This window comes from Flavobacterium sp., from assembly GCF_035456085.1.
Classification (GTDB): Bacteria; Bacteroidota; Bacteroidia; order Flavobacteriales; family Flavobacteriaceae; genus Flavobacterium.
In genome coordinates this window covers 1-45,338 of record NZ_DATIDY010000193.1, presented here as the reverse complement: position 1 = coordinate 45,338, position 45,338 = coordinate 1, and the positions used below count along the sequence as shown (strand labels likewise).

38 protein-coding genes and 1 other RNA gene are annotated in these 45,338 nt (G+C 31.5%); 22 read left to right on the top strand and 17 right to left on the bottom strand.

Annotated elements, in window-relative coordinates:
• The coding region (locus tag VLC96_RS14650; RefSeq protein ID WP_325264083.1) for a RagB/SusD family nutrient uptake outer membrane protein at positions 1-259 on the top strand (259 nt) is incomplete at its 5' end.
• A 105-nt stretch (positions 260-364) separates the two neighbouring features.
• Here the strand turns inward: VLC96_RS14650 and VLC96_RS14645 are convergent.
• Together VLC96_RS14645 and VLC96_RS14640 are read right to left on the bottom strand one after the other, a co-directional pair.
• Positions 365-2,470, bottom strand: coding sequence for a thioredoxin domain-containing protein (locus VLC96_RS14645; protein ID WP_325264081.1), 2,106 nt, complete (start codon positions 2,468-2,470; stop codon positions 365-367).
• Positions 2,471-2,624: 154 nt separating this feature from the next.
• A complete protein-coding gene (locus VLC96_RS14640; protein ID WP_325264080.1) occupies positions 2,625-3,077 on the bottom strand; it encodes a DoxX family protein in 453 nt (150 codons plus the stop codon).
• Positions 3,078-3,407: 330 nt separating this feature from the next.
• Here VLC96_RS14640 and VLC96_RS14635 point away from each other — a divergent pair, with 330 nt between their 5' ends.
• Complete coding sequence (locus VLC96_RS14635) at positions 3,408-4,043, top strand: M15 family metallopeptidase (protein ID WP_414655576.1); 636 nt, start codon at positions 3,408-3,410, stop codon at positions 4,041-4,043.
• Between the two features lie 91 nt (positions 4,044-4,134).
• Here the strand turns inward: VLC96_RS14635 and VLC96_RS14630 are convergent, their stop codons facing one another.
• From VLC96_RS14630 to tsaD, 6 genes are read right to left on the bottom strand one after another with little or no spacing between them, the layout of a single operon-like run.
• Positions 4,135-4,701: a hypothetical protein gene (locus VLC96_RS14630; protein WP_325264076.1), complete on the bottom strand. Its 567-nt coding sequence runs from the start codon at positions 4,699-4,701 to the stop codon at positions 4,135-4,137.
• Positions 4,702-4,710: 9 nt separating this feature from the next.
• On the bottom strand, positions 4,711-5,895 hold the full coding sequence (locus tag VLC96_RS14625; RefSeq protein WP_325264074.1) for a THUMP-like domain-containing protein: 1,185 nt from the start codon (positions 5,893-5,895) through the stop codon (positions 4,711-4,713).
• A gap of 1 nt (position 5,896) precedes the next feature.
• Positions 5,897-6,988, bottom strand: coding sequence for an AI-2E family transporter (locus VLC96_RS14620; RefSeq protein ID WP_325264072.1), 1,092 nt, complete (start codon positions 6,986-6,988; stop codon positions 5,897-5,899).
• A 47-nt stretch (positions 6,989-7,035) separates the two neighbouring features.
• Positions 7,036-7,677: a DUF4159 domain-containing protein gene (locus VLC96_RS14615; protein ID WP_325264071.1), complete on the bottom strand. Its 642-nt coding sequence runs from the start codon at positions 7,675-7,677 to the stop codon at positions 7,036-7,038.
• Positions 7,678-7,687: 10 nt separating this feature from the next.
• On the bottom strand, positions 7,688-8,395 hold the full coding sequence (locus tag VLC96_RS14610) for a 16S rRNA (uracil(1498)-N(3))-methyltransferase (protein ID WP_325264069.1): 708 nt from the start codon (positions 8,393-8,395) through the stop codon (positions 7,688-7,690).
• Positions 8,396-8,397: 2 nt separating this feature from the next.
• Complete coding sequence (gene tsaD / locus VLC96_RS14605) at positions 8,398-9,420, bottom strand: tRNA (adenosine(37)-N6)-threonylcarbamoyltransferase complex transferase subunit TsaD (protein ID WP_325264067.1); 1,023 nt, start codon at positions 9,418-9,420, stop codon at positions 8,398-8,400.
• 265 nt (positions 9,421-9,685) lie between these two features.
• Between tsaD and VLC96_RS14600 the strand changes: the two genes are divergently transcribed.
• The 5 genes from VLC96_RS14600 to VLC96_RS14580 all read left to right on the top strand — a co-directional run bounded on the left by VLC96_RS14600 (position 9,686) and on the right by VLC96_RS14580 (position 17,760).
• Positions 9,686-14,062 carry a translocation/assembly module TamB domain-containing protein gene (locus tag VLC96_RS14600; RefSeq protein WP_325264065.1) on the top strand — a complete coding sequence of 1,459 codons (4,377 nt, stop codon included), beginning with the start codon at positions 9,686-9,688 and terminating at the stop codon, positions 14,060-14,062.
• A gap of 317 nt (positions 14,063-14,379) precedes the next feature.
• Positions 14,380-15,366, top strand: coding sequence for a 6-phosphofructokinase (gene pfkA, locus VLC96_RS14595; protein WP_325264064.1), 987 nt, complete (start codon positions 14,380-14,382; stop codon positions 15,364-15,366).
• Between the two features lie 43 nt (positions 15,367-15,409).
• A complete protein-coding gene (gene gap / locus VLC96_RS14590; protein WP_325264063.1) occupies positions 15,410-16,414 on the top strand; it encodes a type I glyceraldehyde-3-phosphate dehydrogenase in 1,005 nt (334 codons plus the stop codon).
• 114 nt (positions 16,415-16,528) lie between these two features.
• Complete coding sequence (locus tag VLC96_RS14585; RefSeq protein ID WP_325264062.1) at positions 16,529-17,380, top strand: N-acetylglucosamine kinase; 852 nt, start codon at positions 16,529-16,531, stop codon at positions 17,378-17,380.
• 5 nt (positions 17,381-17,385) lie between these two features.
• A complete protein-coding gene (locus tag VLC96_RS14580; protein WP_325264061.1) occupies positions 17,386-17,760 on the top strand; it encodes a methylglyoxal synthase in 375 nt (124 codons plus the stop codon).
• Here the strand turns inward: VLC96_RS14580 and VLC96_RS14575 are convergent.
• Positions 17,741-18,121: a RidA family protein gene (locus VLC96_RS14575; RefSeq protein ID WP_325264059.1), complete on the bottom strand. Its 381-nt coding sequence runs from the start codon at positions 18,119-18,121 to the stop codon at positions 17,741-17,743. The genes VLC96_RS14580 and VLC96_RS14575 overlap by 20 nt on opposite strands.
• A gap of 73 nt (positions 18,122-18,194) precedes the next feature.
• Complete coding sequence (locus VLC96_RS14570) at positions 18,195-20,921, bottom strand: putative LPS assembly protein LptD (RefSeq protein ID WP_325264058.1); 2,727 nt, start codon at positions 20,919-20,921, stop codon at positions 18,195-18,197.
• A gap of 76 nt (positions 20,922-20,997) precedes the next feature.
• Between VLC96_RS14570 and VLC96_RS14565 the strand changes: the two genes are divergently transcribed.
• From VLC96_RS14565 to VLC96_RS14520, 10 genes are all read left to right on the top strand, one after another.
• Positions 20,998-22,131: an N-acetylmuramoyl-L-alanine amidase family protein gene (locus VLC96_RS14565; protein ID WP_325264057.1), complete on the top strand. Its 1,134-nt coding sequence runs from the start codon at positions 20,998-21,000 to the stop codon at positions 22,129-22,131.
• A 51-nt stretch (positions 22,132-22,182) separates the two neighbouring features.
• Positions 22,183-23,142 (top strand): MlaD family protein, encoded by a 960-nt coding sequence (locus VLC96_RS14560; protein ID WP_325264055.1) that lies wholly within the window; start codon positions 22,183-22,185, stop codon positions 23,140-23,142.
• Between the two features lie 4 nt (positions 23,143-23,146).
• Positions 23,147-24,481, top strand: a complete 1,335-nt coding sequence (locus VLC96_RS14555; RefSeq protein ID WP_325264054.1) for a (Fe-S)-binding protein — start codon at positions 23,147-23,149, stop codon at positions 24,479-24,481.
• Between the two features lie 76 nt (positions 24,482-24,557).
• Positions 24,558-25,349 (top strand): (Fe-S)-binding protein, encoded by a 792-nt coding sequence (locus VLC96_RS14550; protein ID WP_325264052.1) that lies wholly within the window; start codon positions 24,558-24,560, stop codon positions 25,347-25,349.
• Positions 25,350-25,386: 37 nt separating this feature from the next.
• Entirely contained in the window at positions 25,387-25,869 is a 483-nt protein-coding gene (locus VLC96_RS14545) for an ABC transporter ATPase (RefSeq protein ID WP_325264050.1), read from the top strand.
• A 12-nt stretch (positions 25,870-25,881) separates the two neighbouring features.
• Positions 25,882-26,496, top strand: coding sequence for a phosphatase PAP2 family protein (locus VLC96_RS14540; protein WP_325264049.1), 615 nt, complete (start codon positions 25,882-25,884; stop codon positions 26,494-26,496).
• Between the two features lie 198 nt (positions 26,497-26,694).
• Complete coding sequence (bshA, locus tag VLC96_RS14535; protein ID WP_325264047.1) at positions 26,695-27,828, top strand: N-acetyl-alpha-D-glucosaminyl L-malate synthase BshA; 1,134 nt, start codon at positions 26,695-26,697, stop codon at positions 27,826-27,828.
• A gap of 348 nt (positions 27,829-28,176) precedes the next feature.
• Positions 28,177-29,238, top strand: coding sequence for a chorismate synthase (gene aroC / locus VLC96_RS14530; protein ID WP_325264045.1), 1,062 nt, complete (start codon positions 28,177-28,179; stop codon positions 29,236-29,238).
• Between the two features lie 97 nt (positions 29,239-29,335).
• Positions 29,336-30,604 carry a dicarboxylate/amino acid:cation symporter gene (locus VLC96_RS14525; RefSeq protein WP_325264043.1) on the top strand — a complete coding sequence of 423 codons (1,269 nt, stop codon included), beginning with the start codon at positions 29,336-29,338 and terminating at the stop codon, positions 30,602-30,604.
• Between the two features lie 170 nt (positions 30,605-30,774).
• The gene (locus VLC96_RS14520) at positions 30,775-32,982 is read left to right on the top strand and encodes a response regulator (protein ID WP_325264042.1); all 2,208 of its coding nucleotides are present in this window, start codon (positions 30,775-30,777) and stop codon (positions 32,980-32,982) included.
• 81 nt (positions 32,983-33,063) lie between these two features.
• Here VLC96_RS14520 and VLC96_RS14515 read toward each other — a convergent pair whose 3' ends face one another.
• A complete protein-coding gene (locus tag VLC96_RS14515) occupies positions 33,064-34,311 on the bottom strand; it encodes a DEAD/DEAH box helicase (RefSeq protein ID WP_325264040.1) in 1,248 nt (415 codons plus the stop codon).
• A 109-nt stretch (positions 34,312-34,420) separates the two neighbouring features.
• A complete protein-coding gene (locus tag VLC96_RS14510) occupies positions 34,421-35,461 on the bottom strand; it encodes a formimidoylglutamase (protein WP_325264038.1) in 1,041 nt (346 codons plus the stop codon).
• A 108-nt stretch (positions 35,462-35,569) separates the two neighbouring features.
• Here VLC96_RS14510 and VLC96_RS14505 point away from each other — a divergent pair, with 108 nt between their 5' ends.
• Positions 35,570-36,445 carry a DUF8428 domain-containing protein gene (locus VLC96_RS14505; RefSeq protein ID WP_325264036.1) on the top strand — a complete coding sequence of 292 codons (876 nt, stop codon included), beginning with the start codon at positions 35,570-35,572 and terminating at the stop codon, positions 36,443-36,445.
• Positions 36,446-36,572: 127 nt separating this feature from the next.
• Here the strand turns inward: VLC96_RS14505 and hutI are convergent, their stop codons facing one another.
• The gene (gene hutI, locus VLC96_RS14500; protein WP_325264034.1) at positions 36,573-37,811 is read right to left on the bottom strand and encodes an imidazolonepropionase; all 1,239 of its coding nucleotides are present in this window, start codon (positions 37,809-37,811) and stop codon (positions 36,573-36,575) included.
• 158 nt (positions 37,812-37,969) lie between these two features.
• On the bottom strand, positions 37,970-39,019 hold the full coding sequence (locus VLC96_RS14495) for a glutaminyl-peptide cyclotransferase (RefSeq protein WP_325264033.1): 1,050 nt from the start codon (positions 39,017-39,019) through the stop codon (positions 37,970-37,972).
• A gap of 88 nt (positions 39,020-39,107) precedes the next feature.
• On the opposite strand from VLC96_RS14495, the gene ffs reads away from it, so the two are divergent.
• The 3 genes from ffs to fsa all read left to right on the top strand — a co-directional run bounded on the left by ffs (position 39,108) and on the right by fsa (position 41,141).
• An RNA gene (gene ffs / locus VLC96_RS14490) (signal recognition particle sRNA small type) lies at positions 39,108-39,205 on the top strand.
• Between the two features lie 233 nt (positions 39,206-39,438).
• Positions 39,439-40,242 carry an SDR family oxidoreductase gene (locus VLC96_RS14485; protein WP_325264031.1) on the top strand — a complete coding sequence of 268 codons (804 nt, stop codon included), beginning with the start codon at positions 39,439-39,441 and terminating at the stop codon, positions 40,240-40,242.
• A gap of 242 nt (positions 40,243-40,484) precedes the next feature.
• Positions 40,485-41,141, top strand: a complete 657-nt coding sequence (gene fsa / locus VLC96_RS14480) for a fructose-6-phosphate aldolase (RefSeq protein ID WP_325264029.1) — start codon at positions 40,485-40,487, stop codon at positions 41,139-41,141.
• A gap of 194 nt (positions 41,142-41,335) precedes the next feature.
• Here fsa and VLC96_RS14475 read toward each other — a convergent pair whose 3' ends face one another.
• The 3 genes from VLC96_RS14475 to VLC96_RS14465 all read right to left on the bottom strand — a co-directional run bounded on the left by VLC96_RS14475 (position 41,336) and on the right by VLC96_RS14465 (position 44,873).
• Entirely contained in the window at positions 41,336-42,811 is a 1,476-nt protein-coding gene (locus tag VLC96_RS14475; RefSeq protein ID WP_325264028.1) for an MFS transporter, read from the bottom strand.
• Positions 42,812-43,141: 330 nt separating this feature from the next.
• Positions 43,142-43,843: a LytR/AlgR family response regulator transcription factor gene (locus VLC96_RS14470; protein ID WP_325264026.1), complete on the bottom strand. Its 702-nt coding sequence runs from the start codon at positions 43,841-43,843 to the stop codon at positions 43,142-43,144.
• Entirely contained in the window at positions 43,833-44,873 is a 1,041-nt protein-coding gene (locus tag VLC96_RS14465) for a sensor histidine kinase (protein ID WP_325264024.1), read from the bottom strand. The genes VLC96_RS14470 and VLC96_RS14465 overlap by 11 nt, the downstream gene beginning before the upstream one ends.
• Before the next feature lie 279 nt (positions 44,874-45,152).
• Here VLC96_RS14465 and VLC96_RS14460 point away from each other — a divergent pair.
• Positions 45,153-45,338: carboxypeptidase regulatory-like domain-containing protein (locus tag VLC96_RS14460; RefSeq protein WP_325264022.1), on the top strand; the 186-nt coding region annotated here is incomplete at its 3' end.

The following is a 45,338-nucleotide window of genomic DNA, read 5'->3' as shown; positions in this document are numbered from 1 at the left end:
AAATCCTAAATATGTTTTTCCTGACACTGCCATAAATAGTAAAGATGCGATAATCAATACTATTTTGATAGAAAGACAGATTGAATTTTTAGGCGAGGGTTTCAGATTACAAGATTTACAACGGAATTTGAAAACTTTACCAGCCAAAACTGGATCTATTGGTACAGCGCCGTTAGTTTTAGTTTCTAGTAGCAATTATATTTGGCCAATACCAAGTGGCGAAATTTCAACTAATCATTTAATGGTGCCTAATCCATAAATTCTAAGATAAATTATTAATTCAAATAAAAAAACTAGCAAAATTTGAAGTCTTGCTAGTTTTTTTTACTGGATATTTCATAATGATTTAGTAAAGTGGATTTCGCTACTGTAATTTTGAAACTGCTTTTTTTACATCTGTTTCAGGCAATTTGCAGGCTCCTTCGACACAAACATAAATGTAGGTTTCGTTTGGGATAAATCTACTTTCCATAATAGGTAAGCTGCTTTCTTTGGTTGCTCCAGCAATCAAAATATTCGGTAAATAATATATTTGCAAAGTATTAATTTTTGAAAATGCATCTTTACCTGATACTGCCACTTCATAATAATTTCCAGTATAATTCAGCATTAAATTCAACCAATTGTAATGTTCAGTAGGATATTTTACAGCATCGCTAACTACATTATGAAGCATTTGTTTGGCTATTTTGGAATACGTTGCATTTGAGTAATAATGTCCTAAAAGAAATAGATTTTGGGCGAAAACCGAATTAGACCCAGGAATTGCATCATCTCTAATTTCCATTTTTCGGGTAATCAAATCTTTGGAATTATTGGAAGTAAAATAGATCATATTCGTTTTTTTATCCAGAAAATGATTTATTGAATAATCAGTAAGTTGTTTGGCTTTTGTCAACCATTTTTCGTCTAAAGTTATTTGATATAGGGCGATAAATGCATCAACAACATTAGCGTAGTCTTCTGAAAATCCTGTAATACTGCTCTTTCCATCTTTATAACTATGGAATAAACTTCCATCTTTTTGCAGTTGATTGTCCAATAAAAAAGCAGCATTTTTTAAAGCCATTTCTTTATAATGAGGGTTTTTAAAACTACGATACGCCGCAGTATACCCCTTTATCATTAAAGCATTCCACGAAGTAAGAGTTTTGTTATCAAGATGAGGTCGCGATCTTTTTTGTCTTTGTTGTAGGAGGATTTGTTTCCAGTTATTAATTTTAGCGTTTAGTTCGGTTATAGTGATGTTATGTTTTTTTGCAAAGTCAATATCCGACATTGTTTTAAATAAGACATACTTGTTACTTTCCCATGCATCAGTTTCGTTAATATTATAATAGTCTTGAAAAAGGGCAAAATCAGTTTGTAATATATTTTGCAATTCCTTTTTCTCCCAACTATAATAAGCACCTTCCTCCAATTTGCCTGATTTGTTTTTGCTATCAGCGTCTAAAGAAGAGTAAAAAGCTCCATTTTCAGCCATAAGTTCTTTTTCAACGAATGCTAAAGTTTCCTCAACAGTTTTTTTATAAGTTTCATTTTTGTTGACTAAATATGCGTCCGAGTATAAACTTACCAGTTGTGCATTATCATAAAGCATTTTTTCAAAATGAGGAACATGCCATTTAGCGTCTACAGTATATCTATAAAAACCTCCGCCGATTGGGTCATAAAGACCTCTATTTGCCATGTTTAGTAAAGTGTTGTCAACATATTTTTGCAGATTCTTATCCTTGTTTTGAAAACTATAGCGTAATAAAAAATGCAAAGCTTTTGGCATAGGAAATTTGGAATCTCCAACTAAACCACCATTTTGAATATCCATAATTTCTTTCCAATTTTTTACAGCGCTATTTAAATCGGAAGATTTAAAATCAATCGCATCAGTATTCAACTGAATTAAATCTGATTTTTTAATTCCTTCAATCAATTTGTCTGCATAGGAAATTACTTTTTGAGGATCTTTTTTATATAAAGTAGAAAGTTCAGTTAACATTTTCATCCATTCTTGTCTGGTAAAATATGTACCTCCAAAAATTGGGCGACCATCAGGAAGTGCAATACAATTCAATGGCCAACCGCCTTTACCAGTCATCAGTTGTACAGCATTCATATAAATTTGATCAATATCAGGACGCTCTTCTCTGTCCACTTTGATGCTGATGAAATTGTCATTCATTATTTTAGCGACAGAATCATTCTCAAAACTTTCTTCTTCCATAACATGGCACCAGTGACAAGCGGAATAGCCGACTGAGATAATGATTAGTTTGTTCTCAGCTTTGGCTTTAGCTAGACTTTCCGGGTTATAAGCTTTCCAGTCAACTGGATTGTGAGCATGTTGTAAAAGGTACGGACTGGATTCGTTAATTAAATCGTTGGTGTGTTTAAATTGTTGTTTTTCAGTTGATTTTTGATTGCAACTTACCAAAAAAAGAACTGCTAATAAGAGTGCAAAGTGGGGGCGCATAGTATGTTTTTGAATATTAATTTTTAATATTTGAATGGTATGAAAAATGATTGGTTATTGGGAATAACGCCTATTTAAAATAGATAAAATTCAGTTGGTAAGTTACCTAATTTATTAATAAAAATGGGGTAATAATTAAATGTATTTTAACTTTTTAAACTGCAATAGTTGAAAAATATACCCAGATTATAAACAAAATCTGAAGAGGGACTCTAAACCATAAATAGCTCTTTCTTTTTCCTTCAAAAGTCCCTTTTTGATAGTCAATATGATGAATAGCTGCGTAAATATTTGCCGGAAGGATAAGGATAAAGAAAGCAATCAGAAGCCAGCCTGTCAAAGTGCTAATACTTGGAAAAAGTAGCCCCAAAGCAGCTGCAATTTCAATAATTCCTGTCAGATAAACGATTTCGGTTTTATATGGAATAGAGGAAGGGAGCATCATAGCCATGCCTTTGGTAAATGCAAAATGTGCTATTGCAGTAAAAAGTAACATGACTGACATTGCGATTCTTGCTGATAAAGCAAACTGATAATTACCTTCTAATAATTTGATCGTCAAAAGTGAAATGGCAAATACGCTGAGCAGTACTATAAATGGTTTCATGGTTTTTGGTTTAAAAGTTCATAAATATCTATTTCTATTATTTTATGGACTATGAAAGTCTTTGTATTTATAAAATTAAATATAATGATTTGAATATTAGTAATTTGTATTTTTAATAACTGATGTTGATTATTTCCTGAAGTTGCGAGAGGGATAGAAGCAAACTACCGAAGTAGTGCGTATAGCCCGACCGCATCCCAATAAAAGAGCTTATACTCGTAAAGTAGATTAGCTCTTTTATTGGGATGTGGTCTCGCCCAAATGTTTAATGGATTTACTTTTTTTCTGCGGTTTAAATTTTTTTACTTTTATAAAAATTTATTTGATATGATTTCTTACTTAAAACCTTTGTTTGTTTTATTGTGTTTGGTGTTTTTTGAAAATAGTATTGGTCAAACCTCTTCGGATTTGGTTAATGATACAACTTTTGTTAATCTAAAAGACTACAGTCAGGATTTTGTATATGACATGAAATATGCGACTGATGATAATTTTTTGAAAGCGAAAGTGTATGATTGTGCCGAATGTTACCTGCGTTACAAAACCGTAAAAGCACTGGTTTTGGCCAATAAAAGGTTTATGAAAAAGGGTTTTAAAATTAAATTATTCGATTGTTATCGTCCTTTGGACATTCAAAAAAAAATGTGGGCAATTGTGTCGAATCCCAAATATGTTGCCAATCCCGCTAAAGGTTCGATCCATAATAGAGGAGGAGCTGTAGATATTACACTGGTTGATTTTGAAGGAAAAGAACTGGATATGGGAACTCCTTTTGATTTTTTTGGAAAAGAAGCGAGCCATGATTTTCCTGATTTTTCTAAAGAAATAAAGAACAACAGAAACATGTTGCGGAAAATTATGATCAAAGAGCATTTTAATTCCTTTGATTCAGAATGGTGGCATTATAATTTGAAAGCTGGTTTGAATGATAAAGTTTCTAATTTTAAGTGGGAATGTAAGAATTAGAAAATGTGTGAATTAGATAATTAGAAAATGAGATAATTCGGATGCTCCCAAACTATCTCATTTTCTGATTTTCAATTATCTAATTTTTGAATTATTCAATACAACGGATGTTATTGATGAAATAATTTTCTGGTTGGTAAACTTTTCCGTCTAGTTCTGCAGTTAATTCTTTTTTGAGAATATAATCTTCAGTATCAGTTAAATATTTCACTCGCATTAAAGTAACAGGTGTCGTTTTTAAATCTTCATAATTATCTCTTGAAAACATAAAAATCCCGGATTTTACACGGTTGTCATAACCTTTATCATCTCGTATCAGGGTTCCGCAGTTTTCCTGATCTATGTGTAAAAGTGTTACGATTTTTCCATTTTGTAATTGTAGATACACTCTCGAATTTTTATCGAAGCAATTTGCTTTTACAAACTCTTTACTTTTTTGAATAAACTGTAAGGTCAAAGTTGGCATTCCGTCAGTTAATGCCAATGAACAGAAAATGTAACTTGAATTGCCTGCAAATACTTTTTCATGAAGTAAATATTCTTTTGTGGATTTATATGTTCCAATAGAATCGGTGACATTTGTAGCGTATTCACAAGGTTTTTGAGCAAAAACAGAAAAACTTAAAATGCAGAATGTTAGAACTAGTAGATATTTCATTTTATAATTTTATAATTTTATTTTGTTGCAAATTAAAACAATTTTGCTGTTATTTTCATCGGTAGTAAAAAAACAGTATGAGTTTCCTCCTTCTTTTATTTTCCATTTTTTTCGAATGTTTTCTACAGATTCTGAAAAGTTTCGGGTGGTAACATTTGCTTTTTGATTTTCCAAAAAATGCTTCATCTCATTTTTGCTATACGGAAAGCAATTTTCTATTTCAAAAACTCTACCCGGAAATGATATTAATTCATCAGAAGTATAGAGGTGTGAATGTTTATGGAGTTTGTTTAATTTATAAAAAAGGCCCACTTCGTCAAAACCACCAGATTTCATGATGGCACTGTTAGGCTCGTACAAATATTTTTGAGGTAACGAATAGCTTGGTTGTGATTGATTTTCATCTAAATTAAAGTCGAAAGTTTCTGTACGATCTTTTAAAATATTCACAGTTTTAATCAAAATACTGCCTTGATAATCTTTGTTTAATTCCCACAGTAATTCTTTTACTTCATTTTCTAGAGCAACAATATGAATTGCTTTTATAGATTTTAATTCATCAATACCTGCGGAAATGTCCAGAATTGGTGCGGTTTTTATTAAAATTGAATTTGTGTTTTCAAAATAAAAATCAAGATTTTCGGGTACGTTTGGCAGGCAATCTTTTAGCATAAAAACTTTGCCTTTGGTGTCGCTTCTTCGTGACGGATCAATATAAATCCAATCCCATTTAGTGTCTAATTTTTGTAAAATTTCATAACTGTCACCACAGTAGCATGTAATAAAGCTATTGTTTAGTTGATCTAAGTTATGTTTTACTATATGAGAAAGATCATGATTTATTTCGCAATGAACAATGTTTTTAATTTTTTTGGAAAAATAAAAATCATCAACTCCAAAACCGCCTGTCAAATCAATTAAATTTTCACCCGATACAATGGAAGCTTTGTACATTGCAGTTGCTTCGGAAGATGTTTGTTCTACTGAAACTTTAGTTGGATATATAATGTTTGAGGTCGAAAACCAAGTTGGTAATTTATCTTTTGCCTTTGATTTGGCCACAATTTGATTTAAAATTGAAATCCATTCAACTTCGGGAAATGGATTTTTTTGAAGTGCCAATTTGGAAACTGAAGTTCCGATATTTAAATTTATAAATTCCTGTATTTTGGGATCTAAAATGTCTAAGTCCACTTTATATTTTTTTTGTTATGAGTTGAATAAAATCATTATCAGGTAAAAATTCTTTTAGAATTACCTTCAAAATCGTGTATAATGGAACTGCAATTACCATTCCTAAAATTCCAAAAGAGAATCCGGCTATCAAAATTATCAGAAATATTTCGAGTGGATGCGAACTAACGCTTTTAGAAAAAATAATAGGTTGCGAGAAGTTATTATCAATTAATTGCACAATCCAGAAGCCTATCAATATATAAATAGTTTTAGGTAAAATTTCAGATTGAAAATCGGAACCTAGATTGCTCAGCATCGTTAAAATCGCTGCAAATACTGATGCTATCAATGGTCCGAGATAAGGGATGATATTAAGAACAGCGCACAATAAAGCAATTACCAATGCATTTGGTATTCCAAAAATAATCAATACAATGGTGTATAATATGAAAATGATAAATAGTTGTATTAATAATCCAATAAAATAGCGAGAAAGTAAGGTGTTTATCTTTTCTACAGAGTTTAATATTCTCTCTTTTTGCGAATTTGGCACTAATAATTGTGCTCCTTTTACAAACATTATCTTGTCTTTAAGAAAGAAAAAAGTTATGAATAAAACGGATCCTAATCCAATTCCGAAATCACTAATTGTTCCTATTATTGAATTTAGAAAATTAGGAATGGTATTGAAACTAACAATAGATTTAAAATTGTTTGGGTTAAAAACAGCATTCGAATCAATATGATGATGTTCCAGAAATCTGTTTATTTGATTGATTAACTCTAAGCTTTTCTTTTCTATTTCAACCGTATTTAAAAGAGATAAATTTTGACCTTGAGAAATAATTAATGGAATAAAAGTCATTATAAACCCCAAAATGATCAATAAATAGATAGACAAAACGGTTATTGTAGCTAGAGTATGTCTGAATTTTAATCTTTTTTTTAAAAAATCTAAAATCGGAGAGCCAATCAGAGTCAAAATCAATGAAACTAAAAGGTAAATAAGTATGGTTTGTATTTGATATAGAAAATAAAGCAATAAAGCTGCTACGATCAAAGTAACTATAGCTCTTAATATTCCATTTGCAATAATCTTTGATGAAATCATATCGTTGTGTTTTTATTATAAAGGTAAAAAAACTCGCTAATACGATTCTATCTATTTGTAAAAATGTAATTGATGATATTGGCGCCCATTTTTAAGGCTTTTTCACGAACCTCGAGTGGATCGTTATGAACTTCGGCATCTTCCCAGCCGTCGCCAAGGTCGCACTCATAAGTGTAAAGTAAAACTAATTTGTTTTCTACAAAAATTCCAAACGCTTGCGGTCTTTTGCCATCATGTTCGTGAATTTTTGGTAAACCGTTAGGAAAAGGAAATGGTTTTTGAAATATAGGATGGCTGGAAGGAATTTCGACCAAATCATTATTCGGAAATATTTTTTTGATTTCTTTTCGAATATATTGATCCATTCCGTAATTATCATCAATATGAAGAAATCCGCCTGCTAGTAAATATTTTCTCAGATTGGCAACATCAGCATCGTTAAATACTACATTTCCATGGCCAGTCATGTGTACAAAAGGATAAGAAAGTAAATCAGGACTACTAGGTTGAACTGTCTGCGGTTTAGGTTTGATTTCAGTATTTATATTGGCATTACAAAATTTTATCAAATTAGGCAACGAAGTTGGATTTGCATACCAATCGCCACCGCCGTTGTATTTTAACAAAGCAATTTCTTGAGAGAAACATGGAATAGAAATAAATAATATTATGAATAATGCTTTTCTCATACTTTAAAATCTAATCTTCATTAGTGTAAACAACGCTATGACAAGCAACAATTGCGGCAGTTTCTGTGCGTAATCTTGTTTCTCCTAAAGATACAGGAATAAAGTTATTTTCTAATGCTAATTCTATTTCTTTGCTAGAAAAGTCACCTTCAGGACCAATCAATATGGTGTAATCGGTATTAGGTTGCAGCACTGATTTTAGCGATTTTTTGTTGGTTTCTTCACAATGTGCAATTAATTTGCCTTCAGTTATTTCCTTTTTTAAAAATTCTTTCAGTGTGATGGCAGAATTCAATTTAGGAAGATACATTTGATTGCATTGCTTCATCGCCGAAAGAATGATTTTTTCAAATCGTTCTATATTAATCACTTTCCTTTCTGAACGATCGCAGAAAATGGGAGTGATTTCATGAATTCCGATTTCGGTAGCTTTTTCCAGAAACCATTCATAGCGGTCGTTCATTTTTGTGGGAGCAACCGCAAGATGCAATTTATATTTTGGTGCATCAATTTTTTCAATAGAAATAATTTCAACTGTACATTTACTATCAGAAGCTAATGTTATTTCAGTTTCAAATAATAATCCTAAACCATTTGTAACGTGTAAAATGTCACCATCTTTTTTGCGTAGTACTTTAATAATATGTTTGCTTTCTTCTTTGTCAAAAGAGAAAGATTTGGTGTCTTCGTTTATGGTGGGATTATAAAATAATTGCATAATTAAAATTGTATTCTTGCTTTAGAAACAACATTTGCCGTTTCAAATTTTTGGGATAAAAACTTTTGATAACCTACAATTCCAATCATTGCAGCATTATCGGTTGTGTATTCAAATTTTGGGATGAAAGTTTTCCATCCGTATTTTTCTTCGGTAGCTTTTAGCGTATTTCTAATGCCAGAATTGGCAGAAACTCCACCACCAATTGCAATTTGCGTGATACCGGTTTCTTTTACGGCCATTTTTATTTTATCCATCAAAATTTCAATAATCGTATGCTGAATAGATGCACAGATATCATTTATATTCTCGTCGATAAAATTTGGATTTTCTAATTTTTTCTTTTGAATGAAATATAAAATGGCAGTTTTCAGACCTGAGAAACTAAAATCCAATCCCGGAACTTTTGGTTTGGTAAAAGGAAAAGCTTTTGGATTTCCTAATTGAGCATATTTATCCACCAAAGGTCCACCAGGGTAGGGAAGTCCTAATATCTTGGCCGTTTTATCAAATGCTTCTCCAACAGCGTCATCGGTGGTTTCTCCAATAATTGTTAAATCAAAAAAGTCATCAACTCTAACAATTTGGGTATGTCCGCCACTTATTGTTAATGCTAAAAAAGGAAATTCAGGTTTGTCAAAACCTTCCTCATCTATAAAATGAGCCAAGATATGAGCATGCATATGATTTACAGCAATTAGCGGAATTCCCAAAGCCAAAGCCATAGACTTTGCAAAAGAACTTCCAACCAATAGAGATCCCATAAGTCCTGGTCCTTGTGTAAATGCTATTGCGGATAATTGCTCTTTTTTAATATTTGCTTTTTTTAATGCTGCGTCGATCACAGGAACAATATTTTGTTGATGAGCTCGTGAAGCCAATTCGGGAACCACACCTCCATATTGGTTATGAATTAGTTGGTTTGCAACAACATTAGATAGTACTTTATCGTTACATAATACAGCGGCTGCCGTATCATCACAAGAACTTTCTATGGCAAGGATAAAAACCTCAGGAATTTGCATATATACAGATGAATTTTGAAGTAAATTTGACGAATTACCATAAAAATAGTATTTTTACAGCTGCGCCAAAATTAAAGATTTTAGTTAAGATTTTACCATTTCTAACGGCAAATTATTTATTTGTCCAAAAACATCAAAAACAATTCTTATCAAAAAGATTAAAAAAATAGTATTCCGTACTTTCGTTGGACTAATCTTACTTTTGTTAGTACTTTTTATTGCCATTACTACGCCTTTTGTCCAAACCAAAATGGCGCAGTATTTTATGAACAGTATCAATAAAGACTTTGGATTACACATGAATGTAGATGAAGTTCAGGTTACTCTTTTTGGTGGTGTAAAACTCAAAAAAGTTTTAATTATTGATCATCATAAAGATACTTTAATTTATGTCAAACGAATAAATACTAGTATTCTTGGTGCAAAAAAAATTCTTGATGGAGATTTGATTTTCGATGATATTGCATTGGATGGCGTTCTTTTTAATTTGAAGACTTATAAAAATGAAAATAAAGCCAATTTAGATTATTTTATTGATGCTTTTGGAACAAGCAAAACACCTTCTAAAAAGAAATTTTTATTGACTGCTTCCAGCGTTGATTTATCCAATGGCCGATTTGTTTTGATAAATGAAAATCATGAAACTCCAAAAGCCGTTGATTTCACTAGATTAAAAATTTCTCTTACCAATTTTAAAGTATATGGTCCTGAAATATATGGGAATATCCAAAAAATGTCTTTTCTGGATCACCGCGGGGTTTATATTAAAAATTTAAAAGGTAATTACAGTTTCACCCAACAGCATATGATTCTTGATAAAATGGAACTCCAAACTGAGGAATCCAATATTAAGGGATACGCCGCTTTGAATTATGAAATTGACGATTTCTCTGATTTTGAAAATAAAGTAGAATTTGATTTTAAACTTAAATCTGCAAAAATTGCTTCAAATGATATTCGTTGTTTTTATAATGAATTGGGAAGAAACAGGGTTTTTAAGCTTAGATCTCACATAACGGGACCTTTGAATAATTTAAAATTTTTGGATCTAAGTTTGAAAGATAACAGAGGTACAAGATTAATGGGGTTTATCAATTTTAAAAATCTGTTGGGTGATCAACATCAAAAATTCTATATGAATGGAAAGTTTGATCATTTGTCTACAAATTATAATGATTTGGTAAATTTGTTGCCAAATGTTTTGGGCAAAAGTTTGCCCGTTATCATAAAGAAATTTGGAAACGTTTCATTAATTGGAAATACACAGGTTACGACAACTTCGGTAAAAGCAAATTTCGCTGCCAAAACTGCTTTAGGCGTTGTAAAATCTAAGCTGTCAATCGTAAATATGAATCAGAGTGACAGAGCTGCCTATGTTGGTTATGTGGTTTTGAATGATTTTAATATTGGCGAGCTTTTAGATAATAAAAATTTGTCTAAAGTCAGCTTGAATATAGATGTAGATGGTAAAGGTTTCTCTGAGAAATACTTAGATACTTCTTTAAAAGGGGTTGTTTCCAGTATTGCCTACAATGGTTATAATTATAAAAATATTGATGTAAATGGTAATTTCAAATTGCCGTTGTACAAAGGTTCAATTATTGTAAATGACCCAAACCTAAAAATGAATTTTGACGGTCTGGTTAATTTAAGTAATAAAGAAAGCCAATATGATTTTAAAATAAATGTTGGCGCTGCAGATTTACACAAATTAAATTTTGTAAAAGATACGCTGGCTAAATTTAATGGAGATGCGATCGTTGATGTTCAAGGTAATTCGATCGAAAATCTTCATGGTAATATTTTTATAAATAATGCCACGTATGTCAATTCAAAAAACACATATCAATTCAATGAATTTAATTTTAATTCCAGCTTTGATGAAAAAAGGATTCGTACGATAAAAATTTCCGCTCCAGATATTACTAATGGTACTATTGTCGGTAATTTTAGATTTGCTGAATTAAAAAATCTGGTTTCCAATTCATTAGGGAGTCTTTATACGAATTACAAGCCTGTAAAAGTTAAAAAAGGTCAGTTTCTGAAATTTAATTTTGAGGTTTATGATAAAATTGTCGAAGTATTTTTTCCTGAAATGAAAATCAGCGAAAACACGGTCGTCAAAGGGGTTATAAATTCTGATAATAATGAATTTAAATTTAATTTCAATTCTCCGACTATAACCGCTTCCAATACTACTCTTGATAATATTCGGGTTTCAATTGATAATAAAAATCCGTTGTATAATACTTATATAGAGCTGGATAGTATTAAAACCAAAATGTATAAAATTCGGGATTTCAGTTTGATTAATGTTACTTCAAAAGATACTTTGTTTTTTAGAACTGAGTTTAAAGGTGGTTCAAAGGGCAATGATTTTTTCAATTTAGATTTATATCACACTATTGATAAGGATAATAAAAACATAATAGGTTTTAGTAAATCCGAGATTAAACTAAAAAATAGTATGTGGTTTTTAAATGAATCCAATACACCTAATAATCGATTGATTTTTGATAAAAATTTGAAAGAATTTAAGCTTGATGATTTCATTCTCTCAAATGCAGAACAGGAAGTCAAACTCAATGGTGAATTTAGGGGAGATTCATATAAAGATTTAAATGTTGAATTTCAAAATTTTGACATCAATGCGTTAACATCGGCCCAGGAGAGTTTTGATATTAAAGGTAATTTAAACGGTAAGATCAATTTCAATCAAAATAAACTCGTATATAAACCTACAGCTTCATTGGTAATTGATGATCTGAAGGTCAATGGTTATGATTTAGGTGTTTTGAATTTTGATATAAAAGGAGATGAAAGTTTTAAAAAATTCACTTTATATTCTACTATTGAAAATGAAAATTTAGAATCTTTTAATGCCGATGGAAATTTTGAAATTGTAAATAAAGAAACATTATTTGACCTTAATTTTAAATTTGACAAATTCAACTTAGCTATCTTAAGTCCTTTGGGGGGAGATGTAATTTCTAATATAAGAGGATTAGTTTCCGGGAATGCAACTATTGGCGGATCTGTGAAAAAACCTGATATTAACGGGCGATTGTATGTTAATGGAGGAGGTTTGACTGTTCCTTATCTAAATGTTGATTATGCTTTAAAAGATAAGACGATTATTGATTTAACAGACGAAAAGTTCCTTTTTAGAAATAATACGTTAACTGACACCAAATTCAAAACAGTTGGAACTTTAAATGGAGTAATAGAACATAAGAATTTTTCGGATTGGAAATTGGATTTAGCGATAAATTCAAAAAGATTCCTCGTGTTAGATACTCAGGATAGTGAGGATGCTGCTTATTTTGGAACTGCATTTATTAATGGAGATGCCACAATTAAAGGGCCAACAAGTGGATTGGTTATTAAAGTAGATGCAAAATCCGAAAAAGGTACAATCTTAAAAATTCCAATAAACAATGCCGAAAGTGTTAGTGAAAATAGTTTTATCCATTTCATAACTCCAAAAGAAAAATTCAATTTGCAAAAAGGTATTGCAGAAAAAGCTAAAAATTACAACGGACTGGAATTAGAATTCGATTTGGAAATTACCCCAAACGCAGAAGTCGAAGTGATTTTGGATAGAAATTCAGGACACGGAATGAAAGGTAGGGGTAACGGAAACTTATTGTTTAAAATTAATACATTGGGTAATTTTAATATGTGGGGAGATTTCTTGCCTTATGACGGAACATATAATTTTAAATATGGTGGCTTAATCGATAAAAAGTTCAACGTCAGAAAAGGAGGTTCTATTGTTTGGGAAGGAGATCCAATGCGAGCACAATTGAATTTGGAAGCTGTCTATCAAACATCGGCAAATCCCGCTTTATTAATTGAAAATTCCAGCGTCAATAAAAAAGTTGATGTTGAAGTTGTTATCGGTATTCATGGGGATTTAACCCGTCCAGAACCAGACTTTTTTATTGATTTTCCAACAATCAAAAGTGTTTTGAAATCGGAACTTCAAACAGAGTTATCAGATAAAGATGTTAGACAAACACAAGCATTATATCTATTGTCAACAGGAAGTTTTTTAAGCAAAGATGGTTCAAGTCAGGCTGTTTCTTCTAGTTTATATGAAACGGCTTCGAGTATGTTGGGCGATATTGTGCATTCAAACGACGAAAAATTTGAAATGAATTTTAATGTTGTTTCTCCTGATAACAGGCCAAGCTCTCAAACAGACGGACGTGTAGAAGCGATCGTTTCTTCAAAAGTAAATGAAAGAATAACAATAAACGGAAAAATCGGTGTACCGTTTGGTGGGGTCCACGAATCGTCTATTGTTGGTGATATTGATATTAAATATAGAGTAAATGAAGATGGGTCTTTCAATCTGCATTTTTTCAATAAAGAAAATGATATTAATTATATAGGACAAGATATTGGATATACTCAAGGTGTAGGTATCTCTTATGAGGTCGATTTTGATACTTTTTCAGAATTAGTAGATAAGATGTTTAAAAGCAACAAATTGACTAAACCAAATAAAACTAAAGAAAATATAATAGATACGGATTCAAATTTGAATCCCGACTTTATTAACTTCACAAAGCCTACTGAGCCTAAGACGGAAAAGCCTAAAGTAAACAGAGATGCGGTGTTGCCAAATGATGATTGAGTTAATTGTTTGTTTTTAAGTAGTTTAGGTGTCTTTTGATTAAATTTAATTAACTTTATTGTCAAATGTAAATTTTGAATATTTAGGATAATTTTTAATGATGAAAATCAGTTTGTTTTGATAAAGAGGATGTTGTAAAAAAACTATAATTAATACATCGATTTTAGCTAAAAATAGTAATCTAATTTGCCTTTGTTTTTGATACAAAGAAACTTATCAACGAAAACGTTTGAATTCTAAAATTTTATTAAAATGTTGCAAAGCACCATTAAATTATATGCAATAATTGCTAAATTTACACTTTAATACTTAAAAAAATGTCAAAAACAATAAAAAAGATAGGTGTCCTTACCTCTGGAGGAGACTCCCCTGGAATGAATGCCGCCATTCGCTCTGTAGTGCGAACATGTGCTTTTCATAATATAGGATGTGTTGGTATTTATAGGGGTTATCAAGGAATGATTGAGGGAGATTTTATAGAAATGGGACCTCGAAGTGTAAATAACATTATTAATAAAGGAGGAACTATTTTAAAATCCGCAAGATCTATGGATTTTAAAACTCCTGAAGGGCGTAAAAAAGCGCATGAAAATCTTGTAAAAGCAGAAGTTGATGCATTAGTAGTTATTGGAGGTGATGGTTCTTTTACAGGAGCTTTATTGTTCAACTCCGAATATAATTTCCCTGTAATGGGAATTCCAGGAACTATTGATAATGACATATTCGGTACTAGTCATACTTTAGGTTATGATACCGCTTTGAATACAGTTGTTGAAGTAATTGATAAAATTCGCGATACTGCGAGTTCTCATAATAGATTGTTTCTTATTGAAGTGATGGGACGTGATGCAGGTCATATTGCATTGAATGCCGGAATTGGCGCTGGTGCAGAAGAAATTCTAATCCCGGAAGAAGATTTAGGCTTGGATCGTCTATTAGACTCATTAAGAAAAAGTAAAGCAACAGGAAAATCATCAAGTATTGTTGTAATTGCTGAAGGTGATAAAATTGGTAAAACTGTTTTTGAACTTAAAGACTACGTGGATTCTAATTTACCAGAATATGATGTTCGAGTTTCTGTATTAGGGCACATGCAACGAGGTGGTGCACCTTCATGTTTTGATAGAGTTCTAGCAAGCCGCTTAGGTGTGAAAGCTGTTGAAAGTATTTTGGAAGGTAAATCTAATTTTATGGTAGGTTTATTAGCTGATAAAATTGTACTCACACCTTTAGAACAAGCAATCAAAGGACATACTGAAATTGATCAGGAACTACTTAGAGTTTCAGACATAATGTCTATATAAAATAAAAAAAAAGTAAAAAATAAAATAATTTAAATTTAATACAATGTCAAAAGTAAAATTAGGAATTAACGGGTTTGGTAGAATTGGTAGAATCGTTTTTAGAGAATCTTTCAATAGAGACAATATAGAAGTTGTTGCAATCAATGACTTATTAGATGTTGATCATTTAGCTTACTTATTAAAATATGATTCAGTTCACGGTCGTTTTGATGGAACTGTTGAAGTAAAAGAAGGACAACTTTATGTAAACGGAAGAAAAATTCGTATCACTGCAGAAAGAAATCCATCTGCTTTAAAATGGGATGAAGTTGGTGCTGATGTAGTAGCTGAATGTACAGGTATTTTTACAACTATTGAAACTGCAAATGAACACATCAAAGGTGGTGCAAAAAAAGTTATTATTTCTGCTCCTTCTGCTGATGCTCCAATGTTTGTAATGGGAGTAAACCATGAAACTGCAAAAGCTTCTGATTTAATCGTTTCTAATGCATCTTGTACAACAAACTGTTTAGCTCCTTTGGCTAAAGTTATTCACGATAACTTCGGAATTGTTGAAGCTTTGATGACAACTGTTCACGCTACAACTTCAACTCAAATGACAGCTGACGGACCTTCTAAAAAAGACTGGAGAGGTGGACGTGCTGCTGCAATAAACATTATCCCTTCATCAACTGGAGCTGCAAAAGCTGTTGGAAAAGTTATTCCAGAATTGAATGGAAAATTAACTGGTATGGCTTTCCGTGTTCCTACTGCTGACGTTTCTACTGTAGATTTAACTGTAAAAGTTGCAAAAGAAACTTCTTATGAAGAAATCATGAAAGTTTTAAAAAATGCTTCTGAAACTTCAATGAAAGGTATTTTAGGATATACTGAAGATGCTGTAGTATCTCAAGACTTTATTTCAGATAAAAGAACTTCGATCATTGATGCAACTGCAGGAATTGGATTGAATTCAACTTTCTTCAAATTGGTTTCTTGGTATGATAATGAATACGGATATTCAAGCAAATTAATTGATTTGGCTGTACATATCTCTTCATTAAAATAAAAAATTATAATTTTCAAGATCCCATTAATTGTATTTAATGGGATCTTGTTGTTTTGTTTCGTTATATTTTAAAATTTATTATGAAACAAAATTCATAACCAATAAATAAACAATATGAAATTAATAGTTGATAGTGGTTCTACTAAAGCAGATTGGATTGCAATAGATGAAAAAGGAAAAGTTTTGTTTACCACACAAACATTAGGATTAAATCCTGAAATTCTTAACGGTGATGAAATTGTTGAGCGTTTGAATGATCGTTTTGATATATTACAAAATAAAAAAACTGCGACTCACTTATTTTTTTATGGTGCTGGTTGTGGAACTGATAGGATGAAAGCTATGCTTTCAGAAATTTTTAGAGATTATTTCTCAAATGCGGTAGTGGTTGTAGAAGAAGATACTTATGCCGCTGTTTTTGCAACAACTCCAAAAGGCGAAAGTGCAATTGTTGGTATTCTTGGTACTGGTTCAAATTGCAGTTATTTTGATGGTAAAGTTTTAGAACAAAAAGTACAATCATTAGGATATATTGCAATGGATGACTGTAGTGGTAATGTTTTTGGGAAAGAATTGATTAGAAAATATTACTTCAATAAAATGCCAAAAGAATTAGCAGAAGTATTTGAAAAAGAATATAATCTTGAACCTGATTATATTAAAAACCAATTGTATAAAGAGCCAAATCCAAATGCATATCTTGCTACTTTTGCTAAATTTTTAATTCAGCATAAAGAACATGAATTTTGTCGTAAAATAATTTTCAAGCAAATGAAATCATTTGTCAAAAATTATATTAAACAATTTGATAATTGCAAAGAGGTTCCAGTACATTTTGTAGGTTCTATTGCTTTTTATTTAAAAGAAGAATTGGCAGAAATCTTTGAAAAATACGAACTTCAATTAGGGAATGTATTAAGAAGACCAATTGACGGTTTAATTGCTTACCACGTTGCAAATAGTTAATATATATGGAAATTGCTATTATTGCCCATGACGGTAAAAAAGATGATATAGTAAAGTTCCTTATCAAAAACCGCGAATTGCTTCAACAAGAAAAAATACAGTTTATCGCAACGGGAACGACTGGTGGTAGAGCTGAAGCAGCAGGTTTTAAAACCACAAGAATGCTTTCAGGTCCATTAGGGGGTGATGCTCAAATTGCAGGAAGAGTTGCTGAGGGTAAAACTCAAATGGTTTTGTTCTTTAAAGATCCTCTTTCAAGTCATCCACATGAGGCAGATGTGAATATGCTTATTCGTGTTTGTGATGTTCACAATGTGCCGTTGGCAACAAATGAAGCAACAGCACAATTGTTAATTAATGCTATAGCACTGCAATCATAGATATTTCTACATTTACATTTTTTGGCAAACAAGCCACCTGAACCGTTTCACGAGCTGGAGCGGTTTTTTCGTTAAAATATGAACCGTAAACTAAATTAATTCTAGCGAAATCATTCATGTCAGAGATGAAAATAGTTGTTTTAACAACGTTTTCAAAAGTCATTCCAGCAGACTCCAGAATAGCTTTTAGGTTTTCCATTACTTGTTTGGTTTCATCATCAATATTGCCAAGAACCAATTCCATGGTTTCAGGGTTTAAAGCAATCTGGCCCGAAGCATATAATGTATTTCCTTTTAAAACGGCCTGATTGTATGGCCCGATTGGCGCAGGAGCTTTTTCAGTATTAATTATTGTTTTCATAAGTTATATTCATTTAGGTATTAGTAATAAAAGACTTCTTTTTTAGGAAATTGTTTGTTGTACAATGTAATTGTTAAAAGTTTTGATTTCTTTTTTCCCATTTAATATCACTAAGTATTCCGGATTTGATTCCGATATAAAAATTCCAACTTGCATTATCACCAAAAGGAGTCCAGTTAAAATCCATTCTCCAACTCAGCAAATCTCTTTCAAAACGCAATTGAGTGAAAGTAACCCCCTTTTGTACAAAATCAAATCCAGTTGAAATACCAGCTTTCCATTTAGGAGTTAAATCGGTATTAACAGAGACCATGACAGAGTTTCCTGTTATTTTTTTTTCTCGATTATTATTGCCATATGTTAATGAGTAAGCAAACGTCATATCCCAAGGAATTTTTGATCTAAAGAATTCACTAATAGCATCATTATTTTCATCATCAGCCCCAAATTTGCTATTTTTTCGATAGCTTCCCGTGTCAATATCTGAACCAAATAAATCGTCTTCACGCCCTCCATTTCTGGCAGCTTGTGAGTCTTTATTCTTTTCGTCTTTTTCTCCTCTACTAGAAAGAGAATAATTCATTGTCAAATTGGCGCTCGTCATTCTAAAAAGACTTCCTCCATTATTAATATTGAATTTGTCGATTCTGTTTCCAGAATTATCAATTGCATAAGGATCTAAAGTTGTTCCGAAATTCGCACTCAATTTATTATTAAAAAATTGAGTTCCTCCGCTAATCCTTACTGGTGCCCATTTTAATGTTTCGGCATCAATATTATAACTAGTGGAAAGATTTAAGTTATTAAGGAGCATTATCTTTTTTAGTTCCGTTTTTGTAGTGTCTTTGTCAGCTACTTTTGCTTCAAAAGTATTACTAAGGTTAAAACCAATTGAATTTGAACTGTTTAATCCAGGTGCGCCATACATTCCTCCTTCAAAACGGGTATAGTCCTTTTGCATTTTTCCACTTCCATCAATGGCATAAGTATCATAATATTTCTCAAAACTAGGGGTGTAGCTATGAGAAAGAGAAGGCCTCATAACGTGTCTGATTGATTTTATTTTTTTATCATCACCAAAATTAAACGTTCCATAAATAGTTGTTCCAATACTTGTAGAAGATGAATAAGTTCTAAAAGCATCAAAACCTTTTACATCGTTGGTAACTACAGTTGATAATTGGTCATCATAGTGTTTTTCGATAGTTTTAAAGTACCAAACTTCTTCATAATTAACAGAGGTAGAAACACTAAAATATTTAAAAACTTTAAAATTGGTGCTTAATGGAATAGAATGTTGAAAACCTATATCAGCATTTTGAAACATTTCAGGCTTAAAGAATAAAGAATCAGTTGTTATAAAGCTGTTCTTTCCATTTAAGTTATATTGTAAATTGATGTTTTTGAAAAATCCTTTTTTAGCCCCATCATTAATAGCAAAAGGATAAATCCTGTCTACGCTGAATTGTAGCGTAGGAAGAGTCATATTTATTTCTTTTGTATTTGTATTTTGAGAGTGTGTTGCAGTAAGTGATAGTCTACTTTCTGGGACTGTATGAAAAACGGTACTATAAGATACCGATGAACTCAATGAGTTATTTAGAGAAGATCCTACATTGACCTGATTGATAGTTTTTTTGAAATATTCACTACTTCCTAAATTGACAGAAGCTGAAAAAGTAGAATTTGGATTGGCTTTAGAATCTTGAGAATGCGACCATTGGATATTGTAAATTCTTGTTTTGGAATAGTCAGGATAACCTCTTTCACTTATAATGTTATTTTCAAAACGGACGTTGACATTCCCTTGAAAATTATACCTTTTTGCATAGGAAGACTGCATTCCTATGGCATAACTTCCATTTGTATAGTAATCGCCAATTACGGTTAAGTTATAATGATCACTCAAGGCAAAATAATATCCACCATTTTGAAGTGAAAATCCCTTACTTTGGGAATCATTGTAAGAAGGAAGTATTATTCCCGAAACACTTTTTTCTTTTGATAACGGAAAATAAGCAAAAGGAAGAAACAATGGAGTAGGTACTCCAGCAATTACCATATAAGTGGATCCTGTTACAATTTTTTTTCCAGGTACAAATTTAATTTTGTTGGTCTGAAAATAATATTCGGGATTGTCAATGTCTTTTGCAGTAGTAAATCTAGCACCTTTCAAAAAATAAGTTGAATCATTCTCTTTTTTTGTAATGGCGGCTTTTACGTTAAATTCGTCTTGTGTTGTCCTGGAATTCCAGATTAATGCTTTTTTAGTTTTGAAATTAAAGCGAATAGAATCTGGTTCGATTAGATTTGACCCTTGTTTGAAACTGGGAAACTGAGTATAATTTCCTAGTGAATCTTTGATTCTACCTGCATAAACTTCGTTTTTCTCATAATCCATTACAATAATACCCGATTTTAGTTCTACATCTTGGTAGTATAATTCGGCTTTATCATATAAGGTAATAAGCTTTTTCTTTTGTTCTATTCTGGCGTATTTTGCAGCTTTATAATTTACTTTTCCATCGAGAAATTTCTTTTTGACTTTAATTGTATCAAGTTTAACTGTGTCTTTAGTCGATTCAGCTAATGTTGGAATTTCTGTTGGCTCTTCTTTAGTTTTCTTAACTTCCTGTTTATTAGATGGGATATTTGTCTGTTTCTTTTTTATATCTTGTGAATATAAATTGGCACTACCTAAAGATAGGAATATTGATAGTAAAACGATATTAAATAAGTTTGTATGCAAAGGTTTAAATACTATTTTTGTAAAATAATGAGTCAAATATTGGTGTGCCAAAATTACTATATTTTTTTGGCAAAAATAATCAAAACACAAATTTATAACCGAAGTCTTGTAATTAAATGACTATTAGATGTATATGTTAAAAAAAATAAAAGTTGCATTCACATTTTTTATAGTACTGTTGACGGTTACTACGTACGGACAATCCAATAATTTTAAAGTTACTTTGGATGCTGGACATGGAGCACATGACTTTGGAGCGGTGTATAGCGGGAGAATAGAAAAAAATATTGCATTGGCTATTGCGTTAAAAGTTGGAAAAATTTTAGAAGCAAACCCAAAAATAACAGTAATATATACGAGAAAGACAGATGTATTTATTGACTTGGTAGAAAGAGCTAATATTGCAAACAGAGCCAATTCGCATATTTTCGTTTCTATACATTGTAATGCCAATAAAAATCTTGCTGCAGATGGCACGGAGACTTATGTAATGGGGATGACCAAAGTTGCCTCTAATTTGGAAGCAGCAAAAAAGGAAAATGCAGTAATTACTTTGGAAAAAGATTATAAGCAAAAATACGAAGGTTTTGATCCAAATTCTCCTGAAACAATGATTGGTATGACCTTAATGCAAGAGGAATATCTCGAAAATAGTATTTCATTGGCAAGTAAAATTGAAGATGCTTTTGGATTATTAGGCAAAAAATTGAGACAAGGAGGAGTTAAACAAGCGCCATACATGGTGTTGCACAAAGCATATATGCCACGAGTTTTGATTGAAACTGGATTTGTTTCGAATGCTGTAGAAGGCGAAGTACTCAACTCCGAGCAAGGACAAAATGATATTGCCAAAGCTATTGCTGATGCTATAATAAGTTATAAAAACGAATATTTTGGCAATGGAGAAGTAGAAAACGTAGGAGAAAAGCCTTCAGAGATACTTAAAGAAACCCAAGAGAAAAAAGCAGAAGTTCAGGGCGTTAGTAAACCTATAAAGAAAGATACTCTAGATGTAATATACAAAATTCAGCTTTCAGCCACTAAAAAAAAGTTGGCATTAAGTCCTAAAAATTTCAATGGCTTGAAAAATGTGTCTGTAGTTTTTGAAGATAATCTCTATAAATATCAATACGGAGAGAGCACTGATTATGAAGATGCTAAAAGTCAATTGAAAGTAGTTAAAGCAAAAGGATTTGAATCTGCTTATTTAATTGCATTTAAAAACGGAAAAAAGATTAGCATTCAGGAAGCAATCAAATAATTATTAATTCAACTATTTTATATTAAATTTACTCATTAAAAAAACAAAATTTTGAAAATTACAAGAGAAATAAAGACTGCAATTCTAGTTATAACATCAATTTTATTATTCATTTGGGGATATAATTATCTAAAAGGTAAAGATCTTTTTGATAGTTATAAAATTTTTTATGTAGAATACCAAAATGTTGAAGGACTTGCGCCATCAGCTCCTATTACAATAAACGGTCTCGCTATTGGAAAGGTAAAAAATATATCAATAACCGAAAAAGGAACTTTGCTTGTAGTGTTACAAATAAATACAGATTTCCCAATATCCAAATCAAGTGTAGCAGCAATTTATGATGCAAGTCTTATTGGAGGGAAACAAGTTGCAATTCGTCCTAATTATAATGATAAAAATATAGCCCAGGATGGAGATTATCTTCAGGGCGTTGTTCAATCCGGTTTAATGGATTCATTGGGTGAGAAAATTGATCCAGCAATGGCTAAATTAGAAAAATTATTGACCAGTGCAGATCAATTAGTAATGGGTATAAACGAAGTTTTAGACGCAAAAGGAAAAGCAGATCTAAAAAAGAGTTTGGCAGAATTGAGTGCTACAATGGAACAGTTTCATAAAGTTGCAGCAAATGCAAATGTAGTTTTAGAAGAAAATAAAGGACAATTGAAAGGTGTTGTGACTAATTTTCATAAAGTTTCAGACAATTTTGTTAAGATTTCAGATTCATTAAATAAAGCTGATTTAGGCCTTACAGTTAGAAATTTAAATGCAACTTTAAACAAAGTTGATGGTATGATGCAAGGTCTTCAAGCGGGTAAAGGCTCAATGGGTAAGTTGCTGAAAGATGAAGCTTTATATAACAATTTAGAAAAGACTTCTAAAGAACTTGAATTACTTTTACAAGACGTAAGACTAAATCCTACACGTTATGTAAATGTTTCTGTTTTTGGTAAAAAAAATAGACCATACGTTGCTCCACAAGATTCTATCATAAACGTAAAAAATTAGTTTCATGACCTACTTAAGTAATGTTTTATTTGCCATTGTACTGGTAATTGGATTCGGATATTTTTATTTGAATGTAAAAAAAATTATTAGAAATATTAATCTTGGCCTTGATGTTGATCGTAGTGATAATCCACAGGCAAGATGGAAAAATATGGCTATGATTGCTCTTGGACAATCCAAAATGGTAAAGCGTCCAGTATCTGGATTTCTTCATATCATTGTTTATGTTGGATTTGTTATTATCAATATTGAATTATTAGAAATTATTATTGATGGGCTCTTTGGAACTCATAGAATTTTTGCTCCAATGGGAGTTGTTTATGATGTGCTAATTGGTTCTTTTGAAATATTAGCTTTATTGGTTCTTGTAGCTGTTTCAGTTTTTTGGATTAGAAGGAATATTATCAAGCTTAGACGTTTCTTTAATCCTGATTTAAAAGGATTTCCAAAAAGAGACGCCAATACGATCTTATATTTTGAAATGATTTTGATGGCATTATTTTTATTAATGAATGCATCAGATTTGCATTTGCAGAATGTACCTGGTGGTTTTTCACACTTTATAAAAGCAGGTTCTTTTCCAATAAGTCAATTTATTGCTCCAGTTTTTAATGGAATGTCAAATGAATTGGTAATGTTACTTAATGAAGGTTTTTGGTGGTTACATATTGTCGGCATTTTGGTTTTTATGAATTACCTTTATTTTTCAAAACACCTTCATATTTTATTAGCTTTTCCAAATACTTATTTTGCTAATTTGAAGCCACAAGGACAATTTGATAATGTAGCTTCAGTTACCGCTGAAGTAAAATTAATGATGGATCCAAATGCAGAACCATTTGCAGCAGCACCAGTTTCAGAAAATGCAACTCCAGCTAAGTTTGGAGCTAGTGATGTTCAGGATTTAAATTGGGTACAGTTATTAAATGCTTATACCTGTACAGAATGTGGGCGTTGTACTTCATCATGCCCTGCAAATCAAACAGGAAAAAAATTGTCTCCCCGTAAAATTATGATGGACACAAGAGACAGATTGGAAGAAGTAGGTAGAAATATAGACGCTAACAAAGGCATTTTTATCCCAGATAATAAGACTTTATTAAACGATTATATCACTCCTGAAGAGTTATGGGCTTGTACATCATGTAACGCTTGTGTGGAGGAATGTCCGGTAAATATCAGTCCGCTTTCTATCATTATGGATATGAGACGTTATCTTGTAATGGAGCAAAGTGCGGCACCAATGCCTCTAAATGCTATGATGACCAATATTGAAAATAATGGTGCGCCATGGCAATACAGTCAACAAGATCGTTTGAATTGGAAAAACGAAAATTAATCGGTTGTCATTAAATAAATAAAAATACCTCGCAAACTGGAATTTATTCCTTTTGCTAAAAAATAATATAAAAGTTATGTCAGAAAGTTTAATAGTCCCAACAATGGCCGAAATGATTGCTCAGGGTAAACAACCAGAAGTTTTATTTTGGGTTGGCTGCGCAGGAAGTTTTGATGATAGAGCAAAGAAAATTACAAAAGCATTTGTTCGAATTTTAAATCGTGCCAATGTTGATTTTGCTGTTCTTGGTACCGAAGAAAGTTGTACTGGTGATCCAGCAAAAAGAGCAGGTAATGAATTTTTGTTTCAAATGCAGGCCATGATGAATATTGAGGTACTAAATGCATATGAAGCCAAAAAAATTGTTACTGCTTGCCCACATTGTTTTAATACATTAAAAAATGAATACCCAGAATTGGGCGGTCATTACGAGGTCGTTCATCATACTGAGTTCCTTAAATCATTATTAGATTCAGGCCGATTAACTATTGAAGGTGGTCAGTTTAAAGGAAAAAGAATAGCTTTTCACGATCCATGTTATTTAGGTCGAGCTAATAATATTTATGAAGCGCCAAGAGATTTAATTGAAAAATTAGATGTCGAATTAACCGAAATGAAACGTTCCAAAGCTAATGGTTTATGCTGTGGAGCTGGAGGTGCGCAGATGTTTAAGGATGCCGAACCCGGAAACAAAGAAATCAATGTAGAAAGAACAGAAGATGCTTTGGAAACGAAACCAGATATTATAGCAGCAGCTTGTCCATTTTGTAATACCATGTTGACTGATGGTGTTAAAAATAAAGAGAGAGAAGGTGATGTTAAAGTAATGGATATTGCTGAATTGATCGCTAATGCCGAAGATTTGTAATTGCAAATCTTATTTTAAAAATATAAATCAAAATAAAATGTACGTTCCTTTTGAAAATTTACCCGGAGAATCCAGAATTTGGATTTATCAATCGAATAGAAAATTTTCGGACGCCGAGTTTTCTGAAATTGAGACTGATTTGCAATCATTCCTTAACGAATGGGCTGCTCACGGAACTAGTCTTGAATCTTCTTATTCATTAAAATATAATCGTTTTATTATCATAGCAGTAAATCAAGAAGTACAGGCAGCAACTGGTTGTTCTATTGATTCCTCAGTTGAATTTATTCAAGGTTTGGAAAAGAAATATGATGTGGATTTATTGGATAAAATGAATGTGACTTTCAAACAAGGAGAGCATATTGCACATAAATCTTTGATTGATTTCAAAAAAATGGTAAAAGACAAATCAGTTACTGAAAACACGATTGTTTTCAATAATTTGGTTAATAATATCGAAGAGTTCAATGAATCTTGGGAGGTTCCCGCAATTGATAGTTGGCACAGCCGATTTTTTTAAATGAACTACTATATGTCTAAAATACTTTCCCTTTTTGTGTTTTTTTTCTGGTTTTCGATTTCCAACGCACAAAATTTGGATATTGATATTTTAAAAGACATAAATGTTAACAGGAATACCAATTTGGATCCTTTTATGAAAGGAGTTACGAATAGCGTTACTCCAATTGTCATTGGAACTCCGATTGTTATTTACGCTGTGGGATTAATTGAAAAAGACAGTATAACTAAGCAAAAAGCGATTTTTATTGCTGAATCTTTGGGCGCTTCAGCATTTATTACTTTGGCTGTGAAAAGCATTGCAAAAAGGGACAGACCTTATGAAACCTATCCCGAAATAGATAATGTTACTGAAGAGTCGAGCTATTCTTTTCCCTCGGCACATACTTCTTTTGCTTTTGCAACTGCAACTTCATTGAGTATGGCTTATCCAAAATGGTATGTTATTGCCCCTTCTTTTTTGTGGGCCGGCACCGTTGGATATTCCCGAATGCATCTGGGTGTTCATTATCCTACCGATGTTTTGGTTGGTGCTATTGTAGGTAGTGGCTCTGCTTTTTTATGTCACAAATTAAATAAATGGATCAACAAAAAAAGAGCTCCTCATCAAAAGAAACTTTGGGAATAGACTTCGTTCAGCTTTATTTTTAGTTTATGAATGATTTTTGAAATGTTAAAATTTAACTTTTATTTCATAATAAACCCGATCTATTCTCATTACTTTCGTTACACTTAAAAGTCATATAAAAATGAAGATAATGTCAATATTGCATTGATGATTACTTGTTAATTAAATATGACACTAAAAAAACATTTAAAAACATATATGAAAATAGCAATAGTTTGTTATCCAACTTTTGGAGGAAGTGGCGTTGTTGCAACTGAATTAGGGTTGGAATTAGCAAGAAGAGGACACGAAATTCATTTTATAACATATAGCCAACCAGTACGTTTGGCATTATTAAATCCAAATGTGCATTATCATGAAGTTATAGTTCCTGAATATCCACTTTTTCATTTCCAGCCTTATGAATTGGCTTTGTCTAGCAAACTGGTGGATATGGTTAAATTGCACAATATTGACCTTTTACATGTTCATTATGCTATTCCGCATGCATATGCTGGCTACATGGCTAAACAAATGCTGAAAGATGAAGGTATTGATATTCCAATGGTAACAACATTGCATGGAACCGATATAACTTTGGTTGGTAACCATCCATTTTATAAACCAGCAGTTACTTTTAGTATAAATAAATCTGATTATGTGACTTCGGTTTCTAAAAGCTTGAAAGATGACACTTTAAAATTATTTAATATTAAAAATAAAATTCAGGTTATTCCAAATTTTATCGAATTAGAAAAAAATAATTATGATCCTACTATTCCGTGTAGTCGTTCTGTTATGGCTCAACCTCAGGAAAGGATAATTACCCACATCAGTAATTTCAGGAAAGTAAAGCGTATTCCAGATATTGTCAAAATATTTTATAAAATTCAAAAAGAAATTCCAGCCAAATTGATGATGGTTGGCGATGGCCCTGAAAAGGAGAAAGCTGAGAAATTATGTAGAAAATATGGGATTGAGGATAAAGTGATTTTTTTTGGTAACAGTAATGAAATTGATCGGATTTTATGTCTAACTGATTTATTTCTTTTACCTTCAGAAACAGAAAGTTTTGGTTTAGCTGCGCTCGAAGCAATGGCTTGCGGAGTTCCTGTAATATCTAGTAATTCGGGTGGTTTGCCTGAAGTAAATGAAAATGGTGTGTCAGGATACTTAAGTAATGTTGGTGATGTTGATGAAATGGCCAAAAATGCTCTGAAAATATTAAAGGAGGATAGCGTTCTCAGTGAATTCAAACGAAATGCATTGCATGTTGCTGAGAAATTTGACATCAAGAACATTCTACCAATTTATGAAGCTTTATATCTCAAGGCTATAAATAAATATAAGTAATTTAAGGGAACATCTTTTGTAAAGACAAAAGATGTTTTTTTTTAGTTATTGTCCCCGTAACTTTAATTTTCAAGTCTATAGCATTAATGAATTTATTCTTTTATAATTTTATACTTGAGGATAAATGTTATAGTTGAGTTATTGTGTTTCTTAAATATTTGTATCGTTTTAAAAAATAAAAGTGACTGCGGTATTTTTTTGAACTGAAAATTTAATGTAATTCTTTAACAGTTTATTGTTTTCTTATTTAAAAGTAACGCTATTTAGAATGCATTTAATGTGAAATATTACTAATTTATAATTTTTAGTTTAATTCATAAAACTTACATTTGCGTAAAATTTTATACAATGGCAGGAAATAGCTACGGAACACTATATAGAATAACTACTTTTGGTGAATCACATGGAGAAGCATTGGGCGGAATTATTGACGGTTGTCCTTCAGGAATTCAATTAGACTTAGATGCAATTCAGTTTGAAATGTCAAGAAGAAAACCAGGTCAATCAGCGATAGTTACTCAAAGAAAAGAACCCGATGATGTACAGTTTTTATCTGGAATTTTTGAAGGAAAAACTACTGGAACACCAATCGGTTTTATTATTCCAAATACCAATCAAAAATCAGACGATTATTCCCATATTAAAGATAATTACAGACCAAGTCATGCTGATTATGTTTATGAAAAAAAATATGGAATAAGAGATTATAGAGGTGGTGGTCGTAGTTCAGCACGTGAAACCGCCAGTAGAGTAGTAGCTGGTGCTATTGCCAAACAAATGTTACCACAAATAAAATTCAATGCTTATGTTTCTTCAGTTGGTCCAATTTTTATGAATAAAGCGTATCAGGAATTGGATTTTTCTAAAATAGAAAGTAATCCAGTGCGTTGTCCAGATGAAGAAGCAGCAATTGAAATGGAAGAATATATTCGTCAAATTCGTAAAGAGGGTGACACTGTAGGAGGTACGGTTTCCTGTGTGATTCAAAATGTGCCAATCGGTCTGGGAGAACCAGTTTTTGACAAATTGCATGCTGAATTAGGTAAAGCGATGTTGTCAATAAATGCTGTAAAGGGCTTTGAATTTGGAAGCGGTTTTGAAGGTGTAAAAATGAAAGGAAGTGAGCACAATGATTTATACAATCCTGACGGAACCACACAAACTAATCGTTCTGGCGGAATTCAAGGAGGAATCAGCAATGGAATGGATATTTATTTCCGTGTGGCATTTAAACCTGTTGCCACATTAATGCAAAAACAAGAATCTTTAGATAACCAAGGAAATATTACCGAAATGACAGGAAAAGGGCGTCATGATCCTTGTGTTGTTCCGCGTGCTGTTCCCATCGTAGAAGCTATGGCAGCAATTGTTCTTGCTGACTTTTTTCTTTTGAATAAAACTTATTTGTAATTGATGAATTTCAATGTTTATTTAAACGTCAAAATGGAATAAAAAAAAATACATTTTGATCAAATAAATTTGAAATTAAATCTTGAAAATTAATTAAATGAATAAAACACAAACTAATAAGGGATCTTTTTTTAAAGGTTTAACGGGTCAAATTCTTATTGCGATGCTTTTAGGAGCAATATTAGGTGTTATTATTCATAATTCCACAGCAGTAGAAACGACTCAGGAATTTAGTAACAAAATAAAAATGCTGGCTACCATTTTTATTAGGTTGGTACAAATGATTATTGCTCCATTAGTTTTTACCACTTTAGTAGTTGGAATAGCAAAATTGGGTGATATTAAAGCGGTTGGTAGAATTGGAGGGAAAGCTTTAGGATGGTTTTTTACGGCCTCATTTATTTCTCTGTTAATTGGAATGCTGTTTGTGAATTTATTGAAACCAGGTGTTGGATTAAATTTATCAGATATTGACTTGACCAGTGTTTCTGATGTTACTGCTAAAACTCAAAGTTTGTCTTTTGAAAACTTCGTAGAACATATAGTTCCAAAAAGTCTTTTTGAAGCGATGGCAACCAATGAAATTCTGCAAATTGTAATTTTTTCTATTTTCTTCGGATTGGCAGCAGCATCACTAGGTGATACTGCAAAACCAGTAATTGATTTTTTAGACAGAACTTCTCATGTTGTTCTAAAAATGGTAAATTACGTGATGAAGTTTGCTCCGTTAGGTGTTTTTGGTGCTATTGCCGGTGTATTTGCGGTGCGTGATTTTCAAGAATTAGCTATTACTTATTTTAAATTCTTCGGTTCATTTTTAATAGGGATTGGCACACTTTGGGTGGTATTAATTGTAGTAGGTTTTATCTTTCTTGGTAAAAGAATTAAAACATTATTGCAATATATTACGAGTCCATTAATTGTTGCTTTTGGAACTACAAGTTCTGAAGCAGTTTTTCCAAAGCTTACTGAAGAATTAGAACGATTTGGGGTGAAAGATAAAATAGTGTCTTTTATGTTGCCTTTGGGATATTCGTTTAATCTCGATGGAAGTATGATGTATATGACTTTTGCAAGTATTTTTATTGCACAGGCGTATGGTATTCATCTCGATTATCCAACACAATTTACGATGCTTTTGGTTTTGATGCTAACTAGTAAAGGGATAGCAGGGGTTCCTAGAGCAAGCTTGGTAGTTGTTGCTGCTAGTTGTGGAATGTTTAAAATCCCGATCGAAGGTATTGCATTAATATTACCAATAGATCATTTTTGCGATATGTTTAGAACGGCTACAAATGTTTTAGGAAATGCATTAGCGACATCAGTCGTTGGTAAATGGGAAGATGATAAAGAAGAAATTAATTAAAATGAAATAAATTTTATTTCATAATCATACATTAAACAAAAGCAGTTACATTTTGAAAAAAAAGTAACTGCTTTTCTTATTTGATAACTTAATGAGTTTTTAAAATATTATTAACATATAGATGCAGAATATCTTAGTTTTAACTTATATTTGAAAAAAAAACTTCTATTATGCCCCTAATAAGGATAGTTTTATTAATAATCTTATCATTTAATTTTTTAGGTACAACTTTAAATGGGCAAAATCAGTTGCCTTCTAAAAAAGAAATTAATCAATTAATAGCTTCAGCTACCAAGCTTCGCGAAGCTGGTGATTTCGAAAAATCTTTATTAATTTCAAGATTGGCTTTACGTAAATCTATTGCGATAAAAGATAATGTTCTTATTGCAGAAAATTATAATAATGTTGCGGCAAATTTTAATTCTTTAGTTGAATTTGATAAAGCTATTTTTTACTACAATAAAGCTTTGGCATATGCCAATTATACTGATAATGACAGCATAAAACAGAGGGTTAATAACAACCTTGGTAATATGTTTTGTTTTGAAAAAAAGAATTACAAAAAAGGGATATTTTATTATCGAAAAGCAATTGAATACAGTAAAAAAATTGCTGATTCCTCTCAACAGGCTTTTACAAACCTTAATTTGACCTGGGCACTTTTCGATATTAAAAAGTTTGATGAAGGTGAGGAAAGTTTAAAAACTGTTAATCTATACTATAAAAAGCATAAAAATAATTTTGTTGTAGTTATAGTGAGTATGCTTAACGGCATGTATTATAGTCACAAAAATAACAATCAAAAAGCTGAGTTTTATTTTAAAGAAGCTATTCGGCTTGGAAAAAAGCTAAATGAAAAATCGGATTTGTCATTTTCACATTTAGAGTATTCCAAATTTTTGTTTAAGCAGAAAGATTTCGAAAGAGCTTATGAGAATCTGAAACAATACACTGATCTAAGTGATGAAATTTATGCTGAAGAAAAATTAGCAAAAGCTAATGTACAAGGCATCAATCTCCAGCTAGACGAATACAAGCGTACGATTGACAAAATAGAAAATGAAAAAGATTTACAGTTTCAAAGCTTAAAAAAATCGAGGATTATTGTACTACTTTTTATAATCACCACATTTGTTTTATTGCTTTTTTTGAATTCATTAATTAGAAACAACAATTTTAAATTAAAATCAAATGCAGATTTATTGCTTGCAAATGAAGAATTGAAAATTGCCAAGAAAAAAGCAGAAGAGTCTGCTATGTTAAAAACGCAATTTGTTTCAACGATAAGTCATGAATTAAGAACTCCTCTTTATGGTGTTGTCGGAATTGCTGATTTACTGCTGGAGGAGCATAAGGAACTCGCTAAAAGCCCTCATTTAACTTCATTAAAATTCTCTGCTCGTTATTTGTTGTCATTGGTTAATGACATTTTGCAGATTAATAAAATTGAAGAAAATAAAATCATTTTGGATAATATGACTTTTAATTTGACAGATGAATTTAATATGATAAAAAATTCATTGTCTTTTATTGCCAAAAAAAATAATAATAAAATTGATGTTGATATTGATCCTTTAATTCCAGAAAATTTGATTGGAGATAAACTTCGTTTTGCTCAAATTTTAATGAATTTGGTCAGCAATGCCTTGAAATTTACTAAAAATGGAGAGGTTAATATAATTGCAAAACAGTTGGCAGTAGAAGGAGAAATGCATTCTATTGAAATTAAAATACAGGATAATGGAATTGGGATTTCTCCATCGGATCAGGATAAAATCTTTGATAAATTTGTTCAAGTAGGAAGGAAGGAACTGGATTATCAAGGTACAGGCTTAGGATTATCAATCGTGAAGCGTTTATTAGGCCTTTTTGGAAGTGATATTATAGTAGAAAGTGAATTGGGTAAAGGAACAGTTTTTACCTTTTGTATTGATTTTAAATCCAGCGTTTCCAGAACTAATGAAATAATAAATAATATCCAAGTGGATTTAACTTCTAATGAAATGTTCAAAGTACTTATAGTCGAAGACAATCGTATCAATCAATTAATTACCAAAAAGACTATTGAAAAGAATAATTATTCTTGCAAAGTAGTTGATGATGGCTTTATGGCTCTGGATATTTTATCAAAAGAAGATTTTGATATTATTTTGATGGATATAAACATGCCTTTGATAAATGGTTTTGAAACAACAAGACAAATACGGGCCAAAGGTATTGATACGCCTATTATTGCCTTAACAGCTTTTGATAAAAACGAAATAACAGACGAAGCAATTATGGCAGGAATGAACGATATTATTGTAAAACCATTTGATTCAGTACAATTGTTTAAAGTTATGAATTGCCTTATTTTAAAAGCTAAAACTATTATTTAATTTAAAAAAGTATTAGTTAAAAAAAAAACATCTTTAAATTTGACTTTAAAGATGTTTTAATTTTAAAAATGTATTAAAAGCTTAATACCATCTTTTTTTATTTTGTTTAGATGCGCTCGATTTTCGAGATTTGTGAGCGCCGCCGCTGCGGTTTGAATTTTTTGGTTTTTCGGTTGTTTCAGGACTTCCGGAATGCCAAGGATAAGGATGATCATTTATTGTTTTTACATCCACTTTTATTAGTTTTTGAATGTCTTTCCAGTAGTCTTTTTCATCTTTGCCACAAAACGAAATCGCAATTCCGCCATTTCCTGCACGACCAGTTCGTCCAATGCGGTGAACATAAGTTTCTGGAATATTTGGCAAATCAAAATTAACAACATAAGGCAATTGGTCAATATCTATACCACGAGCGGCTATATCTGTTGCCACAAGGACTCCAACTTCTTTATTTTTAAAAGCATCGAGAACGCGTTGTCTTGCGTTTTGGGATTTATCACCATGAATGGCTTCGGCAGCAATATTTTTTTTTCTTAATGCCTTTACTACATTATCAGCTCCATGTTTTGTTCTCGAAAAAACTAAGACATTTGATAAATTTTCATTGTTTATTAAATGATAAAGTAGATTTCTTTTTTCACCTTTTTCAACAAAATAGATGCGTTGTTCTACCGTTTCTGCAGTAGATGAAACTGGAGAAACCGTTACTGTTTCTGGATCCGTAAGAAACATTTCTGCCAATTCTCTTATAGCAATCGGCATCGTTGCAGAGAATAAAAGGGTTTGTCTGTTTTTTGGTGTCAGTTTAACAATTTTTTTGACATCATTCACAAAGCCCATATCAAGCATTTGATCGGCTTCATCTAGTACCAAAGTGTGTAAATGATTTAAATCAATAAAACCTTGTTTGTGCAAGTCTAATAATCTTCCTGGTGTCGCAATGACAATATCCACACCGCCCTTTAAAGTATCGACTTGTGGATTTTGAGATACACCACCAAACAATGTTAATTGTGTCAGATTAGTGTATTTTCCATAAGTATCAAAACTTTGTCCAATCTGAACAGCCAATTCTCTTGTGGGAGTTACAACAAGTGCGCGAATTACTTTTGCTTTTTTTGAAGAACCTACAATTCGATGCAATTGATGAATAATTGGAATTGCAAAAGCGGCAGTTTTTCCGGTTCCGGTTTGAGCACAGCCTACTAAATCTTTTCCTGCCAAAACAACTGGTATGGATTGTTCCTGAATAGGTGTAGCTTCTGTATAGCCTTCTTCAAATACGGCTTTTTGTATACTTTTTGAAAGTGATAAATCTTCGAATAACATATTTTGGATATTAAATTATCATGTATTAAGTACATAGATAAGGCCGCAAAGATAGTGTTATTATTTCGGATGAAAATTATTTTGCTTTAAGAGCGTAATTTTCTTCAGTTTATACCTGAATTGAATTATGTGATTTCATGAAGTCGGTAACAAGATAACCAATAAGTTTACCTATCAAATGATTGTTTTTATCTTCTCCTAAATCAGGAGCGCCTTCGCAAATGTGTATATATGTTGCATTCTTATTTTTGGCAAAGAAAGAAACAAACCGACGAAGTTCTTCAATCGAAAATCCGCTTAGGGTCATTGCACTGCTGGCAATATCTGGAATTGCATCCAAATCTATTTCAATTCCAAAAGGATCATTTTTAATGAAATCAAGAGCATTTGTCATTTCTTCAGAAAACACTTTTTCTTTTCTGATATTTACGCTGTCGTAGGTGTTGTATCGAACTCTGTCTTCAATTTTTTTTATTATATCTAAAACATTTTTGGAAGTATAATTTTCGTGAAGCCCAAAAATGAAATATTTTTTTAAGAACCCTTCCTCAAATGCATATGAAAATCCATTGCCACTATGACGACCTTCTAGAATCCTGAAATCTGAGTGTGCATCAAAATTAACTGCATTTATGGCTTTACCTTTTGCTAATGCCGCTCCTTTTATATTTCCGTATGAGTTGTTATGACCACCACCAATAACTATGGGAACTTTTCCGGCCTGAATTATTTTGCATATAATATGAGAGACTTCTTTGTCTATTTTTTCTACTAATTGACTTAATTTGGAACGGTCATCAATATCATTAAAATCAAGATGTTCAACTTCCATCATTTCCTTTTTAACATCAAGATATCCTAAAACAATAATTTGATTGCCTTTTGAAAAACGATTGTGTTGGATATTTGCTATGCCTTTTATTGCACTTTGCCATCCAGAAGCAGCTCCTGGTCGACCGTAATTAGCTCTAACTCCAATGTCTTCGGGAATGCCAAATAAAACAAATTTAGCCTCACTTTTTTTCATGAAATCAAAAGGATCAGTATCTTTTGGAATGATAAGCATTTTCTCGCCAAATTTTATTTCACCACTTCTGTGGTTAGTTACTTTTGCCAGATCATTAATACTGAATGTAATAAGCTTTTCCATAAAAAAGAATTCCCTAAAATAGATATTATTTATTTTCCAAAAATAATATAATTGAGTTAAGTTGCGTTATATATATTATTAAATTTGTAAAAACAATTATATTTTAACATGGAAAATCAAAAAAACAATTCAAGTCTAAAAGCAGTAATCGCTGTTTTAGCCATTTTATTAGTGGGAAGTTTAGTTTATATTTTTAAAATGTCATCTGACGTTGATGCAGCCCAAACCGAAGTTGTAAAAGTAGGTTCGGAAAAAGAATCTGTAATGAAAGATTTACAAAATCTTAAGGCTACTTATGATGCTGCAATTGCAGAAAACACATCAATGTCTGAAGAGTTACTACAAGAAAGAGATAAGGTAGTTAACTTGATGGAAGAGCTTAAAAAATCTAATGGAGATGTTTCTAAATATAGAAATCAAGTTAGATCTATGCAAAACCATATGAAAGAATTGATGGCAGAAAATGAAGGTCTGAAAAAACAAAATGTTACTTTAACGAATCAACGTGATAGTACGGTAGTGGTTTTGGGTCAGGCACAAAAATTTAATGAAGTTTTAGTTGGTCAAAATGATGAATTGTCTAAAACTGTTGAAAAAGGTTCTAAGTTATCAATTTTGAATTTGCAAACTGCAGCCTATAAATTGAAAAGTTCTGGTAAAGAAATCGCAACTGATAAAGCTAGTAGAGCTGATGTTCTAAAAATAAGTTTTACAATTGCTGAAAATTCAATTGCAAAATCTGGAGACAAAGACTACTATGTACAAGTGATTGATAGTAAAAACAATGTTTTGGGTGAAGCTAAAACTGTTACTTTTGGAGACAAAGTATTGACATATAGTTTTGTTTCAAGTGTAAAATATGAAAACAAAACAGTTCAAGTATCTCAAGATTTAGCTGGAAAAGATTTTGCTAAAGGGCAATATTCAGTAAATGTTTTTGATAAAGACCAATTGGTTTCAAGTACTAATTTTACTTTGAAATAATAAATAATAATTATAAAAAAAGAGCGATATTTAAAATGAATATCGCTCTTTTTTTGTTTAAAACTGTTTGAAATTCCTAACGGTTGAGAGTGTTCTTTATATTTTTGACCTTCAATTATTAGATAATTTAACTTACTATCTTACCATCAAGAATCACCTTGTCAATTAGGTTGCTTCCAAAGGCATAAGGTAATTGATAAAAAGAAGGGATTTCTTTTGTGATGATTAAATTGGCTTTTTTTCCTTTAGTAATACTTCCATGAGTTTTTGAAATTCCCATCGCGTATGCACCATTAATAGTTGCTGCATTTATAGCTTCCTCTGGTGTCATTTTCATTTTAATACAAGCAGTAGCAACAACAAAATTCATATTCCCAGAAGGAGTGGTTCCAGGATTAAAATCTGTTGCTAGTGCTAATGGAAGTCCTGCTGAAATCATTTCGCGTGCAGGAGTGTAAGGAATACTTATAAAATATGAACAAGACGGTAATGCAACAGGCATTGTCTCAGTGTTTTTTAAAGCTTCTATGTCTTCAGGATTCATGATCTCCAAATGATCTACAGAAAGTGCATTGTATTTTACACTAGCTTGTATTCCGCCAATAGAATTGAATTGATTGACGTGAATTTTTGGTTTCAAACCAAATTGTATTCCAGCCTGCATTATTTTTTCGGTATCTTCAACAGAAAAATAACCATTTTCGCAAAATACATCAATAAAATCTGCTAGTTTATCTTTGGTGATTTGTGGTAGCATTTCATTGATAATACAATCAATATATCCTTTTTTATTTTCTTTAAAAGCAGCAGGGAAGGCGTGTGCGCCAAGAAAAGTTGCTTTGATTGTTGTTGGATAATTTTGAGATAATCGTTTAATTACCCGAAGCATTTTGAGTTCGCCTTCAACAGTTAGTCCGTAACCAGATTTAATTTCGACAGCTCCAGTTCCCAATTGTATAACTTCTTCAAGCCTTGCTTTTGATTGGTTATAGATTTCTTCTTCTGATGTTTCATTTAGTTTTTTTGCAGAGTTTAAAATTCCGCCGCCGCGATTGGCGATTTCTTCATAAGACATTCCGTTGATGCGATCTACAAATTCTTGTTCGCGATTGCCAGCATACACAATGTGCGTATGACTATCGCACCAAGATGGTAAAACTATTTTTCCAGTTGCATCAATTGTTTTATCAACTTTTATTTTGGGAACATCTTTCATCTGACCAAAATCAGCAATTAAATCATTTTTCAATAATAAAAAAGCATTGGTAATGGTTGGCAAAACGGCCATTTCTGCTCCAGAAACTTTTTGTATGGAACTGTCACGAATTTGTAAAAGCTCTTTTATATTGATGATAAGTGTTGTCATGCTTTATATTTTAGTTTGAATAAAAAATTAGACCTAACAGGTTTTGAAGCTTGTTAGGTCTGTTTAAAGTATTTCAAAGTTTCAGAGAACTGTTGTTTTACTTGAGTTTTAAAAAGTTTTAATCTAAATCTTTTACGATTTAAATCTGTATTGATTTTTTATTCTGAAACTGTTATTTCGAACATTTTGTCCCAATTTTTTCCGGTTACAAAAATAGTTTTGGTTTTTGGGTTGTATGCAATTCCGTTTAAAACATCTTGTGAAGTTACTTTTACTAATTTACGTAAACCAGACATATTTAAAATCCCTTCAACTGCTCCAGAAGCTGGATTTATAATTGCTATTGCGTCTTTTTCGAAAACATTTGCATAGAATTTTCCATTGATTAATTCTAATTCATTAACAGCCTTAATTTTTGAAGATCCAGAATACACATTGATATAATCAATTAAATTTTGATTATTTGGATCCATTTTCCAGATTTTTTCTGTTCCATCGGATTGATAAATATATTTTCCGTCATTTGTCATTCCCCAACCTTCAATATCTTTTGTAAACTTGAATGTTTTTTCTAATTTGAATGTTTTTGCATTATAAATAAAACCTGTTTTTTCCTGCCATGTGAGTTGGTATAATTTATCATTTATGAAGGTAATTCCTTCTCCAAAATACTTAGAATCCAAATCAATTTGTTTATAAACTTTTCCAGTTTTGTAATCGTATTTTCTAAAATAGGAAGTTCCTTTTTGTCCAGTACTTTCACACAAAGTGTCATTGTGAAATTCAAAACCTTCGGTAAATGAAGCAGTGTCGTGAGGGTAAGTATTTATGATTTTATAACTCAATAATTTAGGCTCTACATTTGAAACCAATTCGATTCGTTTTGTTGCGTCAGAAGAATCACCTCCAAAATAAACAGTAGCTTTTAAATATTGATAGCCTAATTTTTGATCTTTTAAATCAAATTTGAATTTTTCTGAACCTTTTGTAGTTCCAACTTTTTTGTCATTAACGAAATATGCAATACTATCAACTTGTTTCTCTTTTGGATTAGAAATGCCAATCGAAACTGATTCTGTAGATGTAAAATGCGCCGGAAAAGCAGAATCATCGATAGTGAATAAAGAATTTTCACCTTTTTTTGTGTCGCCACATCCAATTAATGTAATTCCTAATAAAGTAGCAATTAGTAAGTTATATTTTTTCATCGTTTAAATTTTGTAGCCACCAATATACAACGTTATTTTTATTAGACCAAAGCGCTTGCAAAAATATAAAAAGGTTGTATATTTGCACCGGCAAGTCCTACACGACCAGCTCCTGCAGACTCCCCCAGGATGGGAACATAGCAAGGGTACGTGGTTGAGCGGTGCGATGTAGATCGCTTGCCATTTTTTTTATTTTAGAATTTATGCAAAAGTAGTCTTCCTTCGGGAGGATTTTTTTATTTTTACCCAAACCATTTTGATTTTACGATTTACAATATCGGTCGTACGATATGGAGTAATGGTTTTATTTTTAATTGTTCTATTAGTAATAAATATTCAATTTTGTTTGCTAAATATGATAAAGCGTAAATCAAATATTGTCTATTGCAAATCGTAAATATTAAATATCGCAAATATCTATGAATAAAGTTGTTTTAATCACAGGAGGTTCTTCGGGAATTGGAAAATCTATTGGAGAATTTTTGCATTATAAAGGTTTTGTTGTTTATGGGACTAGCAGAAATCCTGAACGAATTACAGATTCGGTTTTTCCTTTAATAGCTTTGGATGTCCGAAATGTTGATTCGATTCGGTTGGCTGTTGCTGAAGTAATTACTGCTTCTGGAAGATTAGATGTTGTAATTAATAATGCTGGTGTTGGAATTACTGGACCTTTGGAAGAAATTCCGACAGAAGAAATCAAAAATAACTTTGAAACTAATTTGTTTGGACCAATTGAAGTAATGAAAGCAGTTTTGCCACAAATGCGCAAACAAAAATCAGGTCTCATCATAAATGTCACTTCAATTGCCGGATATATGGGCTTGCCTTACAGAAGTGTTTATTCGGCTTCAAAAGGAGCGTTGGAATTGATTACTGAAGCTTTGCGTATGGAAGTAAAATCATTTGGTATCCAAATTACTAATGTTGCGCCAGGGGATTTTGCTACGAATATTGCAGCAGGTCGGTTTCATGCACCAGTTATAAAAGGTTCGGCTTATGAATTATCGTATGGAAATAATCTTCAAACAATGAATGAACATGTTGATAGCGGAAGTAATCCTCATGAAATGGCTGAAGAGATTTATGTAATCATTCAAAACCCAAGTCCTAAAATTCATTATAAGGTTGGTGCTTTTATGCAAAAGTTTTCTATTGTATTGAAAAGAATTCTTCCTGATAAAGTATATGAAAAAATGTTAATGAATCATTATAAACTTTGATAAAATAAAGGTTTTATTTAACTGATTTTATTGCTATTGTTATTGATTTTTGAAGTTAATATTGAAATTGATTTCGTAATTTTGCACCGGATTTGCGTGAGGGATAGGAGCAAGCTACCATGTAGCGCGTATAGCCCGACCGCATTTAGAAAAGGCGCGCAATAAGCGGTTTGTATGTAGCGCCTTTTATAAATGGGGTCACGCCCTAATAATTATGAACACAATTTAAATATAAATATATTATGAAATTTTTTATTGATACGGCTAATTTAGCTCAAATTAAAGAAGCACAAGCGTTAGGTGTTTTAGATGGTGTAACTACTAATCCATCGTTGATGGCTAAGGAAGGAATTACCGGTAAAAACAATATTTTGAAACATTATGTTGATATCTGTAATTTGGTTGATGGTGATGTAAGTGCTGAAGTTAATGCTTTGGATTTTGAAGGAATGGTTAAAGAAGGAGAGGAATTGGCTGATTTGCACGATCAAATTGTGGTTAAATTACCTATGACGAAAGAAGGTGTAATGGCTGCTAAATATTTCTCAGATAAAGGAATTAAAACGAATGTAACTCTTGTGTTTTCAGTAGGTCAGGCTTTATTGGCTGCTAAAGCTGGTGCTACTTATGTTTCTCCTTTTGTTGGGCGTTTGGATGATATTTCGACAGACGGTTTGAATTTGATTGAAGAAATCAGAGAGGTTTATGATAATTATGGTTATGAAACTCAGATTTTAGCAGCTTCTGTACGTCACACTATGCATATTGTAAATTGTGCTAAGATTGGTGCTGATGTTATGACTGGACCATTATCTGCTATTTATGGTTTGTTGAAACACCCATTGACAGATATCGGTTTGGCTCAGTTTGTTGCTGATTTCGAAAAAGGAAATAAGTAAGAAAGAGTATTTAGTTTTCAGGCTGCAGTATTTAGTTACGAAAACTTATAAAAAAAGTTCCATTTCAATACGAAATGGAACTTTTTTGTTTTCTCAGGTATTTGAATTTTGTATAAAAAAAAGTCCCATTCTGTTTTAGAATGGGACTTTTTGATTCATTTTACTGAGTACTCAGTCTTAAAGCTGAATGCTTGTTAATGTCCGCCACCTTCGCTTACAACATGGGTTATACCTTGTTTTTTCAATATTTTAGGGCAATAGAAGCCATAAAATGCTAAATAAGCAAAACCTAGAAGTGGTACAATATATGAGAAATGTGTGTAGCTGATTCCAAATATTCCGTCAGGACTAGTTAAATCCAAATCACATATTTTACCTTGTACAAGTGGAATTACACCGCCACCAAGAATCATCATTATTAAGAAAGAGGAAGCTTTTCCAGTGTTTTTTCCTAAACCAGCAATAGCTAAATCGAAAATTGATGGCCACATGATGGAACAGAATAATCCACCTGAGATGAAAAAGAATTTGGCAATAGCCGGATCTGGCCAAACTAAACCTAATACCATCATTAATAAACCTGAAATTCCGAAAAGCATTAATGTTTTTCCAGCATTTTTGCCACCTATGAAACTTACTATTATAAATAATAAAATCCAGATAGGGTAGATGTAAAATGCAGAAACATCATGTGCCGCAAAAACATTTGCTCCAATGATAACTCCAAAAGCTAAAGCTGGGACAATGAATTTTAACGCAACATTTACAACAGTTGAAGTGTTGAAAACATTGATACCACCGTTCCAACGTCCAATCATTAAACTTCCCCAGTATAAGGCAATAAATGGTGCAATTGCATCTTCTAAAATGTTACCAAATTCGTTTGTATGAAGTAAAGCTGGTAAATTACTAATAATGGTAACCTCTGTTCCAACATAAACAAATATTCCTAACATTCCTAAATACAACTGTGGGTAGTCTAAAATATTGAATTTGGCATGTTTATGTTCGATATGAGCCTCTTCTTCATCTACTTTAGCAGGGTCTTCGATCTTTGAAAAATTCATGAAAACCGCAACGATGATAAAGGCAAGACCTAAGATTATAAAAGGTAACTTGATGTCTTCTAAAGAAAGGGTTGTTTTTTTGTTATCTCCCATACCAAACAATGCAATTCCTAATAAGATCGCACCAATTGTTGTTCCAAAAGAATTTACCCCTCCAGCCAAAGTTAAACGGTGGGCTCCAGTGGCTGGGCTTCCCATTTTAATTGCAAGTGGATTAGCAACAATTTGTTGGATAGAAAACCCTAAACCTACTGTAAATAAAGCTGTTAAAAAGAAAGGAAAGCTTTCTAATGTTGCAGCAGGAACGAATAAAAATGAACCAACTGCTGAAAGTAACAAACCTGCTGAGAGTGTTTTTTTGTATCCGAATTTTTGTAAAACATCGGATTTTAAAGATATTAGGAAGAAGATTATTGATCCTACGAAATAAGCAGCATAAAATGCCCAAGCAACTAATTGTGATTGTACCTGAGATAATGTAAATACTTTTTTGAATACTGGGATTAGGATGTCATTGGCAGATCCAACAAAACCCCAAAAGAAGAAGACAATTATCAAAGAGATAAATTGTCCCCATTTGGTTTGCACATTTTCTGAACTCATAATTTAAAATTTAATGTTTTTTGGTTATTAATTAGTTTTTTGATGCTGCAAGACTGTAAATATATTTGTTAAGAAATTCAAAAAAAAATTTTATGATACAAAGTTTTTAACTTTTAAATAAACGACAATATTTTGTCTACAAATGATTGTCTGCTTGCTATTTATTAAGTAAAAAATCGATGTAGATATGTATTTTTAGCAACATATTTATTAAAGAAAGGAGATTCTTTGTTTTGTGTTTTAAATGTGAAAAACACACGAATAATTAAGAATTGGGTTATTCGAAATTTTAATATTATTAGTAATGCAAAATATAAGTTCTGGAGTTTTTTATTCCAAGATTTTACTTTTTACATCTTTGCTGTAATTTCTACCTATAGGAATTGTATAAGATGCAATCTGGATTCTATTTCCTTCTAACGATTTTACTTTGTTCAATGCGATAGTATATGATTTATGGATGCGCATAAAACGTTCTGCAGGTAATTCTTCTGTTAGTGAAGTTAAGGATTTATGTGTGATATAAGTTTTTTCGGCAGTGACAACTTTTATGTATTCTTTCATTCCTTCGACAAAAAGAATTTCATCAATATTGATTTTTACCATCTTTTTGTCCACTTTGATAAAAAGGTGTGGTTCTGAATGATGGTTTTCAATTTTTATATTATTCTTTAAATTATGCTCTGCTTCGATTTTATGAATGCATTTTATAAAACGTGGAAGAGGAATTGGTTTTACTAAATAATCGAGTACTTCTAGATCATAACTTTCGGCAGCAAATTCTCTAAATGCAGTTGTAATGATAATTCGAGTTTTTTTCTCCAATAAACGTATTAGCTCAAATCCTGTCATCATTGGCATATTGATGTCTAAAAAAACAGCATCAACATTATTAGCATTAATGAATTCTAATCCTTCTAATGAATTGTTGAATGTCTTTAAAATTTCAAAATCGGAGAAGTTTTCAAAATAATTGAGTAACACTTTTATTGCTAAAGGTTCGTCGTCAATTATTACACATTTAATCTTCATTATATAAAGGGATTTGTATTTTGATTATATAAAAGTTGAATTTTGTTTTTTGGTTCAAAGAATAATTATTCTTGTAAATAAGTTTCAACCTTTTTTTGGTATTTGATAAGCCTATTCCTTTTTTGTGTTTTAGAGGCTGTGAAAGTACAAAATTATTTATTATTTCAAATTCCAGCATAGACTTTATCACTCTTAAATTGATTTTAATTTTTAGGTTTTCATTATTTATTCCGCCGTGTTTGAATGCATTTTCGATCAGTGAAATAAATAATAATGGGGGCACTTTTATAGTGTCGATATCAGATTCTAGATTAATGGTCACTTCAACATTCTGAAATCGAAGTTTTTCGATTTCAATGTAATTTTGAATATAATCGATTTCTTTAATTAAATCCACAAATTTATCATCGTCAATCTCATACAGTACATATTCCATAAGACTGGAAAGTTTAATAATAACATCCGGAACCTTGCTTGAAGATTCTAATGAAAGCGAATACAGATTATTTAATGTATTAAAAAAGAAATGCGGTTGGATCTGATTTTTTAGGTATTTCAATTTTATTTTATTCTGATTCTCCATTATAGCTTTGTTTCGATCTCTTTCTTTGAGCCACGTCAGCATCAGATAAATAGAAGAAGCAATGGCAAGCACATATAATTCTCCTATACAAACAGCCACAATGTGATTGATTTCAAAAGGGCTGTAATCTCTATTGGCTTCTGGCCATATATTTTTGGAAATAATATAATAAGTAAGACCTGTTTTTAATAAATAAACTACTGCTAAGCTTGCAATCAATGAAAATGCATATTTAATGTATTTCGACTTTAATACAAATCTGGGGATGAGTATAAATAAATTGAAATAGACTAATGGTATATGAAGTGCAAATTCGATTAAGTTGGATTTGAATGAATAAGTGTAATCATTAAAATAAGCTCCCCATCTTAAAAAATTGAGTAAAAAATATAGTGTCCAAAACCAAACGTGGTTTTTGAGTTTTATTTGAAAATTAATTTTTTTCATTGGATATGTTAAAAGTGTAAAGGAAAATTCAACGTTTAGCGATAAATTTTGTTTTTGCAACAATAATCATTTTGTTATTAAAAATAAGCTTTTGGTTAAAAAAAATCTATAAATAAGTTATATCACCTCAAAATGTATATTAAGAAAACGTTTTCGGAAAACGCATTATTGATTAATTTATGTCGTTCGTTTAAAAAACAATGTTGTTGGTTTAATTTATTTTTTTTAACAAAACGTTAAGGATAATTTTACGCTATAACTAACAAAAATAATTTAAAAATGAGAAAAATTTTTTTAATCGTAATGATTATTTTTACTACGCAAGTTACCCTTGCGCAGGTAAAAACGATCAAGGGTTTGGTTTCTGATGCTAAAGGTATGCCTTTACCTTCAGCAAATGTTACAGTGAAAGGAGAGTCAAAAAAAGGTACTACCACAGATTTTGATGGTAGCTTTACTATTGAG

Excerpts from the sequence above, each read along its gene's own strand:
- VLC96_RS14645 (WP_325264081.1), bottom strand. The coding sequence starts at position 2,470 with ATGCGCCCCCACTTTGCACTCTTATTAGCAGTTCTTTTTTTGGTAAGT.
- VLC96_RS14640 (WP_325264080.1), bottom strand. The coding sequence starts at position 3,077 with ATGAAACCATTTATAGTACTGCTCAGCGTATTTGCCATTTCACTTTTG.
- VLC96_RS14630 (WP_325264076.1), bottom strand. The coding sequence starts at position 4,701 with ATGAAATATCTACTAGTTCTAACATTCTGCATTTTAAGTTTTTCTGTT.
- VLC96_RS14620 (WP_325264072.1), bottom strand. The coding sequence starts at position 6,988 with ATGATTTCATCAAAGATTATTGCAAATGGAATATTAAGAGCTATAGTT.
- VLC96_RS14615 (WP_325264071.1), bottom strand. The coding sequence starts at position 7,677 with ATGAGAAAAGCATTATTCATAATATTATTTATTTCTATTCCATGTTTC.
- VLC96_RS14610 (WP_325264069.1), bottom strand. The coding sequence starts at position 8,395 with ATGCAATTATTTTATAATCCCACCATAAACGAAGACACCAAATCTTTC.
- tsaD (WP_325264067.1), bottom strand. The coding sequence starts at position 9,420 with ATGCAAATTCCTGAGGTTTTTATCCTTGCCATAGAAAGTTCTTGTGAT.
- VLC96_RS14600 (WP_325264065.1), top strand. The coding sequence starts at position 9,686 with ATGAACAGTATCAATAAAGACTTTGGATTACACATGAATGTAGATGAA.
- pfkA (WP_325264064.1), top strand. The coding sequence starts at position 14,380 with ATGTCAAAAACAATAAAAAAGATAGGTGTCCTTACCTCTGGAGGAGAC.
- gap (WP_325264063.1), top strand. The coding sequence starts at position 15,410 with ATGTCAAAAGTAAAATTAGGAATTAACGGGTTTGGTAGAATTGGTAGA.
- VLC96_RS14585 (WP_325264062.1), top strand. The coding sequence starts at position 16,529 with ATGAAATTAATAGTTGATAGTGGTTCTACTAAAGCAGATTGGATTGCA.
- VLC96_RS14580 (WP_325264061.1), top strand. The coding sequence starts at position 17,386 with ATGGAAATTGCTATTATTGCCCATGACGGTAAAAAAGATGATATAGTA.
- VLC96_RS14575 (WP_325264059.1), bottom strand. The coding sequence starts at position 18,121 with ATGAAAACAATAATTAATACTGAAAAAGCTCCTGCGCCAATCGGGCCA.
- VLC96_RS14565 (WP_325264057.1), top strand. The coding sequence starts at position 20,998 with ATGTATATGTTAAAAAAAATAAAAGTTGCATTCACATTTTTTATAGTA.
- VLC96_RS14555 (WP_325264054.1), top strand. The coding sequence starts at position 23,147 with ATGACCTACTTAAGTAATGTTTTATTTGCCATTGTACTGGTAATTGGA.
- VLC96_RS14550 (WP_325264052.1), top strand. The coding sequence starts at position 24,558 with ATGTCAGAAAGTTTAATAGTCCCAACAATGGCCGAAATGATTGCTCAG.
- VLC96_RS14545 (WP_325264050.1), top strand. The coding sequence starts at position 25,387 with ATGTACGTTCCTTTTGAAAATTTACCCGGAGAATCCAGAATTTGGATT.
- VLC96_RS14540 (WP_325264049.1), top strand. The coding sequence starts at position 25,882 with ATGTCTAAAATACTTTCCCTTTTTGTGTTTTTTTTCTGGTTTTCGATT.
- bshA (WP_325264047.1), top strand. The coding sequence starts at position 26,695 with ATGAAAATAGCAATAGTTTGTTATCCAACTTTTGGAGGAAGTGGCGTT.
- aroC (WP_325264045.1), top strand. The coding sequence starts at position 28,177 with ATGGCAGGAAATAGCTACGGAACACTATATAGAATAACTACTTTTGGT.
- VLC96_RS14525 (WP_325264043.1), top strand. The coding sequence starts at position 29,336 with ATGAATAAAACACAAACTAATAAGGGATCTTTTTTTAAAGGTTTAACG.
- VLC96_RS14520 (WP_325264042.1), top strand. The coding sequence starts at position 30,775 with ATGCCCCTAATAAGGATAGTTTTATTAATAATCTTATCATTTAATTTT.
- VLC96_RS14515 (WP_325264040.1), bottom strand. The coding sequence starts at position 34,311 with ATGTTATTCGAAGATTTATCACTTTCAAAAAGTATACAAAAAGCCGTA.
- VLC96_RS14510 (WP_325264038.1), bottom strand. The coding sequence starts at position 35,461 with ATGGAAAAGCTTATTACATTCAGTATTAATGATCTGGCAAAAGTAACT.
- VLC96_RS14505 (WP_325264036.1), top strand. The coding sequence starts at position 35,570 with ATGGAAAATCAAAAAAACAATTCAAGTCTAAAAGCAGTAATCGCTGTT.
- hutI (WP_325264034.1), bottom strand. The coding sequence starts at position 37,811 with ATGACAACACTTATCATCAATATAAAAGAGCTTTTACAAATTCGTGAC.
- VLC96_RS14495 (WP_325264033.1), bottom strand. The coding sequence starts at position 39,019 with ATGAAAAAATATAACTTACTAATTGCTACTTTATTAGGAATTACATTA.
- VLC96_RS14485 (WP_325264031.1), top strand. The coding sequence starts at position 39,439 with ATGAATAAAGTTGTTTTAATCACAGGAGGTTCTTCGGGAATTGGAAAA.
- fsa (WP_325264029.1), top strand. The coding sequence starts at position 40,485 with ATGAAATTTTTTATTGATACGGCTAATTTAGCTCAAATTAAAGAAGCA.
- VLC96_RS14475 (WP_325264028.1), bottom strand. The coding sequence starts at position 42,811 with ATGAGTTCAGAAAATGTGCAAACCAAATGGGGACAATTTATCTCTTTG.
- VLC96_RS14470 (WP_325264026.1), bottom strand. The coding sequence starts at position 43,843 with ATGAAGATTAAATGTGTAATAATTGACGACGAACCTTTAGCAATAAAA.
- VLC96_RS14465 (WP_325264024.1), bottom strand. The coding sequence starts at position 44,873 with ATGAAAAAAATTAATTTTCAAATAAAACTCAAAAACCACGTTTGGTTT.